Annotated in this window: 49 protein-coding genes and 1 pseudogene (2 of these 50 cut by a window edge); 16 read left to right on the top strand and 34 right to left on the bottom strand. The window is 56.8% G+C overall.

Annotation, left to right across the window (positions count from 1 at the left end; genetic code table 11):
* Window positions 1-136: the 3' portion of a GNAT family N-acetyltransferase gene (locus ACTJJI_RS06640; RefSeq protein WP_440653546.1), read on the top strand. Its footprint begins 401 nt before the window's first position; the window shows 136 of its 537 coding nt (coding positions 402-537); its start codon lies off the left edge, out of view; its stop codon occupies window positions 134-136.
* Between the two features lie 36 nt (window positions 137-172).
* Here ACTJJI_RS06640 and ACTJJI_RS06635 read toward each other — a convergent pair whose 3' ends face one another.
* The 14 genes and pseudogenes from ACTJJI_RS06635 to paaA all read right to left on the bottom strand — a co-directional run bounded on the left by ACTJJI_RS06635 (window position 173) and on the right by paaA (window position 12225).
* Entirely contained in the window at window positions 173-676 is a 504-nt protein-coding gene (locus tag ACTJJI_RS06635; RefSeq protein ID WP_118282998.1) for a GNAT family N-acetyltransferase, read from the bottom strand.
* Window positions 677-690: 14 nt separating this feature from the next.
* A complete protein-coding gene (gene paaY / locus ACTJJI_RS06630; RefSeq protein WP_440653520.1) occupies window positions 691-1287 on the bottom strand; it encodes a phenylacetic acid degradation protein PaaY in 597 nt (198 codons plus the stop codon).
* 9 nt (window positions 1288-1296) lie between these two features.
* A complete protein-coding gene (gene paaX, locus ACTJJI_RS06625) occupies window positions 1297-2229 on the bottom strand; it encodes a phenylacetic acid degradation operon negative regulatory protein PaaX (RefSeq protein WP_046887551.1) in 933 nt (310 codons plus the stop codon).
* A gap of 485 nt (window positions 2230-2714) precedes the next feature.
* On the bottom strand, window positions 2715-4031 hold the full coding sequence (gene paaK, locus ACTJJI_RS06620) for a phenylacetate--CoA ligase PaaK (RefSeq protein WP_014831766.1): 1317 nt from the start codon (window positions 4029-4031) through the stop codon (window positions 2715-2717).
* Between the two features lie 26 nt (window positions 4032-4057).
* Window positions 4058-5263 carry a 3-oxoadipyl-CoA thiolase gene (gene pcaF, locus ACTJJI_RS06615; RefSeq protein WP_440653517.1) on the bottom strand — a complete coding sequence of 402 codons (1206 nt, stop codon included), beginning with the start codon at window positions 5261-5263 and terminating at the stop codon, window positions 4058-4060.
* Entirely contained in the window at window positions 5263-5685 is a 423-nt protein-coding gene (paaI, locus tag ACTJJI_RS06610) for a hydroxyphenylacetyl-CoA thioesterase PaaI (protein ID WP_014831764.1), read from the bottom strand. The genes pcaF and paaI overlap by 1 nt, the downstream gene beginning before the upstream one ends.
* Window positions 5675-7100: pseudogene (paaH, locus tag ACTJJI_RS06605) on the bottom strand (3-hydroxyacyl-CoA dehydrogenase PaaH). Before paaH ends, paaI begins: the two are co-directional and overlap by 11 nt.
* Window position 7101: 1 nt before the next feature.
* Window positions 7102-7890, bottom strand: a complete 789-nt coding sequence (paaG, locus tag ACTJJI_RS06600; protein WP_154819479.1) for a 2-(1,2-epoxy-1,2-dihydrophenyl)acetyl-CoA isomerase PaaG — start codon at window positions 7888-7890, stop codon at window positions 7102-7104.
* Entirely contained in the window at window positions 7890-8657 is a 768-nt protein-coding gene (gene paaF, locus ACTJJI_RS06595) for a 2,3-dehydroadipyl-CoA hydratase PaaF (protein WP_440653515.1), read from the bottom strand. Before paaF ends, paaG begins: the two co-directional genes overlap by 1 nt.
* Window positions 8654-9724 carry a 1,2-phenylacetyl-CoA epoxidase subunit PaaE gene (gene paaE, locus ACTJJI_RS06590; protein ID WP_248061697.1) on the bottom strand — a complete coding sequence of 357 codons (1071 nt, stop codon included), beginning with the start codon at window positions 9722-9724 and terminating at the stop codon, window positions 8654-8656. Before paaE ends, paaF begins: the two co-directional genes overlap by 4 nt.
* Before the next feature lie 7 nt (window positions 9725-9731).
* Window positions 9732-10229, bottom strand: coding sequence for a 1,2-phenylacetyl-CoA epoxidase subunit PaaD (gene paaD, locus ACTJJI_RS06585; RefSeq protein ID WP_047362037.1), 498 nt, complete (start codon window positions 10227-10229; stop codon window positions 9732-9734).
* A gap of 11 nt (window positions 10230-10240) precedes the next feature.
* Window positions 10241-10987, bottom strand: coding sequence for a 1,2-phenylacetyl-CoA epoxidase subunit PaaC (gene paaC, locus ACTJJI_RS06580; protein WP_440653512.1), 747 nt, complete (start codon window positions 10985-10987; stop codon window positions 10241-10243).
* A gap of 8 nt (window positions 10988-10995) precedes the next feature.
* On the bottom strand, window positions 10996-11283 hold the full coding sequence (gene paaB / locus ACTJJI_RS06575; protein WP_003857353.1) for a 1,2-phenylacetyl-CoA epoxidase subunit PaaB: 288 nt from the start codon (window positions 11281-11283) through the stop codon (window positions 10996-10998).
* Between the two features lie 12 nt (window positions 11284-11295).
* A complete protein-coding gene (paaA, locus tag ACTJJI_RS06570) occupies window positions 11296-12225 on the bottom strand; it encodes a 1,2-phenylacetyl-CoA epoxidase subunit PaaA (protein ID WP_013096761.1) in 930 nt (309 codons plus the stop codon).
* 284 nt (window positions 12226-12509) lie between these two features.
* Here paaA and paaZ point away from each other — a divergent pair, with 284 nt between their 5' ends.
* From paaZ to ACTJJI_RS06555, 3 genes are all read left to right on the top strand, one after another.
* Window positions 12510-14552: a phenylacetic acid degradation bifunctional protein PaaZ gene (gene paaZ, locus ACTJJI_RS06565; protein WP_440653509.1), complete on the top strand. Its 2043-nt coding sequence runs from the start codon at window positions 12510-12512 to the stop codon at window positions 14550-14552.
* Between the two features lie 602 nt (window positions 14553-15154).
* The gene (gene tynA / locus ACTJJI_RS06560; protein ID WP_125365988.1) at window positions 15155-17431 is read left to right on the top strand and encodes a primary-amine oxidase; all 2277 of its coding nucleotides are present in this window, start codon (window positions 15155-15157) and stop codon (window positions 17429-17431) included.
* 115 nt (window positions 17432-17546) lie between these two features.
* Window positions 17547-18653: a GGDEF domain-containing protein gene (locus ACTJJI_RS06555; protein ID WP_047362043.1), complete on the top strand. Its 1107-nt coding sequence runs from the start codon at window positions 17547-17549 to the stop codon at window positions 18651-18653.
* A gap of 99 nt (window positions 18654-18752) precedes the next feature.
* Here the strand turns inward: ACTJJI_RS06555 and ACTJJI_RS06550 are convergent, their stop codons facing one another.
* Entirely contained in the window at window positions 18753-20252 is a 1500-nt protein-coding gene (locus ACTJJI_RS06550) for an aldehyde dehydrogenase family protein (RefSeq protein ID WP_014831750.1), read from the bottom strand.
* A 241-nt stretch (window positions 20253-20493) separates the two neighbouring features.
* Between ACTJJI_RS06550 and feaR the strand changes: the two genes are divergently transcribed.
* Window positions 20494-21402 carry a transcriptional regulator FeaR gene (gene feaR, locus ACTJJI_RS06545; protein ID WP_083022110.1) on the top strand — a complete coding sequence of 303 codons (909 nt, stop codon included), beginning with the start codon at window positions 20494-20496 and terminating at the stop codon, window positions 21400-21402.
* Here the strand turns inward: feaR and ACTJJI_RS06540 are convergent, their stop codons facing one another.
* The 3 genes from ACTJJI_RS06540 to ACTJJI_RS06530 are packed head-to-tail and all read right to left on the bottom strand — an operon-like array spanning window position 21403 to window position 24555.
* On the bottom strand, window positions 21403-21720 hold the full coding sequence (locus ACTJJI_RS06540) for a YdbL family protein (protein WP_028028066.1): 318 nt from the start codon (window positions 21718-21720) through the stop codon (window positions 21403-21405). It lies immediately after the preceding gene.
* A gap of 7 nt (window positions 21721-21727) precedes the next feature.
* The gene (locus ACTJJI_RS06535) at window positions 21728-21919 is read right to left on the bottom strand and encodes a YnbE family lipoprotein (RefSeq protein WP_020688201.1); all 192 of its coding nucleotides are present in this window, start codon (window positions 21917-21919) and stop codon (window positions 21728-21730) included.
* Window positions 21916-24555 (bottom strand): YdbH family protein, encoded by a 2640-nt coding sequence (locus ACTJJI_RS06530; RefSeq protein ID WP_440653505.1) that lies wholly within the window; start codon window positions 24553-24555, stop codon window positions 21916-21918. The genes ACTJJI_RS06535 and ACTJJI_RS06530 overlap by 4 nt, the downstream gene beginning before the upstream one ends.
* Before the next feature lie 210 nt (window positions 24556-24765).
* Here ACTJJI_RS06530 and ACTJJI_RS06525 point away from each other — a divergent pair, with 210 nt between their 5' ends.
* Window positions 24766-25755 (top strand): 2-hydroxyacid dehydrogenase, encoded by a 990-nt coding sequence (locus tag ACTJJI_RS06525; protein WP_047362046.1) that lies wholly within the window; start codon window positions 24766-24768, stop codon window positions 25753-25755.
* Window positions 25756-25798: 43 nt separating this feature from the next.
* Here ACTJJI_RS06525 and ACTJJI_RS06520 read toward each other — a convergent pair whose 3' ends face one another.
* The 5 genes from ACTJJI_RS06520 to dcp form a co-directional block, all read right to left on the bottom strand.
* A complete protein-coding gene (locus ACTJJI_RS06520) occupies window positions 25799-27007 on the bottom strand; it encodes an MFS transporter (RefSeq protein WP_440653502.1) in 1209 nt (402 codons plus the stop codon).
* Window positions 27008-27209: 202 nt separating this feature from the next.
* Window positions 27210-29792 (bottom strand): bifunctional diguanylate cyclase/phosphodiesterase, encoded by a 2583-nt coding sequence (locus tag ACTJJI_RS06515; protein ID WP_440653500.1) that lies wholly within the window; start codon window positions 29790-29792, stop codon window positions 27210-27212.
* Between the two features lie 212 nt (window positions 29793-30004).
* Window positions 30005-31123, bottom strand: a complete 1119-nt coding sequence (gene asd, locus ACTJJI_RS06510) for an aspartate-semialdehyde dehydrogenase (protein WP_440653498.1) — start codon at window positions 31121-31123, stop codon at window positions 30005-30007.
* 332 nt (window positions 31124-31455) lie between these two features.
* Complete coding sequence (locus ACTJJI_RS06505; protein ID WP_440653496.1) at window positions 31456-32259, bottom strand: DUF6694 family lipoprotein; 804 nt, start codon at window positions 32257-32259, stop codon at window positions 31456-31458.
* Between the two features lie 221 nt (window positions 32260-32480).
* Window positions 32481-34514, bottom strand: coding sequence for a peptidyl-dipeptidase Dcp (gene dcp, locus ACTJJI_RS06500; RefSeq protein WP_440653494.1), 2034 nt, complete (start codon window positions 34512-34514; stop codon window positions 32481-32483).
* 143 nt (window positions 34515-34657) lie between these two features.
* On the opposite strand from dcp, the gene ydfG reads away from it, so the two are divergent.
* Both ydfG and ACTJJI_RS06490 read left to right on the top strand, forming a co-directional pair.
* Window positions 34658-35404, top strand: coding sequence for a bifunctional NADP-dependent 3-hydroxy acid dehydrogenase/3-hydroxypropionate dehydrogenase YdfG (gene ydfG, locus ACTJJI_RS06495; protein WP_063412527.1), 747 nt, complete (start codon window positions 34658-34660; stop codon window positions 35402-35404).
* A gap of 91 nt (window positions 35405-35495) precedes the next feature.
* Window positions 35496-36182 (top strand): GntR family transcriptional regulator, encoded by a 687-nt coding sequence (locus ACTJJI_RS06490; RefSeq protein ID WP_014831740.1) that lies wholly within the window; start codon window positions 35496-35498, stop codon window positions 36180-36182.
* Between the two features lie 34 nt (window positions 36183-36216).
* Here ACTJJI_RS06490 and ACTJJI_RS06485 read toward each other — a convergent pair whose 3' ends face one another.
* On the bottom strand, window positions 36217-36648 hold the full coding sequence (locus ACTJJI_RS06485; protein ID WP_046887974.1) for a universal stress protein: 432 nt from the start codon (window positions 36646-36648) through the stop codon (window positions 36217-36219).
* Between the two features lie 289 nt (window positions 36649-36937).
* Here ACTJJI_RS06485 and ydfZ point away from each other — a divergent pair, with 289 nt between their 5' ends.
* Window positions 36938-37141, top strand: a complete 204-nt coding sequence (gene ydfZ / locus ACTJJI_RS06480; RefSeq protein WP_014831738.1) for a putative selenium delivery protein YdfZ — start codon at window positions 36938-36940, stop codon at window positions 37139-37141.
* 43 nt (window positions 37142-37184) lie between these two features.
* Here the strand turns inward: ydfZ and ACTJJI_RS06475 are convergent, their stop codons facing one another.
* From ACTJJI_RS06475 to ACTJJI_RS06445, 7 genes are all read right to left on the bottom strand, one after another.
* Window positions 37185-38648, bottom strand: a complete 1464-nt coding sequence (locus ACTJJI_RS06475) for a mannitol dehydrogenase family protein (RefSeq protein WP_083022106.1) — start codon at window positions 38646-38648, stop codon at window positions 37185-37187.
* A 223-nt stretch (window positions 38649-38871) separates the two neighbouring features.
* A complete protein-coding gene (locus tag ACTJJI_RS06470; RefSeq protein WP_440653490.1) occupies window positions 38872-40410 on the bottom strand; it encodes an MFS transporter in 1539 nt (512 codons plus the stop codon).
* Window positions 40411-40437: 27 nt separating this feature from the next.
* A complete protein-coding gene (gene uxaC / locus ACTJJI_RS06465; protein WP_248040934.1) occupies window positions 40438-41844 on the bottom strand; it encodes a glucuronate isomerase in 1407 nt (468 codons plus the stop codon).
* A complete protein-coding gene (locus ACTJJI_RS06460) occupies window positions 41841-43226 on the bottom strand; it encodes an MFS transporter (protein WP_043951621.1) in 1386 nt (461 codons plus the stop codon). Before ACTJJI_RS06460 ends, uxaC begins: the two co-directional genes overlap by 4 nt.
* 73 nt (window positions 43227-43299) lie before the next feature.
* Window positions 43300-44319, bottom strand: a complete 1020-nt coding sequence (locus ACTJJI_RS06455) for a Zn-dependent oxidoreductase (RefSeq protein ID WP_063424607.1) — start codon at window positions 44317-44319, stop codon at window positions 43300-43302.
* 14 nt (window positions 44320-44333) lie between these two features.
* On the bottom strand, window positions 44334-45548 hold the full coding sequence (gene manD, locus ACTJJI_RS06450) for a D-mannonate dehydratase ManD (protein ID WP_440653487.1): 1215 nt from the start codon (window positions 45546-45548) through the stop codon (window positions 44334-44336).
* A gap of 111 nt (window positions 45549-45659) precedes the next feature.
* Window positions 45660-45986, bottom strand: a complete 327-nt coding sequence (locus tag ACTJJI_RS06445) for a YnfA family protein (protein ID WP_014831731.1) — start codon at window positions 45984-45986, stop codon at window positions 45660-45662.
* Window positions 45987-46139: 153 nt separating this feature from the next.
* On the opposite strand from ACTJJI_RS06445, the gene ACTJJI_RS06440 reads away from it, so the two are divergent.
* Both ACTJJI_RS06440 and speG read left to right on the top strand, forming a co-directional pair.
* Entirely contained in the window at window positions 46140-46478 is a 339-nt protein-coding gene (locus ACTJJI_RS06440; protein ID WP_013096793.1) for a DUF1283 family protein, read from the top strand.
* Entirely contained in the window at window positions 46478-47035 is a 558-nt protein-coding gene (gene speG, locus ACTJJI_RS06435) for a spermidine N1-acetyltransferase (RefSeq protein ID WP_013096794.1), read from the top strand. The genes ACTJJI_RS06440 and speG overlap by 1 nt, the downstream gene beginning before the upstream one ends.
* Window positions 47036-47052: 17 nt before the next feature.
* Here speG and ACTJJI_RS06430 read toward each other — a convergent pair whose 3' ends face one another.
* Entirely contained in the window at window positions 47053-47763 is a 711-nt protein-coding gene (locus ACTJJI_RS06430; RefSeq protein WP_014831730.1) for a YnfC family lipoprotein, read from the bottom strand.
* A 105-nt stretch (window positions 47764-47868) separates the two neighbouring features.
* Here ACTJJI_RS06430 and ACTJJI_RS06425 point away from each other — a divergent pair, with 105 nt between their 5' ends.
* The 5 genes from ACTJJI_RS06425 to dmsD all read left to right on the top strand — a co-directional run bounded on the left by ACTJJI_RS06425 (window position 47869) and on the right by dmsD (window position 52888).
* A complete protein-coding gene (locus ACTJJI_RS06425; RefSeq protein WP_014831729.1) occupies window positions 47869-48162 on the top strand; it encodes a DUF1161 domain-containing protein in 294 nt (97 codons plus the stop codon).
* 146 nt (window positions 48163-48308) lie between these two features.
* Window positions 48309-50747 carry a selenate/tellurate reductase subunit YnfE gene (ynfE, locus tag ACTJJI_RS06420; RefSeq protein WP_440653483.1) on the top strand — a complete coding sequence of 813 codons (2439 nt, stop codon included), beginning with the start codon at window positions 48309-48311 and terminating at the stop codon, window positions 50745-50747.
* A gap of 10 nt (window positions 50748-50757) precedes the next feature.
* Window positions 50758-51375 (top strand): dimethylsulfoxide reductase iron-sulfur subunit DmsB, encoded by a 618-nt coding sequence (gene dmsB, locus ACTJJI_RS06415; protein ID WP_046888148.1) that lies wholly within the window; start codon window positions 50758-50760, stop codon window positions 51373-51375.
* Window position 51376: 1 nt separating this feature from the next.
* The gene (locus ACTJJI_RS06410) at window positions 51377-52231 is read left to right on the top strand and encodes a dimethyl sulfoxide reductase anchor subunit family protein (protein ID WP_440653481.1); all 855 of its coding nucleotides are present in this window, start codon (window positions 51377-51379) and stop codon (window positions 52229-52231) included.
* Between the two features lie 42 nt (window positions 52232-52273).
* Entirely contained in the window at window positions 52274-52888 is a 615-nt protein-coding gene (dmsD, locus tag ACTJJI_RS06405) for a Tat proofreading chaperone DmsD (protein ID WP_046887963.1), read from the top strand.
* Window positions 52889-52902: 14 nt separating this feature from the next.
* Here dmsD and atzF read toward each other — a convergent pair whose 3' ends face one another.
* Together atzF and uca are read right to left on the bottom strand one after the other, a co-directional pair.
* The gene (atzF, locus tag ACTJJI_RS06400; protein WP_440653479.1) at window positions 52903-54702 is read right to left on the bottom strand and encodes an allophanate hydrolase; all 1800 of its coding nucleotides are present in this window, start codon (window positions 54700-54702) and stop codon (window positions 52903-52905) included.
* A protein-coding gene (uca, locus tag ACTJJI_RS06395) for an urea carboxylase (RefSeq protein ID WP_440653477.1) crosses the window boundary here: on the bottom strand, window positions 54699-57671 show its 3' portion. It continues 630 nt past the right edge of the window; the window shows 2973 of its 3603 coding nt (coding positions 631-3603); the start codon falls outside the window, past its right edge — the gene reads right to left on this strand; its stop codon occupies window positions 54699-54701. Before uca ends, atzF begins: the two co-directional genes overlap by 4 nt.

Genomic DNA, 57671 nt, shown 5'->3' with positions numbered 1-57671 from the left:
GAACCATCACGCATCGCAAAACGTTCTTGAAAAAGCGGGATTAAAATATATCAAAGAGATTCTGGATGTTGAGAATGCCCCGCCGAGTCTACTCTATTCGCTGACCAAAAATGAGTGGCTACGAAAAACAGAGTAGCCCCCAAAAGTCTTTCAATCATCTGCATGCAGTATGTTAAAGGTTGAGTTCATACACCACACAAGGCACATCATAATGCTCTTCTATCGCCTTGAACGTCATACCTAACCGTTGCATCACACGCTGCGAGGGGACATTGTCCGGATCGGCAACCGCAACCAGATAAGTGGCACCCACCTGTTCTGCTGCGAACGCAATAATCGCTTTTGCGGCTTCCGTTGCGTAACCTTTGCCATTATGTGCCGGGATAAGTCGCCAGCCAATCTCCAGCGGGGCGCCCTCCACGTTAGCCAGATGCTGGAGACATGCTGCGCCAACGACCTCACCAGACGCCTTCTCTTTAATCGCCCACCACGAAAACCCGTATTTTGCCCAACGGGCCTGAACGCGTCGGATCCCTTCCCAGGTCTCTTCCGGCGTTTTAGCGATCCCCTGGTTGATATACCGCATCACGCCGGGATCGCCATCCATCACCCGCAAGCCTTCATAATGATCGTCATGATAGGGTTCAAGCTTTAAACGCGCTGTTTCTAAGTCCAACTGAATTCCCCCGCTCACACCGCCGATTTCGGCCGTAAATTCTCATCAAACGTCAGCCATTTGCGTCCCGGCTCTTCTTCGCGCAGCGGCTCCACCTGATGCATCGTCAGCTTACAGCGCTCCACCAGCACCTGATACTCGCGCGTGCCCTGCTGCTTCCAGGCCAGTTCCTGTTCGCTTAGCTCACGAATCGCTTTCGCCGGACTGCCGATAATCAAATGGTTAGCGGGCATCTCGGCTTTCGCCTTCACAAACGCCGCCGCGCCGACGATGCTGTTTTCGCCAATCACCGCCCCGTCCATCACCACTGCGTTCATCCCTACCAGGGCGTTGCGGCGGATAATACAGCCGTGCAGAATGGCGCTGTGGCCAATATGGCCGTCCTCTTCCACCACCGTATCTTGCTCCGGGAAGCCGTGCATCACGCAGTTATCCTGAATGTTCGCGCCATCTTTCACCACAATACGGCCAAAATCACCGCGCAGGCTGGCATTGGGGCCGACATACACACCTTTGCCCAGGATCACATCGCCAATGAGCACCGCTGTCGGGTGGACATAGCTCTCGTCTGGCACCACCGGCGTCAGACCGTCAATTTGATAAACAGGCATCCTCACTCCTTATGCGGTCGCAAGACCACCAAAGCGTTGATAATAAAGCGTGCCGGGCACGGGCAGTTCACCCACCGAGGTTTCGCCTTTCTCGCTGACAAACGCCAGCGCTCCCGGTGCCACACGCTGATAGATGTTGATGCAAAGCTGTCGCGCGCTTTGACCCGCCCAGTGCGCAGGCAGTAGCTCCTCTGGCAGCAGCGGGTCTTTCAGCACCACGCGACGATAAAAGTGGATCAGTAACAGCTGGATCTGGAAGCAACGCTCCGGCGTAAGCTCTTCCGGCGTAGCCTCTTTCAGCAGCGGCAGTAGCGGACGGAACGACTGAATAAACGTCTCGTACATCGCGTTCTGTTCGGTCAGCTGCCAGCACTCCTCAACGCGGGAACGCAGCGCCGCGCGAGAAAGTGCCAGCGGTGAATGGGCTTCGAAGAAGATGACATTTTCCGCCACGCCCGCGTCATGAAGAAGCGACTGCACATCCGCCAGATGCTGCGAGGGCGAAGCCATCAGGCTGGGCGCCAGCGTGCCAAACCCTTGCCAGATAAGCTGTTTTTTCACGTCGGCAAGCGTGGTTTTATCGAGACCTTCAGAGAGCAGCAGCAGCCATTTGCCATCCCAGGCAGGCAACTCCGCGCGGTAGATCTTATTCTCTGCCCGGCGGGTTAAACGCAGCCCTTTGTCGCTCAGGCGGTAATAGCTGCGACGCCCGATGCGGGAAACATCCAGCCAGCCCTCTTTATTGAGGCGAAACAGCGCGGTTCGCACAAAGCGTTCGCCAAAGCCCATCCCTTCGAGCAACGCGGCCAGGCTGCCAAGCCAGATCTCGCCGCCGCGATGGGAAAGCGCATCACCGTATAATGAAGAGATTAGCGACGTCCCGCTGATGGGAACCGAACTGACCGCATGCTGAATAAAGGCGTCGAGTTTCATATGATTCATTCTGTTGGTGTTTTTGTCCTGGATGAATCATAGCATACGAATCCTGGAGAGCCCCTCACCCTAACTCTCTCCCAAAGGGTTGAGGGATCCCCAGTAATTTTTTTACCGAAAGCGACGAAAGTTGTTTCAGGAAAATAAATGACTTACAGCGACGCCCTGGTCCGGCTGTAAATCGCTGAGGCGTTTCCTGTAGGCCGGGGCGAGGCGCATGGATGCGCCGAGAGGGCGGATTTACAGGGATGTTACCTCCGCCCGTCCCCGATAAGCCGGAAGGAATAAGCCGAGGGCACCGCGAAGCGGCGATTTACCGCCGGGAGCCCGGGTCGCCAGGGCGGTGGCGATTGAGCCGCCCTGGCACGTTCACAAGTCATGCCGTTACAGAGTAGCAAGGAACATAAAGTGAACGGAATGACCTCTACAGCCATATGTTCCCCCTCACCCCAGCCCTCTCCCTCAAGGGAGAGGGAACGCAGAATGAGGATAATTCAACCGTTGGCCGCCACTTTACGCAGGTCAAACACCCGGCAGGCTTTCCCCTCCGAGCGCGGGATGCTGCCACAGTTAACGATCATAACGTCCGTTGAAATCCCGACCATCGATTTAATGCGATGACGCAGCTGATGGCAGACCTGACAGCGCTGTTCGTGGGTCAGCGAGAGACTGCTCTCTTTCAGCTCCACTTTTACAGAAAGTGAATCAAGATGCCCCCGACGATTCACCTCCAGCTGGTAATGCGGAGAGAGATGCTCAAACTTCACAATCTCCTCTTCCAGCTGCGACGGGAAGACGTTCACACCGCGGATAATGAGCATGTCGTCGCTGCGACCGCTGATCCTGTCCATGCGGCGCATGGTGCGGGCGGTCCCCGGCAGCAGACGGGTCAGGTCCCGGGTGCGATAGCGGATCACCGGCAGCGCCTCTTTAGTCAGCGTGGTGAACAGCAGTTCGCCCTGCTCGCCGTCATTAAGCGGCGTGCCGTCGTTCGGGTTGACGATCTCCGGGTAGAAATGATCTTCCCAGATGGTCGGGCCGTCGGCGGTTTCGATACACTCCATCGCCACGCCCGGCCCCATCACTTCCGAGAGGCCGTAGATATCCAGCGCGGTAATGCCTAACCGTTTTTCGATCTCATGACGCATCGCCTGGGTCCACGGCTCGGCACCGAACACACCCACGCGCAGGGAGCAGGCGCTGGCATCGCCGCCCATCTGCCGCTCCAGCTCTTCAATCAGGTTGAGGCAGTAGGAAGGCGTCACCATGATCATATCCGGCTTAAAATCGCGGATCAGCTGCGCCTGCTTCTCGGTCTGGCCGCCGGACATCGGGATCACCGTGGCCCCTAAACGCTCGGCACCGTAGTGGGCGCCCAGCCCGCCGGTAAACAGGCCATAACCATAGGCCACATGAATTTTATCCTTCGCGCTGCCCCCGGCGGCACGCAGGGAGCGGGCCACCAGGTTGGCCCAGTTGTCGATGTCGCCCTGAGTGTAGCCGACAACGGTCGGTTTCCCGGTCGTGCCGGAGGAGGCATGAATACGTACCACCTGCTCCATCGGTACGGCGAAGGTATCGAACGGATAGTTATCGCGCAGATCCTGCTTGGTGGTGCACGGGAATTTGCGGATATCGGCCAGCTCGTGGAAATCGTCAGGGTGAACGCCCGCGGCATCAAACTTACGTTTGTACATCGGCACGTTGTTATAGGCGTGGTTCAACGTCCATTTCAGACGTTGGGTCTGCAACGCCTGTAATTCGTCAATGGACGCGGTTTCGATCGGATCAAGCTTTGTTGTATTTATCATCGCAGGGTACTCACATTATTGTTCGCTCAAACACGCTCAAGGATCATGGCAATGCCCTGACCCACACCGATGCACATCGTACACAGCGCGTAGCGCCCGTGGCGTCGATGCAATTCATTGCTCGCGGCCAGCGCCAGCCTGGCACCGCTCATTCCCAGCGGATGGCCTAACGCAATGGCCCCTCCGTTCGGATTGACGTGTGCGGCATCGTCCGGCAACCCCAGCTGACGCAGCACGCCCAGCGCCTGCGAGGCGAAGGCTTCGTTCAGCTCAATCACATCCATCTCGTTGATGCTGAGCCCCGCTCGCTCCAGCACTTTGCGGGTGGCGGGCACCGGCCCTACCCCCATCAGACGTGGCTCCACGCCTGCGGTGGCCATGGCCACAATCCGCGTGCGCGGCACAAGCCCCTGTGAAAGCGCCATCTGCTCGCTGGCGATAATCAGTGCAGCGGCGCCATCGTTCACCCCAGAGGCGTTACCTGCGGTAACGACGCCATTTTTGCGAAACGGCGCTTTCAGGGCGGCAAGTTGCGCCAGCGTGGTGTCGGCGCGCGGGTGCTCATCAACAGAGACCTCCGTAACGGTCCCTTTTTTTCCCGGAATCAGCACCGGCACGATCTCCTGCGCCAGAATGCCGTTTTGCTGCGCCCGGGCGGTACGTTGCTGGCTGCGCAGCGCGAACGCATCCTGATCGGCACGGCTGATATTTAACAATTCAGCTACATTCTCTGCCGTTTCCGGCATGCTGTCAGTTCCGAACGTCTGATGCATGAGCGGATTCACAAATCGCCAGCCAAGGGTGGTATCGAAGATCTCCGCCTGGCGCTGAAACGCCGCGGTGGCTTTCGCCATCACAAACGGCGCGCGGGACATCGACTCGACGCCACCGGCAATCAGCAGATCGCCATCACCGGATTTTATGGCGCGAGCAGCAAAGCCAATCGCATCCAGCCCCGAGCCGCACAGGCGGTTGATCGTCGTGCCGGAGACGGTGTGCGGCAGCCCGGCCAGCAGTGACGCCATACGCGCCACGTTGCGGTTGTCTTCCCCCGCCTGGTTGGCGCAGCCGAAGATCACATCATCAATCCGCTCCGGGTCGAGTTGCGGATAGCGCTCCAGCAAGGTACGCAGCGGTATGGCGCCCAGATCGTCCGCGCGTACGGCGGATAACGCCCCGCCGTACCGCCCCACCGGGGTTCGCACCCCATCACAAATAAATGCGTCACGCATCAGGCTTCTCCTGTCACATTGCCGCCGATGCGGTGGGATTTTCCGCGAAAGAGAGCGACGGTTTTCTGTTGTTGGTTCTGAATTTCGATGTCATACACGCCGGTCAGTTTGCCCTGATGCTTTACCCGCGCGGTGGCGGTCAGCTTGTCTCCGACAAAGCCCGGACGAAGGAAATCGATTGTGCAGCCAGAGGCCACCGCCGCCAGCCCCTGGCTGTTGCAGGCGTAGGCAAACGCGGTGTCGGCCAGCGAGAAGAGCTGTCCGCCGTGGCAGGTTTTATGGCCGTTAAGCATCTGCGGGGTGATGGTCATGGTCACCACTGCGTAACCCTCGTCCATGTCGATAATGTCCATCCCCATTGCCTGCGCGCAGGCATCCTGTTCGTACATGGCGCGGGCGTTATGCCAGGCGTTATGACTCATAGCTACTCTCCAGAAGCGCACGCTGGCGCAGCAGTGAACAGGGGCGATAACGTTCTTCGCCGTAATGACGCTGCAGGTTTTCCAGCAGCGTTAACAGACGTTGCCAGCCCAGCCGCTCGCCCCAGGCAATCGGCCCGGACGGGTAGTTCACGCCCAGACGCATGGCGGTATCGATATCTTTTTCGCTGGCGACCCCTTTCTGCAGCGCATCCAGCGCTTCGTTGGCAATCATCGCCACCGTGCGCCAGACCAGCAGGCCAGGGTAATCGGCAATCTGCACCACCCGCTTTCCCTGCTGTTGCAGGTAGCGGATGACTTTTTGCGTCGCGGTATGCGGGTTGCTGGCCGCCGACGCAATCACCGCCACGTCGCGCTCAATGCGATCAACTACCACCACCGGGCAGTTGAGGCGCAGCGCCAGCGCCTGAGCGGTTTCACCCTGCGTTTCAATCAGCAACACCTCATCGATTTCCGTGACGCCGTCACGTTTTCGTTCAACCCGCATCGGGCTAAAGCTGTCGTTGATCGTTTCAAGCCATGGCACCGGTGGCGATTCGCCGCGCCAGTCGTAAACGCCCTTCCCGCTTTTTTTGCCCCAGCCGCCCCGCCAGTACCAGCTCCTGCTGCACCAGTGAAGGCAGAAAACGCCGCTCCTGCCAGAATGCGTTAAACACCGAACAGGTCACGGCGAAGTTCACGTCCTGCCCAATCAGATCGGTCAGTTCCAGCGGCCCCATCGGGAAACCACCGCCCTCGCGCAGGGCCGCATCAATCACTTCAGGGGCTGCAACCTGTTCTTCCAGCGCGCGCCAGGCTTCGGAATAGAACGGGCGCGCCACGCGGTTCACGATGAAGCCCGGCGTTGACTGGCAGCGCACCGGCTGTTTCCCCCAGTTCAGCGCCAGCGCGCACAGCGCGTCGGCCACTTCCGGCGAGGTCGCCAGCCCGCTAACCACCTCCACCAGCTTCATCACCGGTGCCGGGTTAAAGAAATGCAGACCTGCCACCCGCTCGGGATGACGGATATCCGCCGCAATCGCGGTGATCGAGATAGAAGACGTGTTGCTGGTAAGCAGGGTTTGCGGCGGGCAGATCGCCGCCAGTTCGGCAAACAGCGCTTTTTTCACCTCAAGGCGCTCGGAGGCGGCTTCTATCACCAGGTCCGCCGCGGTGAGCGCACTGATATCCGTGACCGGGGTCAGCCGGGCGAGGATCTGCCCACAGGCCTCCTCAGTGAGTTTGCCCCGCGTCACCCGGGAGGCAAGGCGCTGGCGAATGCCGTCAATGGCGCGGGAAATGGCGTCTGAGGCAATGTCATACATCAGCACCTGATGCCCATGGCGTGCCGCGACTTCGGCTATTCCGGCACCCATTGTCCCGCTTCCAATGACGGCGACAGTACGAATGTTCAGCATCTTACTTCCCCGTAAAATTGGGCGTGCGCTTCGCCAGGAAGGCGCTCACGCCTTCGCGGTAATCGTCGCTGCGTCCGGCCAGCCGTTGATAATCGCGCTCCAGGTCAAGCTGTGCGTCCAGGGTGTTGGTTTCAGCGGCATTGATCGCCTGTTTGATCAGCCCCAGCCCAAAGGTGGGCTGCGAGGCAAAGTGCAGGGCCAGCTGCTGCGCCGTACTGGAGAGCTGGTCGTCATCCACCACCTGCCAGATCATTCCCCAGGCGTGCGCCTGTTCGGCGCTCAGTTTGTCGCCAAGCAGCGCCAACCCCATGGCGCGGGCACGTCCGGCCACGCGCGGCAGGAACCAGGTCCCGCCGCAGTCCGGGACTAGCCCCAGCTTGCTGAAGGCCATTACAAAGGTGGCGGAGCGCGCGGCAATCACCATGTCGCACCCCAGCGCCAGCGTGGCCCCCGCTCCGGCCGCCACGCCGTTGACCGCGCAAATCACCGGTTTTGGCAACGCGGCCAGACGACGCACCAGCGGGTTATAAAAAGTCTCGACGGACATCCCCAGATCCGGCGCCGGACCGTTCGGGTCGACGTTACGGTCGTTCAGATCCTGCCCGGCACAGAAGCCGCGCCCTGCGCCGGTGATCAGCAGACATCGGATAGTGTCATCGCGCTCGGCCTGCTTCAGGCACTCTGAAAGCTGCTGGTGCATCGCATCGTTAAAGCTGTTCAGACGCTCCGGACGGTTCAGCGTCAGGGTCATTACGCCTTGCTCTACATGACTGAGAATAAATTCCACAATTAGCGTCCTTTAAAGTCGGGAGTACGTTTCTGTAAGAAGGCGTCGATGCCTTCTCGCCTGTCTTCCGTGGCCGAGAGCAGCGCGAACAGCTGACGCTCCTGAGCCAGACCCGCCTGCAGCGGCACCTCCTGCGACTGGCGCAGCGCCTGTTTAGCCGCCTGTAGCGCCAGCGGCGAGTGGCGCGCCATCAGTGCTGCCTGGTTCAGGGCATATTCCAGCGTCAGTGAGGCCGGGAAAACGTCGCTGACCAGACCGGCTCGCTGAGCCTGCTGCGCCGTAATGCTTTCCCCGGTCAGCACCATTCTGCTGGCGAGCGATTTACCCACGCAGCGGATCAGGCGCTGCGTGCCGCCCGCACCGGGCATGATCCCAAGCGTAATTTCTGGCAGACCGAAGCGGGCGTTGTCACCGGCAATCACTACATCGCACAGCAGGGCCAGCTCGCAGCCAGCCCCGAGTGCAAAACCGTTCACGGCGGCAATCAGCGGTTTATTGAAGGCGTCTATCCGCTTCCACAGCTGAGGACGACTATCGTTCAGGGTGGCAGGCAGATCTTTCTCTGCCATTTCGTTGAGATCGGCTCCGGCCGCAAAGCAGCGCTCGCTGCCGTAAATCACGCAGGCAGAAATACTGTTGTCGCAGGCTGCGGCCTCCAGTTGTTCGGCAAGCTGCGTCAGCAGTCCATTGTTGAGGGCGTTGCGTGCCGCCGGACGGTTGAGCGTCAACTGCAGCACACGGCCATGACGGGTAACGAGGAGTTCGCTCATGCCATCCCCTTTGCGTCGAAGTCGACCACCACGTCGGCGGTTAGCGGCAGCGCCTGACAGCTCAGCACATACCCGGCAGCCAGTTCGTCCGGCTCGAGGCTGTAGTTGGTCGCCATGTCCACCTTGCCGCGCAGCACTTTGCATTTACAGGTGGCGCAGACGCCCCCCTTGCAGGCATACGGCAGATCCGCCCCCTGGCGCAGGGCGGCATCCAGAATGCTGTCGTCATCCGCTGTCAGGACGATCTCGCGGTCACGTCCGTCCTGACGCACGATCACCTTCTGGCCTTCCGCCTGCACGCTCACCGCGCGTTTAACGGCCGTGCCCGGCGTATTGAACCGCTCAAGGTGAAGGGATTTTTCGGCCATCCCCAGCGCTTTTAAGGTCGCTTCAGCCTCGTCCATCATCGCGGCCGGGCCGCAGATAAAGGCCTCGTCGTACTGGCGGAAGTTGATCAGCGTTTTTGCCAGCGCCTGCAGCTTTTCACCGTCGATACGGCCGTAAAGCAGGTCGCTGTCCAGCCGCTCCTGGCTGAAAATGGCAACCAGCTGCAGCCGCTGCGGGTATTTATCCTTCAGGTCTGCCAGCGCCTGACGGAACATCATGCTCTGGCTGCTGCGGTTGCCGTAGATCAGGGTGAAGTGGCTGTTCGGTTCGGCGGCCAGCGTGGCGGATAAAATCGCCAGCATCGGGGTGATGCCGGAGCCTGCGGCAATCGCCAGATAGTGACCTTCCCGCTCAGGCTGTGGCTGATAGCCAAAATGCCCCTGGGGAACCATCACCTCCAGCGTCATGCCCGGTTTGATCTCATCCCGGGCGTAACGAGAGAAACGCCCGCCTTCAATGGCTTTAACCGCGACGCTGATCTCCCCCGGCGCGCTACTCCGGCAGATGGAGTAACAGCGGCGCAGTTCGTCTGCACCCAGTCTGGTTTTCAGGGTCAGGTGTTGGCCGGGACGAAAGCGGTACGCCTCCTGCAACGCCTGCGGCACCGCGAAGGTAATGGTCACCGCATCGCGGGTTTCGGGTTCTACTTTTGCCACTGTTAATGAATGAAACGTTGTCATGGCAACCTCAAATACATTTGAAATAGTCGAAGGGCTCGCGGCAGGTATTGCAGCGGTAAAGCGCCTTACAGGCCGTTGAACCAAATTCACTGATAAGCGAGGTGTCGGTACTGGCGCAGCGCGGGCAGCTCACCTCAGCGGGAACATGGGCATGACAGCTGTGCCCCACGGGTGGGCTGATGCCATACGCGCGCAGACGTTCACGCGCATCGTCGGTCATCCAGTCGGTGGTCCAGGCGGGTTCCAGCTGCAGCACGATGTGCACGGGCGTATACCCGTGTGCCGTCAGGGTGTCGCGGATAGCGCCAAGCAGGTGTTCCGTCGCCGGGCAGCCTGAATAGGTTGGGGTAAAGCCGATCACCCAGCCTTCGCCCTGCGCGGTGACGCTGCGCACCATACCTAAATCGGTGATGGTGAGCACCGGCACTTCCGGGTCCGGGATCTGGCTGAGCAACGACCAGATGTGCGGAACCTGCGGGGGGGCGATGTCGACAAGACGTTGCATGGCGTTCTCCTTTACCACTGCTGATCGGGATACGCGCGCTGGAGATACTGCATCTCTGCCAGCATCGGGCCCAGATGCTCGGTATGCAGCCCGCGTTTTCCGCCGGTGCGATAGGCCGTCTCATCGGGTACGCGCAGGTTGGCTTCCCGCAGTCCGGCAAACACTTCGTTTTCCCACGGCTGGCGCAGGGTGCGCGGATCAACCGCAACGCCGGACTCAATCAGCTCAAGCTCAACGTCATCCGCCTCGAACAACTCGGCCGTAAAGCGCCACAGGTTGTCGATGGCCTGCTGCATTTTTTGCGACGAGGTTTCACTGCCGTCTCCCAGGCGCACCAGCCAGCCGCGGCTAAAGCGCAGGTGGTAACGCGCCTCTTTAATCGCCTTGGCGGCGATGGCGGCAAGCTGGCTGTCGCTGCTGTGGATCAGCCGCTCGTAGAGGGCAACATTCCACGCGTCCATCAGGTACTGGCGGGCGATCGTGTCGGCGAAGTTGCCGTTCGGCTGTTCTGCCAACAGTAAATTGTGAAACTGACGCTCATCGCGGCCGAAGGCCAGGGTGTCTTCATCGCCCTGACCTTCCCGCTCTGCCGCGCAGGCGAGGAAGTTGCGCGCCTGCCCCAGCAGATCGAGACCAATGTTGGCGAGCGCAAGATCGATTTCCAGCTCCGGCGCGTGTCCGCACCAGGCTCCGAGGCGCTGCGAGAGCACCAGACCGTTGTCGCCCAGACGCAGGGCGTATGCAGATACTGTTTTCATCCCTGACCTCACATATGCTCGATGCCATCAGGGATGGTGTAAAACGTGGGGTGGCGATAGACCTTGCTTTCCGCCGGGTCGAAGAACTCGCCGCTCTCTTCCGGCTGAGAGGCAACGATCTCGCTCGCCTTCACCACCCAGATCGAGCAGCCTTCGCTGCGGCGGGTATAGGCATCCCGCGCGTTTTCCAGCGCCATGCGATCGTCAGCGGCATGCAGACTGCCAACATGGCGGTGGGATAACCCTTGTTTGCTGCGTACGAACACTTCGTACAGCGGCCAGTAGACATTGCTCATCGTGATTTCCTCTTATGCGGCCTGACGGGCGCGTTGTTTTTCTGCATGCGCCAGTGCGGCTTCACGCACCCACGCCCCCTCTTCCCAGGCTTTGCGCTTAGCGGCCAGGCGTTCGTGGTTGCAGATCCCGCGTCCGTTGATCACCTCGTCAAACTCCTGCCAGTCAATCTCACCGAAGCGGTAGTGGCCGGTTTCCTCATCAAAGCGCAGGTCTGGATCGGGTACCGTCATCCCCAGCATCTCCACCTGCGGGATGGTGTTGTCGACGAAGCGCTGACGCAGTTCGTCATTGCCAAAGCGTTTAATTTTCCAGGCGAGACTACGGGCGCTGTTCGGCGAGTTGTCGTCGTTTGGCCCGAACATCATCAGGGCGGGCCACCAGAAACGGTTGATGGCGTCCTGCAGCATCTGGCGCTGGGCGTCACTCCCCTGCGCCAGCGCCATGCAGGCTTCAAACCCCTGACGCTGGTGGAAACTCTCTTCTTTGCAGATTTTCACCATCGCACGGGCATACGGCCCGTAAGAGGTCCGGCACAGCGCCACCTGATTGACGATGGCGGCACCGTCCACCAGCCAGCCGATCACACCGATATCGGCCCAGCTCAGCGTCGGGTAGTTGAAGATGGAGGAGTATTTCATCTTGCCGTCGAGCATCTTCTGGTAGATGTCTTCCCGCGCGCAGCCCAGCGTTTCAGCCGCGCTGTAGAGATACAGCCCGTGCCCGGCTTCGTCCTGCACTTTCGCCAGCAGGATCGCTTTGCGGCGTAGCGTCGGGGCGCGGGTGATCCAGTTCCCTTCCGGCAGCATGCCGACAATTTCAGAGTGGGCGTGCTGACCAATCTGGCGGATCAACGTCTTGCGATAGGCTTCCGGCATCCAGTCCTGGGGCTCAATCGCCGTCTCCTGCGCTATGCGCTGCTCAAAGCGTTGTTCTTGCGTCACGTCATCACCTTTATGATTCGTTAGTTTGCAACTTAAAGCGTAATTGTGAATCACTTTGTTTTTTAAAAGTTACACAAAGGTTAAATATACCCCCAAGAAATGTTTCCTGATTTTGTGATGTCGCTCGCAGGGCTTTTGCGCAAAGGCCGCCACATCAGGGCTACAACCGCCACACATCTTCCCTTGAGATCACATTGTTAACAATTCATTAAAACTCAGCTTGATTTTTATGATTCATGATCAAACTATTGATAGTGAAATAACGAAACATGTGGAGATAAGAGATGCAGCAGTTAGCCAGTTTCTTGTCCGGTGTCTGGCAATCTGGCCGGGGCCGCGAACGTACTATTCATCACGCCATCAGCGGTGAAGCGCTCTGGAGCGTGACCAGCGAAGGGCTGGACATGGCGGCGGCACGTCGCTATGCCATTACGCATGGCGGTCAAGCCCTCCACGCCATGACCTTTATCGAACGCGCGGCGATGCTGAAAGCGGTGGCGAAGCACCTGCTCAGCCTGAAAGAGACGTTTTATGCTCTCTCAGCCCAGACCGGAGCGACAAAGGCCGACAGTTGGGTCGATATTGAAGGTGGGATTGGCACGCTGTTCACCTATGCCAGTCTGGGGGGCCGTGAATTACCGGATGACACGCTGTGGCCCGAGGATGAACTGCTCCCACTGTCGAAAGAAGGCGGCTTTGCGGCACGCCATGTGCTGACATCGAAATCGGGCGTGGCGGTACACATTAACGCCTTCAACTTCCCCTGCTGGGGCATGCTGGAGAAACTCGCCCCCACATGGCTTGCCGGGATGCCGGCGATCATCAAACCGGCCACCGCCACCGCACAGGTGACGCAGGCGATGGTGAAAGCGATTGTGGAGAGTGGCCTGGTGCCGGACGGTGCCATCAGCCTGATCTGCGGCGGCGCGGGCGATCTGCTGGACCATCTCGACAGCCAGGATGTGGTGACCTTCACCGGCTCCGCCAGTACCGGTCAGCAGCTGCGCGTTCACCCGAATATTGTGGCAAATGCCATTCCCTTCACCATGGAAGCCGACTCCCTGAACTGCTGCGTACTGGGGGAAGACGTGACGCCGGAACAGCCCGAATTCGCCCTGTTCATTCGAGAAGTGGTACGTGAGATGACCGCCAAGGCCGGACAGAAATGTACCGCCATCCGCCGCATTATCGTGCCGCAAAACCAGATTGACGCGGTAAGTCAGGCGCTGATCGCCCGGCTGGAAAAGGTGGTAATGGGCGACCCGGCGCAGGAAGGCGTAAAAATGGGTTCGCTGGTCAACAGTGAACAGCGTGCGGACGTGCAGGAGAAAGTGGATCAGCTTGTGGCCGCAGGCTGCCAGGTTCGCCTGGGCGGAAAAGCCGATCTGCAGGCCGCCGGGGCGTTTTACCCGCCAACCCTGCTCTTTTGCCCGCAGCCGGATGAGACCCCGGCGGTGCACGCCACCGAAGCGTTCGGCCCGGTGGCCACCCTGATGCCGTATCGCCATACAGACCACGCGATGCAACTTGCCCGTGCGGGCGGCGGTAGCCTGGCCGGGACGCTGGTTACCGCCGATCCCGCACTTGCCCGCCAGTTTATTTCTGGCGCAGCGCGGGCGCACGGGCGTATTCAGATCCTCAACGAGGAATCAGCAAAAGAGTCTACCGGGCACGGTTCTCCGCTTCCTCAACTGGTGCACGGCGGTCCGGGACGTGCGGGTGGCGGCGAGGAGCTGGGTGGCCTGCGTGCGGTCAAACACTATATGCAGCGCACCGCCATTCAGGGCAGCCCCACCATGCTGGCCGCCATCGGCAAACAGTGGGTACGCGGCGCGACGGTGCAGGAAGATCGCGTTCATCCGTTCCGCAAATACTTCGAAGAATTGCAGCCGGGCGACAGTCTTCTGACGCCGCGTCGTACCCTGACGGAAGCCGATATCGTTAACTTTGCCTGCCTGAGCGGGGATCATTTCTATGCCCACATGGACAAGATTGGCGCAGCGGAGTCGATCTTTGGCGAGCGGGTGGTACACGGTTACTTCCTGATCTCTGCCGCCGCCGGGCTGTTTGTTGATGCGGGCGTGGGGCCGGTGATCGCCAACTACGGCATGGAAAACCTGCGCTTTATCGAGCCGGTGAAACCGGGCGATACCATTCAGGTGCGCCTGACCTGCAAACGTAAAACCCTGAAGAAACAACGTACGCCGGATGAAAAACCCACCGGCGTGGTCGAATGGGCGGTTGAGATTTTCAATCAACACCAGCAGGCGGTGGCGCTGTACTCCATTCTGACGCTGGTGGCTCGCCAGCAGGGTGATTTCAGCTAACGTCCCCTCACCCTCTCGACAAGGACTGAGGGAATTTGTAAGCAGAAGCAATAACGCTGCTTTCAGCATGACTGAGGGCTCTCAACGATGCCCTGGTCCGGCTGTAAATCGCTGAGGCGTTTCCTGCAGGCCGGGGCGAGGCGCAGGGATGCGCCGAGAGGGCGGATTTACAGGGAGGTTACCTCCGCCCGTCCCCGATAAGCCGGAAGGAATAAGCCGAGGGCACCGCGAAGCGGCGATTTACCGCCGGGAGCCCGGGTCGCCAGGGTGGTGGCGACTGAGCCACCCTGGCACGTTCACAGGTTATGTCGTAACTGAGTAGCAAGGAACATAAAGTGAACGGAATGACCACCACAGCCCTATGTTCCCCTTACCCTAACCCTCTCCCGATGGGAGAGGGAATTGTTCACTGCGCGTATCAATTTGTGGAGCCTCATCAGTGCGCATAGATAGATGAAAAGGCTCGGCATGTGATTTATCCCCGCCCTTTTCTAACCTGGCAAGACTGACAAATAACCTGGCAGATGCAGGCAAACGCTTTTTTCACGCGCCTGTCAGGATAAGACTCACAACACAATAAACACAACAAGATGAGGTCTACGATGAGAAGCAATTCTTCATTTTCTGCCCGTAGAACGGCACTGGCTCTGGCCGTTGCGCTCTGCTGTGCCTGGCAATCTCCCGTTTTCGCTCACGGCAGTGAGGCGCATATGGTCCCAATGGACAAAACGCTGGCAGATTTTGGCGCAGAGGTTCAGTGGGATGATTACGCACAGATGTTCACCATTGCAAAAGACGGTGCGTTCGTGAAGGTTAAGCCCGGTGCAAAAACCGCCATCGTTAACGGCAAACCCCTCGCGCTACCGGTGCCGGTGGTGATGAAAGACAACAAAGCCTTTATCTCGGACACCTTTATCAACGACGTCTTCCAGTCTGGCCTCGACCAGACGTTCCAGGTTGAGAAAAGCCCCCATCCGCTAAATGCATTAACGGCTGATGAAATCAAGCAAGCCGTGGCGATCGTCAAAGCCTCAAAGGATTTTAAACCAAACACCCGCTTCACCCAGATTGCCCTGGCAGAGCCCGAGAAAGCCAAAGTGTGGGACTTTGTGCTGAACGGCACGCCGGTGGAGGCCCCGCGTCAGGCGAATATCACCCTGCTGGACGGCAAGCACGTCATCGAAAGCCGGGTGGATCTGAAGGAGAAGAAAATCCTGCGCTGGGAGCCGGTCAAAGATGCTCACGGTATGGTGTTGCTGGATGATTTCACCGCCGTACAGCAGATCATCAACGAGAGCCCGGAATTTGCTGAAGTTCTGAAAAAACGCGGCATTAACGATACGAAGAACGTGATCACGACCCCGCTGACCGTCGGCTATTTTGACGGTAAAGACGGCCTGAAACAGGAAGACCGTCTGCTGAAGGTGGTGAGCTATCTGGATGTGGGCGACGGCAACTACTGGGCGCACCCGATTGAAAATCTGGTGGCGGTGGTTGATCTCGAACAGAAGAAGATCCAGAAAATTGAAGAAGGTGCGGTTGTTCCGGTGCCCATGACCCCGCGTCCGTATGATGGTCGTGACCGCATCGAAACGCCGAAAAAGCCGCTTGAGATCATCGAACCGGAAGGCAAGAACTACACCATTACCGGCGACATGGTGCACTGGCAGAACTGGGATTTCCACCTGAGCCTGGACTCCCGTGTGGGGCCGATGATCTCGACCGTCACGTATAACGATAACGGTAAAAAACGCCAGGTCATGTATCAGGGCTCCCTGGGCGGGATGATCGTCCCTTACGGCGATCCGGATGTGGGCTGGTACTTTAAAGCCTATCTCGATTCGGGCGACTACGGCATGGGCACCCTGACCTCCCCGCTGGTCCGCGGCAAAGATGTGCCGTCCAACGCCGTGTTGCTTAATGAAACCATCCCGGATTACACCGGTACGCCGATGGAGATCCCGCGCGCCATCGCCATTTTCGAGCGCTACGCCGGGCCTGAATATAAGCATCAGGAGATGGGCAAGCCCAACGTCAGCACCGAGCGCCGCGAGCTGGTGGTGCGCTGGGTGAGCACCGTTGGCAACTACGATTACATCTTCGACTGGGTATTCCACGAAAACGGCACCATCGGCATTGATGCCGGAGCCACCGGGATTGAAGCCGTGAAAGGCGTGCAGGCTAAAACGATGCATGACGCCACCGCCAAAGACGACACCCGATACGGCACCTTAATCGATCACAACATCGTGGGCACCACCCACCAGCACATCTATAACTTCCGTCTCGATATGGATGTGGATGGCATCGACAATAAACTGGTGGCGATGGATCCGCAGGTGAAACCGAACACGGCCGGCGGCCCGCGTACCAGTACCATGCAGGTCAATCAGTACGATATCGATACCGAACAGCAGGCGGCGCAGAAATTCGATCCGGGTACCATTCGCCTGCTGAGCAATACCCGCAAAGAGAACCGTATGGGGAACCCGGTCTCGTACCAGATCATCCCTTACGCGGGCGGCACGCACCCGGTGGCCACCGGCGCGAAGTTTGCGCCAGACGAGTGGATCTACCATCGCCTGAGCTTTATGGATAAACAGCTGTGGGTGACGCGCTACCACCCTGACGAAATGTACCCGGAAGGGAAATTCCCGAACCGCTCCACGCACGATACGGGGCTGGGTCAGTACAGCAAAGACAATGAGTCACTCAATAATCAGGACGATGTGGTATGGATGACCACCGGAACCACGCACGTTGCCCGCGCGGAAGAGTGGCCCATCATGCCAACGGAATGGGTGCATACGTTGCTTAAGCCGTGGAACTTCTTTGACGAAACGCCAACGCTTGGCAGGAAGAAAGACGAACAGCAATAATCACCAACCGGGCCTGATGCCCGGTTTTTTTTGCCTTTCATTTTGATGATTCATCCAGCCTGCTTATAGTTAGTGGTATCTCACCTTCACGCCCCTGGACGGGAAAACAACCTTTATGGAAAAAAGAAAAAACCTCACCCCCGAACGCGCCACCTGGCCAACACGTCAGGCCATGGTGCACCACGGGCTGGCGATGAACCTGCCCTGGCTGGCCTTTGTTAACGTCAGCTTTGCCCTGATGATCCTGCTGCGCCACGTCCTGCTGGAAAACAGCGTTTTCCTGTATCCCGGTTCACAGCATCTGACCCGGGTTGTCGATGCCTCGATGCTGGGCATCATTATACTGTCTGCCGCATTAATCCTGATGGCCTGGCGACGTATAGCCGGGATAAGCGTAGTGCTGTTTATCTGCAGCGCCTTCTGGTCGATGTGCAGTTACTGGTTCATTACCGCCCTGCACCTTCCCCACGTCTGGCCGCTGTGTGTGATTTTATTGCTCTCCGGCTTGACGGCGCTCTATTTTTACCCGGAGGGTTTACTCTCGTTTGTGCTCCCGCTGTGGCTCACCCTGCCGGTCGCCAGCTGGGTGCTGAATGATGGCCTTAACCTTCGCTTTGCGACTATCTGGAGCGTATTCACGCTGATCATGATTTGCGGGCGGTTTATCCTGTTAAGCTGGTTTGACGAAGCCTGGCGGCGTAATCAGCAAAATCAGCTGTTAATCTCCAGGCTGGATGCGCTGGCGCACCAGGATCCGCTCACCAAAACCGCCAATCGCCGGATGATGGAAGTGGTGCTGGAGAACGCCGTTGAGCAGAACAAAGCCTTCTCGCTGATCATGCTGGATATCGATTATTTCAAGCTCTACAACGACACCTATGGCCATCAGGCCGGCGACGACTGTCTGACCCGCGTGGCGCAGGTGTTGAAGCAGGCGGTGCGAACCCCGGACGATGTGGTGTCACGCTACGGCGGCGAGGAGTTTCTGGTGATCCTGTTTAATTGCCCGGAAAACGTGGCGCAGCAGGTTGCACGCCGCATCCAGGACGGCCTGCGCGCGGCGGCGATACCGCACGGTGCGTCCAGGGTCAGTGAGCATGTGACCGTCAGTATGGGGATTGCGGGGATTTCGCCAGGCCTGGCGGGGCCGGAACTGATCGCCCGCGCCGATGCGGCGCTGTACCGTGCGAAAGAGGCCGGACGGGATCGGTGGTCGCTGTAAAACTAGCCCGGTGCGGCCTGATTCCCTCACCCTGCCCCTCTCCCACGGGAGAGGGAACAAACACTAAAAAGGCAACCTCCCGGTTGCCTTTTGCTTTTATTAATAGCGCACGCACACCGATTTGGTTTCACACCAGCCGTCCAGCCAGTCCGGGCCGAAGTCGCGTCCGGTGCCGGACTGCTTCATGCCGCCGAACGGCAGGTTGGCGTCGATCAGCGTATGGCTGTTCACCCAGACGGTACCCGCCTGCAATCTGTCGGTATACTCCAGCGCCTTGCTGATATTCTGCGTCCAGACGCTGGCGGTCAGGCCATATTCGGTATCGTTGGCAAGGGATAACGCCTCTTCGCCATCGGCTACACGTACCAGGTTAACCACCGGGCCGAACACCTCTTCGCGGGTGAGTCGCAGCCCGGGATCCGGGTTGACCACCAGCGTCGGCGAGACGTAATAGCCTTTCCCTTCCGGCCCACGGTTGCCGGTGATCAGCTCCGCGTTGCGCGATTTCGCTTCATCCAGGAAGGTCTGCACCTTGTCGCAGTGAGCCCGGGATACCAGCGGGTTGATAAACGCCTCCGGCGACATGCCTGGCCCCACGCTCAGGGATTTCACCGCCTGCTCAAACCCGCTGACCAGCGTGTCAAACAGCGGCGCTTCGATATAAATCCGCGAGCTCGCCGCACAGACCTGGCCTTGATTGAGGAAGCTACCGGTCATCAGCCCTTCAACCACCCACGCAGGGTCGGCATCTTTCAGCACGATGGCCGGGTTTTTACCGCCCAGCTCCAGCGTCACGCCGGTCAGCGTATCGGCCGCCGCGCGGGCAATCTGTTTACCCGTCGCCGTTGAGCCGGTAAAGCTCACTTTGGCAATATGCGGATGCGAGGTCAGCGCTGCGCCGCACACCGCGCCGCTTCCGGTCACCACGTTAAACACACCGTCAGGGACACCTGCTTCGCTCGCCAGTTCCGCCACCCGCAGCATGGTCAGCGGCGTGGTTTCTGACGGCTTAATAACGATAGAGCAACCCGCGGCCAGCGCAGGCATCACCTTCCACATACCGATCATCAGCGGGAAGTTCCACGGCACAATCCCGGCCACCACGCCCACCGGCTCTTTACGCGTCCACGCCTGATAGCGTGCGCCTTGCGGCAAGGGAATGGAGAGATCGAGGGTTTTGCCGGCTATTTTGGTGGTCAGCCCGGCGGTATAGCGCATCCAGTTCAGGGTACAGCCCACTTCAAAGAGACGGGAAATGTTGATGGATTTCCCCTGCTCCAGCGTTTCAAGCTGGGCCAGCTCCTCGCTGTGCTGCTCCACCAGGTCGGCGAAACGCAGCAGGATACGCTCACGCTCTGCCGGTAATTTTCCGGCCCAGCTGCGGGCGACAAAGGCACGCCAGCCGGACATGACCGCGCGGTCGACATCATCGACGCTGGCGTCTGCCGTAGAGGCGATAACCTCACCGGTAGCAGGGTTATACACATTCAACCGTTTTTCGCTGTCCGACGCGGCCTGACGCCCCTCGATCCACAGCCCGTGATGTCGGTCCAGAAACTGCTGTACGCCAGGCTGGATGGCGACCTGTGATTCAGACATAGAGTACTCCTTCGTTATTCTTCGCAGGGTGTTACTGCAGTCTAAGAGGCCTTTTGCATTCCCGCTTTTGTCTGTGTGACATTCGCTTTGCCACCTGTGACAGGTGCCGCAATTCGTGATAATTCCGCCTTATAACGCTGTTACCGGTGAGTGTTCTTTCCTATAGTCAGCCTCATGGCTCTGACAAAACGCAACACAAATGCAACAATGCGAAAACATTGATGGCGCAGCGAGATAAACGATGGCGGGTGTAAGCGAACAGGAACGGTATCAGCAGTGGCTGGCGCAAATTAACCATGTCTGCGGGCGCTTTAATGCGCGTCCTTTAGAGGGTGAGTTCATTGGTGAACTGGAAACGAGCTACGCCCGAAGCCTGAAGTTAAGCACCGTCACCGCGGGCGGGGTCAACCTGTTTCGCTCCCGTCAGGAGATTAAACAGAGCAATGATGCCTGGTTTTATACCGTGTTTCAGCTTGACGGCAGCGCGGAGATTGAACAGGACGATCGCCGTTCAATTCTGAACGCCGGCGACATTACGCTTATCGACGCCTCTCGTCCCTGCTCCATCAACTGGCAGCAAAAATCCCGCCAGATTTCGCTGCTGGTTCCCCGTCAGATTATTGAGCAGCAGTGTCGCTTTCAGGAGGTGAGCTGCGCGCTGACACTTTCCCGCTCGCTGCCCACCGTACAGCTCAGCCATCGTCTGCTGCTGGAGAGCATGAGCAATGCTGACCTGAGTGACAGAGAGAGCGAAGCCGCGCTGGAAGCGATGATCTGCCTGCTCCGTCCGGCGTTTCAACAGCGCGACGCGGTACAGCCACGCAAGGAACGTCAGTTCCGGAACGTTCTGTCGTTAATTGATGACCATATTCAGTCGGAATCCCTGCGCCCGGAATGGATTGCCGCAGAGAGCGGCATGTCGGTGCGAAGCCTGTATCGCATGTTTGCCGATAAAGGGCTGGTGGTGGCGCAGTACATCAAAAATCGTCGGCTGGATCTGTGCGCGCAGGTACTGAGATCCGCCAGCGACGAGGAAAAGCTGGCGGGGATTGGCTACAGCTGGGGATTTGCCGACCATAGCCATTTTTCAACGGCATTTAAGCAGCGTTTTGGCGTCTCGCCTGGCGAGTACCGTAAGCGCTTTCGCTGATCACTTCTTCAGCCATTTCCCGTTAATGCCCTTCACGTACTCTCCCGGCTGTGCGCGGGCCACCAGCTTTTGCCCGGCCATCTTCGCCACTTCATCAACCGGCAGGTTATTGCTGTCCGCCAGCTTCTGGTAGCTTTCCGTGCGCGCCGCGTTGATGCGGCTCACCAGCGCCAGCGTTTCAGGGTCTTGTTTCACCGGGGCAAGATACCCGCTCAGGGTTTCCCCGACACGCCCCTGCGCCCGGGCCTCGTTTAAGGTCAGGGTTGCCGCCTGCACGTTCATGCCCAGCGCCAGTAACATCAGAGCTAATCGTTTCATGGCGTCCTCAGAACAGATCGCTGCGCGATTTCAGCAGGGTTTCAACGTCTTTATCGACTTTAATGTGGATCTCATGTTCGATTTTGACGTTCATATTGATGGTGATCGGCTCCTTCGGCGCAGCGACTTCAATGCGCGGCGTACAGCCGGTCAAGAGCGCGGCAACGGCGACGGTGAGCACACCAGCCCTCATTTTCATTGTTGTTCCTCACTTTCCTTGCCAGTCGAACTGCGGATACCGGGTAGCGCCGCGTGTTGCTCAAACCAGGTTTGTAGATTGTCTCCAAAGCGCAGGCTACGCCAGAGAGTAAAGACGTTCTCGTCATGGGTGTAGTTAAGATTTACGGAACTGCTTTTGCCATCGACCCGGCTGGTGCCTTTGAGGGTCGCCTGCATGGTTAATTCACCCAGATTATCTAAATTGAGTCTTGTCCACGATTGTGAAATTTCCATATAGCGGAGCCAGTTAATCGCTGCTCCTGCAACCATATTATCGTTGACGATGGCATCAGCGGTGTCTTTATCAATACGCAGCGTCATCGGCCCCGGGTTGGTCAGCCAGCCATCTTTAATGATCCATTTTTCATTGTCCAGCCAGAACGGTAGCGCCCCGCTTATCGGGCCAGACAGGGCAAACTGCTTAGGATTAATGGCGCTGATCAGCTCGCTGGAGGAGATATTGTCCACGCGCAGCAGCGCCGGGTCATGCTGCGGCATTCTGAGCTGCTGCATGGTGATTTTCCCGCCGAGGGTCTCCACCTTGACGTTGGTCAGCAGCAGCGGGTTTTCCTCGCTCCACGGGTAGTCACCCTGCAGGTCTGCGGTGATGTTGCGCGCGGTCACCAGGTTTTCCACTTCACCAATGCGCAACGTGACCGGGCCACGCGTGCCCAGCGACCAGGTGCCCTCGCTAAACCGGAACGGCAGCACAAAATCCACACCGTTGATCTGGTTGTCTGGCATCCAGGCGCTACCGGATTTCAGTACACCGTGGCCGCCAGCCTCAAAGCCCTGATCGGCAGCGGCAGAGAAGGCCACCTGCGCATAAAGCTCACCGTCACGCAGCGTCATTTTCCAGTCTGGCGGGATCAGTGGCTGGAACACGGTAAGGGATTGTTTTGGCCACCAGGCCTGACCGCGAAGGCGTTCCCCGTCCCAGCGACCGTTGACCTGCACCGGGCCGATGGCCTCGGCATGCAGATCGCCTTTAAACTGGAATATCGTCGGGTCTGTTCCGTCAACGCTGAAGGTCAGCACCGACGGGGGCAACACGCTGCCGCCGGCGAAACGGGTTTCTCCGGCATTGAGCGACAGCGCACCGCTAAATTTCGGCGTGACAGGGTCACGGATCCAGCGTACCGGCTTATCCAGTACCAGTCGCGGTTTACTGACGTCCATGGTGCCGTACTGCAGTTTGTCAAAGCCGGTAGAGAGCGCGGTCAGCTCAATAAGTTTGTCGCGCCATTCGCCTTTCCCGGCGACATCCCAGCGCGCATTCATTGGCGTAAAGCTGCCTTTGCCCCAGTAACGCCACTGCCACAGGCCGTTATCGGGTAAAAAGTCGTTGGCCTGACCGTCCAGATGCAGCTCAAAATCCCCCATCTCGTTCTCATGGGCCCGCAGAATAGCCTGCAGACGACCATCCACGCCCTTTTGCGTGAGCTTCACGCCGGCCAGTGGCCAGCGGATTTCGTCGATATCCAGCGAATCAATAATGCGACCGCGCGAGCGCAGCAGCGCGCCAGGCTCAAAAGCGAGCTGAGGATCGTTCAGGCCGCCGGTCAGTCTGGCCGGAAGTCTGGCGTAAAGCACCAGGTCGTCCTGTTTGGCCTCCCCGCTCAGATGAAGCGGCATGTCGCTGTTTTCCAGGCTGAGCCTGCCCGGCCCGAGATTCAGCACGGCGTTACCCTTTCCGGCATCACCCTGAGTCAGGACATTGAGGCGTCCGGTAAAGGTGGCTTTCTCCAGCCCCTGCTGCCAGTTATCTACCCGGAGACCCACGCGGCCGCTCATCGGCATGCCGGACAGGTTCCAGTTCCAGCGCCCGTCGCTGATATTCAGCTGTTCGGCCGTGATTTGCCATGGTAAATCGAGAAGCGGATCGGGGTTATCCCGCGCCATCACCAGCAGTTGCCCCTGATTTTCTTCCCAGTCCAGGTCGGCATCGACCAGCGAGGTGAGCTGTGGCACGTTAAAAGTGGCGACCGCATGGCCTTTCACCGGCACGCCATCCGGCACCAGCGGCAGGGTGAACTCACCCACCAGTTTTACGGGCGGCACCTGGCCGGGGAGTTGTACATCAAGCTGACTGACCGAGAGAGTCTGGCCGCGTAACTGCCCTTTGAAACTGACCTGCTCACCGTTGTAGGTCACCGCCTGTACCGCAGGCGTCAGTGAGGCATGCAGTTCCCCTTCCCACTGTTGCCAGGGAGACAGGGTAAGGCGGCGGATAATGACCCAGGTATTTGGCAGTACCGACTGCCACTGAGCCAGGGTTTTTGGCGCAACGGTTGACGGTGCAGACTGGGGAATTTTACTGAGGCACACCGTGTTAAGTTCAAGCGCACCAATATCCAGATTCCAGCGGCTGGGATGCGACAGCGTGGCGTTTTCAACCCGGGCAATTTCACAATCCTCAACCAGATAGCGAAGATCGGGGATCACCAGCGCATGCCGGGTCAGTTTAGGGCTTTCCTCAAAGGCGATACGTGTACCGACAGGCAACCAGATACCGGCGAGGGTCGGTACCCACTGGGCGAGCGTCATCAGCAGCGTCAGCGGCAATAAAATCAACAGCAATAAGAGCGCAATCGCGGCTTTGTATTTACCCTTCATGGGCAGTTAATATCCTGATTTAGCGAGAGAATTAAGCCGACAGTGCCGATCATTGTCGCATGTTTAGTCAATCAGTTGAAGTAAATGCCAGTTTTAAGAATAGATGCTCTAAAATAATTGATAGAACTTATTGATTTAAATAAAATTTTAGAAATTGTAAGATTATTTTAATCATGCTAACGTGGATGTAAAATCACTGGAGAAAGTCTTATGAAACTCGCGGTATATAGCACAAAGCAGTACGACAAAAAGTATCTGCAACATGTTAACGAGGCTTACGGGTTCGATCTTGAATTTTTCGACTTTCTGCTGACCGAAAAAACCGCTAAAACGGCGCACGGCTGTGAAGGCGTCTGCATCTTCGTGAACGATGACGGTAGTCGTCCGGTACTGGAAGAGCTGAAAAAGCACGGCGTAAAGTATATCGCCCTGCGCTGCGCGGGCTTCAATAACGTCGATCTGGATGCGGCGAAAGAGCTGGGGCTGAGGGTGGTTCGCGTTCCGGCCTACTCACCGGAAGCGGTCGCGGAACATGCTGTGGGCATGATGATGTCCCTGAACCGTCGTATTCACCGCGCTTATCAGCGTACCCGAGATGCGAACTTCTCGCTGGAAGGACTGACCGGCTTTACCATGTACGGTAAAACCGCAGGCGTGATCGGTACCGGTAAAATCGGCGTGGCCGCCCTGCGCATTCTGAAAGGCTTTGGTATGCGCCTGCTGGCGTTTGACCCGTACCCAAGCGCCGCCGCGCTGGAGCTGGGCGTGGAATATGTCGATCTCCCGACCCTGTTATCTCAGTCTGACGTGATCTCCCTGCACTGCCCGCTCACACCGGAAAACTATCACCTGCTGAATCAGACCGCGTTTGAGCAGATGAAAGACGGCGTGATGATCATCAATACCAGCCGCGGCGGCTTGATTGACTCTCAGGCGGCGATTGAAGCGCTGAAAACCCAGAAAATTGGCGCGCTGGGGATGGACGTGTATGAGAACGAACGCGATCTGTTCTTTGAAGACAAGTCTAACGACGTCATTCAGGACGACGTGTTCCGTCGCCTGTCCGCCTGCCATAACGTGCTGTTTACCGGGCATCAGGCGTTCCTGACCGCTGAGGCACTGATCAGCATTTCCGAAACCACGCTAGGGAATTTACAGCAGCTGGAAAACGGCGAAGCGTGTCCTAACGAGATAGTCTAAGCCGACATGCCGGGTGGCGGTTACGCCTTACCCGGCACTGACGCTACGCCCCGTTCGGGGAGCTGTCGGTCTGCCAGCTCCGCTGAGCAAAGCGCAACCAGAGCAGCACCGCCACCAGCGCAATGGCGCTCAGCACACTAAAAGCCGTCGCAAAAGAGTAGTGTCCGGCGATCGTCCCGGTTAACGCGGGGCTCATCGATGCGCCAACACCCTGCATCAGCATCACCACACTCTGCCCGGCATTGACGTGCCCGCTTCCGCGCAAAAGTACCACGATAAATGACGGCACCACCACGCCCAGGATCCCGGCGGCAAGACCATCAAGAATTTGTACCGGGATCATCATAAACGGTGCATCGGTGGAGGCCGCCAGCGCCGCGCGTACCGGCATGATTAACAGCGCCAGCATGATAAAGCGCCAGTAACCGTAGCGATCGATTCGCCTGGAAACCCAGATAGCCACCGGGATCATCACCGCCTGCGAAATAATGACCGTCGCCGCAGCGAACACGCCGGGATTAACGCTGGCCGGCGCGGCGGCGACCCGCATGCTGAGCATCGGCAACAGGGCCGCATTCGCCAGATGGAACAGCAGCAGCGTCAGCCCGGTCACGAAAAGTGCCCGATTTTTTATCAACACCGCAAAACCCGGCACCGGCTGATGCTCTGAGGTGTTCAGCCCGCGCGCGGCATCGTTGTCGATATCCTTATTGCGTATCGCCAGCAGCGAACAGAGCGTTAACAGCGTCGTACAGGTCATCAGCAGGAAGATCCCGCCAATGCCCCAGTACCAGGCAATGCCTCCGGCAATCAGTGCCGTGAGGAAATTTCCGGCGTGATTGAAGGCCTCATTTTTGCCCATCTGCGTGCTAAACCCGCTCTGCCCCGTCAGCCCCAGGGTGATCCCGGTGATAAGCGGCCCCACGAACGCCGCGCAGATCCCGGTGACAATTTGCGAAACCGCAACGACGCCACTCTGCTGGCTAAACCAGAGTAGCAGCGTACTCAGGGTGATCAGCAGGCAGAGCAGCGCCAGAACCGAACGTTTGTTTTTGGTGGTGTCGGTGATAAATCCCGCTGGCAGCGTGGCCAGGAGTCCCGCCAGACCACCGGCGGTCATCAGTAAGCCGATGTCATCCGGCGTCCAGTGGCGCTCCGTCAGGAAGATACCGAGAAAAGGGCCGAGACCGTCACGGACGTCAGCGATAAAAAAACTCGTCAGGCACAACGCCCGCAGTGAACGAAGAGACATACTTCCTGCCTTTTGTCGGGATGGCTGGCTCGGTTAGCGGCGGCCTGAATCTCAAGTTCGCCCGGAAATCAAAACGTTGAGCCGAGTTTATCAGCCCGACGTCAGAGCGAAAACTACGCGATTTGATTATAGGCACGCCAGGTGACGCTGCGCTTACCCGCCCTACCGGATCAACAGGGCCAGGCAAGCAGCACGGATACCCTTAATAAATTACGTGGTTGGTTTTTAGATTTAAATCTGCAATGGCCGCCGGTTTGCCGAGTAAATATCCCTGGACTTCGTCACACTTATTTTTCTTCAGGAACGACAATTGTTCTACGGTTTCGACACCTTCTGCGGTGACCTCCATGGAATAGGCTTTACCCAGATCGATGATCTTCTCGACCACCGACTGGTTCTGTGTCGAATCCCCTAAGGAAAAAATAAAGCTTTTATCGAGTTTTAACCCGTCAAACTGAAACTTACGCAGATAGCTCAGAGAGGCATAGCCGGTACCGAAATCATCAATCAGAATGCGTACCCCCATTTTTTTGAGCGCCTTCATGGTCTGCAACGTTTTCTCTGGATTAGAGAGCGTGACATTTTCAGTCACCTCTATTTCCAGCCGGGTAGGCTCAAGCCCGGTTTCATCAAGAATAGCTTTTATTCTTTCGGCGAGATCGCTTGCCTGGAATTCAATGGCTGAAATATTGACTGAAACCGAAAGCCCCGGCAGTTTTTCATGCGTCTCTGTACAGGCCTTACGAATGACCCAGTTGCTGAGGTTGATGATGAGCCCCGTTTCTTCAGCGAGTGGAATAAACTGATCGGGCATCATGTTTCCGCGTTCAGGATGCTGCCAGCGAACCAGGGCTTCTACGGCGTCGATGCGTGAATGTCTGAGGTTATAACGCGGCTGATAAACCAGATAGAGCTGGTCTTCCCGAATTGCTGTCTTCAACGCTAATTCCAGCTTTCTGCGCTCGGTCAGCTTTTCCGACATATCCTGACGATAATAGACCCATCGGTTCCGACCGGATTGTTTAGCCTGATAAAGCGCAATATCAGCATAGCGTAAAAGGTCGTTTGCACTGGTACTGTCCTGGGGAGCCAGAGCAATGCCCATGCTGACGCCGATGGTCACATCATTACCATCAATGGTGAACGGACGGTTGAGTTCTTGCACGATGCGATGACACACCTCTTCTATGTGGTCCAGATGCCGGGTGTTGTCGAGAAGCAGCATAAATTCATCCCCGCCCTGCCGGGCGACAAAATCACCGCTACGAATACAGGCTTTAAGACGTAAAGCAACCTCACCAAGCAGGGCATCACCTGTGGAATGGCCAAAAATATCATTCACGGGTTTAAACTTATCTAAATCCATGCAAATCATGGCAAAGGGGGAATGGTGAAGATCTTCTTTCGCCAGCTGCCCCGTAAGGAATTCCTTAATATGATATCGGTTGGGAAGCCCCGTTAATTCGTCATGGCGGGACAGGAATTCAACACGTTTGGTGGCTTCAACTTCCAGAGAGACATTGGATGCAGCGCCCCGTAAAACCACCGTGCCATCAGGCTGAGAAGAAAATTTTGCCAGAAGTGTGCAATAAGAAGTGGCATTTTGATAGTTGGTATAAGGGCAATGCTTAAATTCGAAGCGTCCTGATAATTCCCGGCGCCTGACACACGGATTTAATACATCTTTGGTTGAAGGAAAAAGTTCATCCAGGCTGCGCCCTATCCATTGACTCTCATCATATCCCGTTACAGTCGAAAAACGCCCTGATAACCAGGTGATCGTTAACGCTAAATCGGTTTCCCAGAACCAATCGCTGGTTGTTTCACTGACATCCCTGAATCGTTTTTCGCTAATAATCAGATTCAGCCGTGCCTGCTCAAGGAGAAAGATATTTTCGTCATGGATTTTCGCCTTGTGCATAATATGGCGCATCAAAATAGCCGTCAGCGCAAGCGTCAGGAGAACGGAAAGAATGAGCAAGGGTAAAAAATAAATGATCAATGCCTGACCGGGATTTTCACTCTCCCAGATAATATGTACAGCACCCTTTTGGGTATTTAATGTTAATTCAGTCGGATTATTTGCCTGGGAAACGGTGTTGAAGGGCAAAGCGCGAACATTTTCGATACCCGCATCGCGTCCAATCGCGAGAAGTTTCTTAGCCGTTAACTTGTCTATAAACAGCATGGTTGAAGGCTTACCGGGCAAGGGTTGAACACTCGCATCATCACCCGTCGTGATCCAGGCCGCAGAAACAATGGCGGGTACGGAGTCGATAAGCGTTAGCGTGGACACCGGCAACCCATTATTCATACGCATTTCACTGAGTAACTGCTCTTTTGTGGCGTGATCTATCCAGCGTTGCAGATCTTCACGCTTCAGTTTTCCGTCAAGTACGCTGTAAAGGGAGGCGCCATCCGGGGACAGCACGAACACGCCTTCGTAGCCAAAGTTATCGTACAGGGACTTACCCAGGTTCTGTTTATCCCATGCCCAGTTTATGTCGATTTTTTGATGAAGGTGATTGTAGGCATCACCCCACTCAGCATAATCTTTCAAATGACTACGCACGTTTTCCTGACGGCTGTCTAACGCCTTTCTTAACAAGAATTCATCATGCTTGTCGCCGATTTTATTCACATTGTTTTTTATGATTAGCAACGAAACTATCGCTGCGATGAAAATACATATCAACAGCGTAACAATATAGGTAAATGTTTTATTTATCAGTCCCTTAGAATGCTCGCTATCCGTAAAGCCAGGGGTCTTCTGAGGTATGGTCATTCTTCGCCTTCTTAACTGCGATTACGTCATTTTTTTGTGCCATCCTCAGTTATCGGCAAAAAAAAGCAAAATTTTATAGCGAAGCCCCCTTAAGCGAAACAAACTTTATTTTACAAGCCAGATCAAATTATTGCGCATTAATTTATATAAAAAAACCGGGCTGCCCGCCCGGCTCTGTTTCCAGCCAATAATGATTCTCTGGTATAACCCAATTATACTCTGTTAAGCAGAATATTTAGCATACGCCGTAACGGTTCCGCGGCCCCCCATAATAGTTGATCCCCAACGGTCAATACCGAGTAAACAGGATCATTATTTAGCGCCATTTTTTTATAACGCCCTACGCCAACCTCAAGCGTGCCGCTAATATGTGCGGGAGTCAGCTGGCTGACGCTGGCCTCTTTATTATTAGGAACGTATTTTACCCAGGGGTGAGCGTCGCTTACTATTTTGGCAAATTCAGCTTCATCCACTTCACGTTTCAGCTTTATCGTAATCGCCGCACTATGGCACCTGATAACACCAACACGAATGCACAGACCATTAACCGGGATGGTGCCTTTTTTCAGGCCAAGGATTTTATTTGTTTCTGCTTCACCCTTCCACTCTTCGCGGCTATTGCCATCCCCCAGGTCGCTATCAATCCAGGGAATAATGCTCCCCATCAGCGGCGCGCCAAAATTCTCAACAGGCAAGTCACTGCTGTTAATCAGTTCACTGACTTTATTAACCAGTGGAAGCACCGAGCCTGAGTTTTCCAGCTCATCGGGGGTTAAATTTCGGGTGACAAATGCACTTTGGGCGATCAACTCGCGAACATGCTTTGCACCCGCCCCAGACGCCGACTGATAGGTCATCACGCTCATCCATTCAATGAGATCGGCCTTGATCAAACCGGCGAGCCCCATCAGGCTTAAGGTGATTGAACAGTTTCCGCCTACAAAAAGTTTACCGCCCTTTTTGATGGAATCATCGATATTTTCACGGTTCACAGGATCGAGGATGATACAGGCTCTTTCGTCCATTCGCAGCGCTGATGCGGCATCGATCCAGTAACCTTCCCAACCATGATCAATTAATGATTGATACATCGATTTTGTATATTCACCGCCCTGGCAGGTAATGATGATATCCATTTCCCCCAGCGCATCCAGGGAATACGCATCTTTAAGTACCGAACGGACACCATTAATGACAGGCCCAGGTGCCCCAACAGAAGACGTACTAAAAAAACTGGCTGCAATATCATTAAAATCATTTTCTTCGACCATGCGTTGCAGCAATACTGACCCAACCATGCCGCGCCAACCAACAATGCCAACCTGCTTCACGGGCTTACCTCAATGACGTTACAAAAGTGTTAAGAGAAGTAAAGTTTATAACCCGTTAAATCCCGCGCGTCATTCTTTATTTTACTCGTTTTTGCAATAATAAGAATGTTTAATAAGGGGTTAGCGAAACTGATGAATATTGTGTTTGTGTTCAAGTCAAAAAAAAATAGATATCTTTAATTAGGCTGTTTAAAACGATTTTATGCCCCGGGGAAACATAAAGTCATAGTTATCAGCGAAGCCGATGCCCACACCGATGCGCCGTTTGCAACGCCACCTTTTCTCAACGCATAAAAAACCCGCCGGTTGGCGGGTCGGTTAGTCTTTAAAGATCAGAGATTTTTTTTCTTCAACTCTTCAAGCCTGCTGTTATCTTCCTCAGTGAACATTGTTGCATCATACAACGCCTGATTATCAGTACCGTCCACTCTTACGAGTGTCACAGTCAAAACAGCGTCTTTTGGGGCATAAAGTACACCCCATTCAGAATTCTTAGGGGGGGCAATAGCCCATGTGGCTTCTTCATTTGGCTTAAGCCCCTCAGGAATATCATAGAAAAAATTACTTACCAGCCATGGTACTGAGTATCCCTCGCTTGCCATCACTCCGTGCAGGTACGCTCTGGAGATAACGGTATCAGTATTATTTTTAACAACCAGTCTAATTACGGGTTGTGGCTTACCGTCTTGCTCAGGCTCCATGGTAAATCTGGATGATAAAACCTGGATTTTCATCAACTCTTTTTTAGCCACGTCGGCGTCAGCTTTTTTCTGTTCCAGCGTTTTGATTTCCTGAGTCATCTTTTCTTTTAACTTCATCTCTCTCTCAGCAGTGACTTGCTGTGCGTAAGAGATTATTTCTTCACCCGTCTTACCAGACAGGCTTTCGCGCATCTTTTTGCTTATCTCTTCGTTATCGTTATTTGAAGTGGAACGCATCAGGTCAGCCATATTGATGTTACTGAATGCCACAACCTTTAAGGCGCTATCGAATTCCTCCCGTTTATTTTCCGGAAGTGAATCTCTGACTTTGGCTATCGAGGATTTCATTGCAGCATCAGTTGAAGAATCAATTTTGGGTTTATCGCACCCGACGAGTAAGCAAGAAAGTAATAACACACCAACAATTTTCTTCATGTTCCTGTTCCATCAGTAAAAAATTAAGATTAATCCTACCAGAGTTTGACCACACGACAAAATCTACTTGTGCATGTTATTGGAAATTTGTTGCATACCAGACGAAACCCTCAGCTTTAGCTGCTTCGCCAGTGCGGAGCAAAATTAGAGGCGTTTTCGAGAAGAGAAATTGGACAAAAAAACCGGGCTTCCGCCCGGTCCTGTTTAAGCTAAAATTGACGCTACTCGCTCAGCCCGCGATTCTCCAGCATTGGCTCAATCTTCGGATCGTGCCCGCGCCAGTTCCGGTACAGTTCAGCTAAATCCGTGCTGTTCCCGCGCGACAGAATCGCCTCGCGGAATGTTTGCCCGTTTTCACGGGTTAAGCCGCCCTGCTCGACAAACCACTGATAGCCATCGTCTGCCAGCATCTGTGTCCACAGGTAGGCGTAATAGCCTGCCGCATAGCCGCCGCCGAAGATATGCGCAAAGTAGCTGCTGCGATAACGTGGCGGTACGGCGGGCAGATCCAGCCCCTCTTTTTGCAACGCAGCCTTTTCAAATTCCTCTACGCCCGAAACGGCCTCACGAATGCCGTGCCAGTTCATGTCCAGCAGCGCGGCGCTGAGCGTTTCCGTCATGTCATAGCCTTTGTTGAAATGCGTCGCGTTAAGCATGCTCTCGCGCAGCGCGTCCGGCATGGGTTCGCCGGTCTCATAATGGCGGGCATAGTGGGTAAATACCTGCGGATGGCGGGCCCAGTGCTCATTGATTTGCGACGGAAACTCCACAAAATCACGCGGGGTATTGGTACCGGACAGCGTGGCGTAGCGCTGACTGGCAAACAGACCGTGTAGCGTGTGACCAAACTCGTGGAACAGGGTTATCACGTCATCCCAGGAGAGGAGCGCAGCACCGCCGTGACTGGGTTTTTGATAGTTACAGACATTGTAGATAACCGGTCGGGAGGCAAATTCATAAGATTGCTCAACGAAATTCCCCATCCACGCTCCGCCATGCTTTGAGTCACGGGCAAAGAAGTCACCGTAGAACAACGCCATGCCTTCCCCGGTATGATCGAAAATTTCCCACACGCGGACGTCCGGGTGATAAACCGGAATGTCGAAACGCTCAACGAAGCGAATGCCAAACAACTGGCTGGCCGTCCAGAACACCCCATCATTCAGTACGTTATTGAGTGCAAAGTACGGCTTGATTTGCGCCTCATCCAGCGCATATTTCGCCTGACGGACGCGCTCGGCGTAAAATGACCAGTCCCAGGCCAGCACGGTGAAACCACCCTGTTCGTCATCGATCACTTTCTGAATATCGGCCTGCTCACGTGCCGCCCTGTCGCGCGCCGCGGGGACAATTCCGCGCATAAAGGTCAGCGCGGCCTCAGGCGTTTTCGCCATCTGGTCGCTGATACTCCAGCTGGCAAAATCATCAAACCCCAATAGCTGCGCCTGGCGCGCGCGTAAGGCAGTGAGACGAAGGATCAGCTCGCGGGTATCATTTTCATCGCCTTTCTGCGTACGCAGCCAGCCCGCGTTGAAGAGGTTTTCACGGGTCTGTCGATTGCGAAGCAGTGAAAGCGCAGGTTGTTGGGTGGTGTTCAGGAGGGGGATTAGCCAGCGATCCTTCAGCCCTTTATCGGCGGCGGCCTGAGCAGCCGTGGCGATCTCGTCCGCGCTTAAACCCTCAAGCTGATGAACATAATCCACCACCAGCCCACCCGCATTATCGGCGGCCAGAAGACGTTGATTAAACTGGCTGATAAGTGATGCCGCTTCTGTGTTCAGGGCTTTCAGTTCAGCTTTTTCGTCATCATTCAGACGCGCCCCGGCCAGCACAAAGCGTTGGTACGTCACTTCGACCAGTCGGCGGGACTCTGCATCCAGCGCCGCACGATCCTGCCAGACGCTTTCGACGCGGGAGAATAGCGTATCGTTGAGCCAGATATCATTTGCCAGCGCGGCTAATTCAGTCGAGAACTGTTCCTCCAGCTCCTGTAAGCGGGCATTGGTGTGCGCCGACGTCATGGCGAAGAAGACACTGCTGACGCGCGCGAGCATGGCACCGCTTTTTTCCAGTGCCAGTACCGTGTTGTCAAAATCGGGGGCTACCGTTTGCGCGACGATAGCGTCAATATCTGCCCGCTTCTGGCGCAGGGCTTCATCAAACGCCGGGCGATAGTGGCTGTCGTTGATTTCATCAAAACGCGGGGCCTGATAAGGCAGCAGGCTAATGTCAAAAAAAGGATTACGGGTTGACATCTTTTACTCCTGGTAACGGTTAACTTTCCCAGAGTAGGCCAGGCCGCCGTTGACCGCAATGCGGTCATACAAATGTTGCCTTAACGCACCCTCTCAGGGCGTGCTATGTTAGTACAACACAAAAAGCGTTGAGGAACAGTGAGATGATTATTTTAGTTACCGGGGCAACGGCAGGTTTTGGTGAAAGCATCACGCGTCGCTTCGTCGCCAACGGGCATAAGGTGATTGCAACCGGTCGTCGTCAGGAGCGTCTGCAGGAGCTGAAAGAGGAGCTGGGTGACAATATCCTGACCGCGCAGCTGGACGTGCGTAACCGTGCCGCCATCGAAGAGATGATTGCCAATCTTCCTGCCCAGTGGCGTGCCATCGACGTGCTGGTCAACAACGCCGGTCTGGCGCTGGGTCTGGAGCCCGCCCATAAAGCCAGCGTTGATGACTGGGAAAACATGATCGACACCAACAACAAAGGTCTGGTGTACATGACCCGCGCCGTGCTGCCAGGCATGGTTGAGCGCAATCGCGGTCATATTATCAATATTGGCTCGACCGCCGGGAGCTGGCCATATGCGGGCGGCAACGTTTACGGTGCGACCAAGGCGTTTGTGCGCCAGTTCAGCCTGAATCTGCGTACCGATCTCCACGGCACCGCCATCCGCGTCACGGATATCGAGCCGGGCCTGGTGGGCGGTACCGAATTCTCGAACGTACGCTTCAAAGGCGATGACGCGAAAGCGGATAAAACCTACGAGAATGCCAACGCGCTGACGCCGGAAGATGTCACCGAAGCGGTCTGGTGGGTTGCGACGCTGCCAAAACACGTCAATATCAACACCGTAGAGATGATGCCTGTCAGCCAGAGCTTTGCCGGACTGAGCGTCCATCGTGGCTGACTCTGCCCTTCCCGGCCTGCGGGCCGGGTCTGTATCAGGGTATAAAAGAATGGTAGTATGTTCAGGCTAACTCTCTGAGAAATGACAACTCATGGCCGCTGAATCGCAACTCAATCCCACCCAGCCCGTTAACCAGCAAATCTATCGCATTTTACGACGTGATATTGTGCATTGCCTGATCCCGCCTGGCACGCCGCTCTCCGAAAAAGAGGTATCTGTGCGTTTTGACGTTTCCCGTCAGCCCGTGCGTGAGGCGTTTATCAAGCTTGCCGAAAACGGCCTGATTCAGATCCGCCCGCAGCGCGGCAGCTATGTGAATAAAATATCGCTTTCTCAGGTCCGTAATGGCTGTTTTGTCCGGCAGGCCATTGAGTGCGCGGTGGCGCGTCGTGCGGCCACGCTGATTAATGACAACCAGTGTTATCTGCTGGAACAGAACCTGCATCAGCAGCGTATTGCCATCGACCGTAAACAGCTTAACGATTTCTTTCAACTGGACGATGAGTTTCACCAGAAGCTGGCGCTAATTGCCGATTGTCAGCTGGCCTGGGACACCATTGAAAATATAAAAGCCACCATCGACCGTGTGCGTTATATGAGCCTCGACCACGTCTCTCCGCCGGAAATGTTGCTCCGACAGCATCATGATATTTTTAGCGCACTGGAAAAACGCGACCCTGACGGTGTGGAAAAAGCGATGACTGTCCATCTGCAGGAGATCAGCGAATCCGTGCAGCTTATTCGTCAGGAAAATAGCGAGTGGTTTAGTGAAGAGTAAAATTCGCCGCCCCTTAACGGGCGCGGCGAGAATATCAGCGCACGACCAGGACGGGAATAGTGGCGTAGCGCAGGATAGATTCGGCATTTGAACCCAACAGATGCGTGGTGATACTCGGGTTTTTTGAGCCGATAACAATCACGTCATATTCCCCTTCTTTGCTCATCCTGATAATTTCGTCGCGCACGTTGCCGAAACGTACCTCACAATGAATGTCCTCCGGGGTGAGATCGAAGAGACGCGATAACTCCTTCATCTTTTTGCTGGATTCCGCGGTCATATACTCTTCAAACTTCCTGATATCTGCATTGAACCCGCGCAGTAACGAGCGGCTGCTGTTGGGCAGAATGTTGACCAGGGTAATCGATGCGCCTTCAGCCTTCGCCAGGTTGGCCGCATGCCGCACCGCTTTATCGCTTAAATCCATTTCAAACACATCAACAGGCATCAAAATCTTTTTATACATAAGCCTGACTCCTTATTGTTAAAAGACGTTATTTACTGCACCCAGAGTGCCATGAGAAATATAAACCCGACCTAAACGCTCACCGGCTGAAATTATCAATTAAAGAAAATAACTGTCCGCTTTGTAAATCAGTGTCGTGAACCGTCATCGCCGTACCGGAATCAACAAAAAAGTGTGAGTTTGATCAAAAACAAAAAAACGATCGCCAGAGAGGCGTATTTATAGTGCCCCGTGGACGGCACAACCTGAAATAGCGCCGTAACGGATGTGTTAGCGAGGAGAAAATACCATGATGACTTACGACCGTAACCGTAATGCAATTACCACCGGTAGCCGCGTAATGATTAACGGCACCGGGCACACAGGCGTAATTAAAGCGATCCACAGCGACGGGCTGGATGCCGCGCAGGTGCGTCGTAGCAAAACGGTGGAAGTGGAAGGATGCGAAGGTAAGTTCGAACCGATTGAACTGATTCGTTTGGGTATGCACTAACCGGTGCGACATCATGCCGCCGCGAACGGCGGCATGACATGAATTACAGCTGTGCCGCGTACTGCGCAACCGTGGCTTTCGCCCCTTTTTGCAGTAACGTCTGATACGCCGTCATGACCGCCTCAACAAAGCACGTTTCGTATGGCAGTTCCTTGCCGAAGATGGCCTCAATGCCCAGCAGGGCTTTCACCCGACTTTCCCCTTCCGCGCTCCCGTTGACCGCCGCCTGAATCACTGCCAGCTGAGGATCGCTCACCTCGATGGCGTTCCCCTGCTCATCCACCCCGCCGACATAGCGCATCCAGCCCGCTACACCCAGCGCCAGCAGCGGGAAAGGTTTCTGATGCGCCAGATGCCAGCGCACGGAATCCAGCATACGTTGCGGAAGCTTCTGGCTGCCGTCCATCGCGATTTGCCAGGTCCGGTGACGCAGGGCCGGGTTGCTGTAGCGCGCTATCAGCAGATCGGCATAGTGGCCTAAATCAACCCCTTTGACTTTCAGCGTCGGCGCCTGCTCTTTCAGCATCAGCGCGTGGGCGGCACGGCGGTAATGTTCATCTTCCATACAGTCGTTGATGTGCTGATACCCCGCCAGATAGCCAAGGTACGCCAGGAAAGAATGGCTGCCGTTGAGCATACGCAACTTCATCTCTTCAAACGGAATAACGTCGGCCACCAGCTCCGCCCCCGCCTTTTCCCACTGCGGACGTCCGGCGACGAAGTTGTCCTCAATGACCCACTGACGGAACGGCTCGCAGGCCACGCCCGCCGGATCGCGTACGCCGGTCAATTGTTCGATTTTATCCAGCGTTTCCGGCGTCACCGCAGGCACAATACGATCCACCATGGTTGACGGGAAGGTGACGTTGGCCTCAATCCACGCGGCCAGCTCCGCGTCGACCGCGCGGGCATAGGCGCAGGTGACATTGCGCATAACGTGGCCATTCTCCGGCATGTTGTCACAGGACATCACGCTAAAGGCAGGCAGCCCCGCCGCTTTGCGTCGCGCCAGCGCTTCAACCACTACACCCGGCGCAGATTTTGGCTGATGCGGGTTTTGCAGGTCGGCCGCAATCAATGGGTGATCGAGCATCAGTTTGCCCGTCGCCGGTGAGTGGCAGTAGCCTTTTTCGGTGATGGTAAGCGACACAATCGCCACCTGCGGCTCACACATCGCCGCCAGTACGGCATCCAGCCCGTCAACCTGCGCGTGCAGCGCGTTTTTGACCACGCCGACGACCCGTGACGTCCACGCGTCCGCCGACATTTCGGCCACAGTATAAAGGGTATCCTGCGCGTTCAGATCGGCAATCTGCTGCTCACCGCCAATCAGGTTCACTTCTGTGTAACCCCAGTCGCTGCCGTGTTCAGCGGCCAGAATATCGGCGTACACCGCCTGGTGTGCACGGTGGAACGCGCCAAACCCTAAATGAACAATGCGTGCCTGGAGGCTGCCGCGATCGTACTGAGGCAGCGTCGCTTTCGCCTGTAATAATCGGTTTTCCATGGTTGAGACTCGTTTAATTAAGGAAGCTGAGTTCTGCGACCGCACGTTGGCGCGCGGCCGCGCATGTTGACTACACCAGCCAGAATGGCAGTAACCCCTGGTGCCTTGCCCACCACCATACGGGTTATGTTCAGCGGAACATTGATTTACATTAACTTTGCGCCAACTGGTGTGATATCAAAATTAAGTTGTGTGACATCTTTCAAAAAGATATGTACCACCATCACACAGGATTACGCGCCGGTTCTGTGCCAGAACGGCCAGCGGGCTCACGGCACAGCCTGTCGTAGGAATACCCCGTCAGATCTTCCACCACGCGGCGTGCTTCGGCGGAAGCCAGTTGGGGAGAACCGTTCGCTTTCAGGCGGTCCAGTTCATCCACGAAGATCTTGTGCGTACGCTTGTTCAGATGGAACGTTAATGCCTGCCACAACGCCAGGATGAGTAAGCCCGCAGTCCCGATGAACATCAGCATTGCGATGGTATGAATGGCTTCCTCCGGCTGTGTCTGGCTGCCCTTTACAAAGCCGCCATTCTGCAACAGCAGCCCCACAATAAAGGTGGCGATGGCCACGGTCGTTTTGCGGGAGAAGGTCATCACCGCCGCGAACAGCCCCTCGCGACGCTGGCGACTAACCATTTCGTCAATATCCGGGATGAACGGGAAGACGTTCCACGGCGTAAACTCCAGCACACAGCGACCTACCTGATATAACCCGGCCAGAACAACCAGCGTCGCGACGGTATTGAGTGCCGGAATTTGATACACGGCGAAAAAGCCACCCAGGCAAAGCATCATCAGCGAGTAGGCGAACACATACAGCTTCGACGGCCCGAATTTTATGATCCCCACTCCCGCGATCAGCGTGACAGGCAGGCCGACGATACTCATCGACAGCAGTGTGCCGGCGAGCGACGAAGAGACATTCAGGCAGTAAACACAGAAGAAGACAAACACGGTGTTGTAGACATCTTTCCCGGTAAACGACAGCAGGTAGATGGCAAGGTGTTTTCTGAAAGCCCGGATTTTCAGCGTTGAACCATACTCTTTAAAGAGGCGACCAAAGGCAGCCAGCTTTTGCGTCAGCGTTCGGGGCGCCGTGCTGGTTTCAAGCTCGGCCAGCATTTCCGGGGTTAACTCGCGTTCCCAGGTCACCTTCCACGAGATAAAGACGCACACCATAAACAGGACGGCAAAAATAACGCCGTTAATCAGATAAGCATGGGCGCTGTTTTCCCCAAAATAGCCAATCAGCAGCCCCGGAATGAACGTCGCCAGGAAGGTGCCGGACGCAGAAAGGAACATGCGGCAGGTCGAAAGCTTGGTGCGCTGGTTAAAGTCTTTTGTCATTTCCGATGGCAGCGTTTCCCAGGGGATCAATACCATCGCAGCGATAATTTCAAACGCCAGATAGACCGCGAGATAAAAACCGTAGGTCATGCCATCAAGCCACAGTAACGCATAGACCAGCATTAACGGCGCGCCGATCAGCAAAAAGAAGCGTCGACGACCAAATTTTTTACCAAAATAATTTTTGTAAAAATGATCGGTGAAACTTCCCATAAACAGACTGACAATGGCATCGACAATACGCGCGATGGCGACAATGGAGGCTGCTTCAACCGGCGATAGCCCAACGAATGTCGTATAGAAAAATAATAGCCAGGCGCCGATCACGGTAAATGCACCGCCACCCATAATATCCGTTAGTCCGTAGCCGATACTAACCGGAATGGTAATTTTTTTAGCCGCACGAGACATATTTCATCCCCACTTGATGAAGTGAATTTAAAATTTGAAATAATTCTTAGCGTTGTCGTGGCAAATATTTTTAATCATCCGCGTGAGAATATCGTTATTATCAGGGACTTCTCCCCGCTCCACCCAACCGCCGATCATATTGCATAGAATGCGGCGAAAATAATCGTGACGGGTATAGGAGACCAGGCTGCGGGAGTCGGTCAGCATGCCGACAAAATTCATTAACAGCCCCTGATCTGCCAGGCTGTTGAGCTGGTTTTCCATCCCGCGACGGGTGTCGTTAAACCACCAGCCGGAGCCGAATTGCATCGGTGATTTCACTCCCCGTTCTGCACTCTGAAAATTGGCGATCGTCGTCGCGACAATATCGTTGTAGCTGGGGTTGAGGTTATACAGAATGGTTTTCGGCAGCGCGTCTGCAAGGGCCATGGCATCCAGCAGTTGATTAATATTCGCAGCAAGATTGACCTGATCCGTCAGTGAATCAAACCCGGTATTTATGCCCAGGGCACGGTACATGCGGGTATTATTATTGCGTATCGCACCGAAGTGTATCTGCATGGCCCAGTCATGCTGCCGGTAATAACGCGCGAGCATGATAAAAATAGCACTGTCAAGAATCGCGCTATCCCGCGCGTTGAGATGTTCACCCTGCCGTTTACGGACAAATATCGATTCCACGATACTGTCATCCGCAGCCTGAAAATGGATTTCCACGGGGCCATGATCCGAAATACGGCACCCCATGGCGTGGAACCAGGCAATACGCTCGCCGAGCGCAGCAGCAAAATCGCTGAAGGCGTGAATGGACCGCCCCGTCAGCTCCGCTAATCGTTCGGTAAAGTCGGCGAACTGATGCGCATCCGGCGTAAAAACGTCATCCGGGCGGAATGTCGGTAAGACCTTGACGTTAAACGTCGCGTCATCGCGCAATAACTGATGGTAACGCAGGTCATCCAGCGGTGCGTCTGTGGTACAAATGACCTCCACTTTTGAGCGTTTAATCAGTTCGCGGGGCGTAAAATCAGGCTGTTGTAATAAACGATTACAGCGTTCCATTATTTCACGCCAGTTATGGCTGCCCAGCGGTTCATCACAGGAAAAATAGTGATGCAGCTCTAAATGCGTCCAGTGATAGAGCGGATTGCCATAGCTGGCGTCGACCGTTTCAGCCCACGCCGCAAATTTTTCTTCCGCGGTGGCGCTGCCCGTAATGAATTTTTCATCTATACCGTTGGCGCGCATGGCACGCCATTTGTAGTGATCGCCTGCAAGCCAAAGCTCGGTAATGTTCTCCAGCGGTTTATTTTCGAAAATATCTTTCGCAACCAGATGACAGTGATAGTCAATTATCGGCAATTCTTTCGCGACGTCGCGATATAACGCAACGCCCCTGGCATTGCTAATCATAAAATTATCATTAATGAAACTCATAGCAGCGCTCCATATTTCCGTGACTCACCTGCCTCATTGTTCAGCGCCTGTGGTTCAGCCGCGTCTTGTGCTGCGCTCAAATCACGGTCGCGCACTTCCGGCATGAAAATGGCTGAAACCAGACCAATCACGGAATAGGCAATCAGCATCGCGACAATCGGCCACCAGGAGCCGGTCATGTTGCAGAAGATCCCCGCCAGCACCGGACCAAAGCCCACCGCCACCAGACCGCCCGCCTCTTTGGAGATGGCCATGCGGGTAAAGCGATTACGCGAGCCAAACATCTCCGCCATCGTGATGTTTTCCAGCGCGAACAGCCCCAGCACCGCGAAGTTATGAATGACAATAATCGAGAGCATAATGACGCCCGGCGCATAGCTTTTATCGACGATAATCGACAGCATCGGGTACGCCAGAATGATGGCGGAGACGTTGAGCAGGATATACGGCAGACGGCGCCCGACTTTGTCCGACAGCCAGCCCAGCAGCGGGATAGAGATAAACCCGAGGATTGAACTTATCATCAGCGCATCGGTGGGGATCGCTTTATCAAACAGCAACGTCTGCACCAGATACCCGGCAAGGAACGTCTGGATCAGACCGGAGTTACCCGCCTGACCAAAACGCAGCCCGGTGGCCAGCCAGAAGGATTTGCTTTTCACCATCGCCCCAAGGGAAGTATCCGGCTTCGCCACCGGTACGGCAGCTTCAGCGTCGTTCACTTTTTCGAATACCGGGCTCTCTTTCAGGTTCATACGCAGCCAGATGGCGAAGATCATCACGACGACGCTGGCCAGGAACGGCACACGCCAGCCCCATGCCACCAGTTCTTCACGATCGAGAGCAAAGAACATCACCGCCCAGATCGCCGTGGCACTCAGGGTTCCGCAGTTGGTCCCCATCGCCACCAGCGAGGAGATGATCCCGCGTTTGCCCTTTGGCGCATATTCGGCCAGCATGGTTCCCGCACCGGAGATTTCTGCCCCGGCACCCAGCCCCTGAATAATGCGCAGCGTCACCAGCAGGACCGGAGCAAAAATGCCAATCTGGCCGTAGGTCGGCAATACGCCAATCAGGGTGGTACAGATCCCCATCATGGTGATGGTAATAAACAGCACTTTTTTGCGACCAATCCTGTCGCCCATTCTGCCAAAGATAAAGGCCCCGACGATGCGCGCGATATAGCCTGCGCCGTAGGTTCCCATCGCCAGGATCAGCGCCATCGCGGCGGATTGTTCCGGGAAGAAGATCTCATGGAAAACCAATGCGGCTCCCAGCGAATAGAGCTGGAAGTCCATAAACTCCAGCGCAGTGCCCAGCCAGCCGGATACGGCAGCTTTCACCAGGTCTGAAGTCGTTCTTTGAGGTTGTGCTTGAGTCATAATGGCTATCTCTGCAAGGTAAGATGCGTACCACTCAGAGCCTGTCTGCGCAGGCTCTTAACCGCGTAAATTATTATTGGTCGAAGGTGAGCAAGACTTTGCAGCACTGCCGCTGGTCTTTCTCAAACAGTTCGATGGCGTCTGTCACGTGGTGGTAGTCAAAGGTGTGGGTAATCAGTTTTTCGGGGTCGATCAGCCCCTTTTCCAGCCAGTCGATCACAACCGGGAATTTGTTGGCATTCAGGCGCGAGGAGAATATCGACAGCTCTTTGCCGGTGATCCCCTGCTGAACAATCTGGCTCGGATCGCTGGAAAAGCCCATCAGCACGATACGTGCCGCCGGGGAAGCCAGAGCTATCGCTTCCTGCAAAATCGACGGATGACAGGCAGCATCAATAATTAACGTCGGTTTGATGCCTTTTTCTTCCAGCGCCTTGTGTAAATCGAGATTACCGTTGTTCAGGACCCAGTCCGCGCCGCTGCGTTGCGCCATCGCCAGCCGTTCATCAATGCGGTCGACGACAATCACCTGCCTGACGTTGTAGACGCCTTTCAGCGCCTGCACGGTAACCAGCCCCATCGGGCCTGCGCCGTACACCAGAGCGATATCCTGTTCCGTCGGTTTTGCCTGCCCGGTGACGTTGGCAGCAATGGTAAAGGGCTCGACCATCACGGCGTGTTTATCGGGAATGGCGTCCGGGATGGGCCATGCATTTTTCGCCGGTACCACGGCGTATTCCGCAAAGCCGCCGTCGCGATGCACGCCGAGCACGACCAGGGAGGTACACACGTTCGGTTTACCCACCGAGCACGGATAGCAGTGCCCACAGCTGATCACCGGATCAACGGAAACCCGCTGCCCCAGGCGTCCGGGGTCAACGCCCTCGCCCGTGGCGTCAATCACACCAAAAAATTCGTGCCCGATAACGCGCGGATATTTCGCGAAGGGGTTATGCCCGCGGTAGATATGGCTGTCGGAGCCGCAGATCCCGGCAAGTTTAATGGTGACGCGCACTTCCCCTGCCCCCGGTTGCGGGAGTGGACGCTCTTCAATCACCAGCTGGTTGGGCTGTTGGATCACTACGCTTTTCATCGTTCGCTCCTCGTTTACCAGTTCCACAGCGTGCCGTCTTCCAGACGAGCCACAGGCAGGTAGGCCGGATCGTACGGGTATTTCGCGGCCAGCTTTTCGTCGAACTCAATCCCCAGACCCGGCTTGTCGCCCGGGTGCATATAGCCGTTGTCGAAGCGCCAGTTGTGCGGGAAGACTTCAAGCATCTGTTCGGAATAGCCCATATATTCCTGCACGCCGAAATTTGGCACCCACAGGTCGAAGTGCAGCGCGGCAGCATGGCAAATCGGCGACAGGTCGGACGGGCCGTGTGACCCGGTCCGCACCTGGTAGAGCGAGGCAAAGTCTGCAATACGACGCATGCCGGTGATCCCGCCTGCATGGGTAATGGTGGCGCGAATGTAGTCGATAAGCTGCTCTTCAATCAGCTGCTTGCAATCCCAGATGCTGTTAAAGACTTCACCCACGGCAATCGGCGTGACGGTGTGCTGGCGGATCAGGCGGAAGCACGCCTGGTTTTCAGCAGGCGTAGGATCTTCCATCCAGAACATGCGGAATTCTTCGATGCTCTTACCGAAACGCGCCGCTTCAATCGGCGTCAGGCGGTGGTGCATGTCATGCAGCAGATGTTCGTTGAAGCCAAATTGACTGCGCACCGCGTCGAACAGCTTCGGCGTGAAGTCGAGGTATTTCTCGGTGGACCACAGCTGCTCTTCCGGCCAGTCCCCTTTGGTGGCAGGCTCATAGGCCAGCCCTTTCCCCTTCGACATGCCGTAGGTGGTTTTCATTCCCGGCACGCCGCACTGGACGCGGATCGCCTTGAAGCCCATCTCTTTATGACGGGCGTAATCTTCCAGCACGTCGTCAATGGTGTGCCCGGTGGTGTGGCAATAGACCATCACGCCTTCGCGGGAGGCACCGCCCAGCAGCTGGTAAAGCGGCATGTTTGCGGCTTTGGCTTTGATATCCCACAACGCCATATCCACGGCGGAGATTGCCGACATGGTGACCGGGCCGCGACGCCAGTAGGCGCCTCTATAGAAGAACTGCCAGATATCCTCGATGCGGTGCGCATCGCGGCCAATCAGCTGCGGGCAGAGGTGGTCTTTCAGGTAAGAAGCGACGGAGAGTTCGCGTCCGTTCAGCGTGGCATCGCCAAGACCGACGATGCCTTCATCGGTCGTAATTTTAAGGGTGACAAAGTTACGCCCCGGGCAGGTGACAAATACTTCAGCCCCGACAATCTTCATAATTCCTTTCCTTCCATCGCATGTTGTGATGGGGGAAATTTACGCAACTGAGCTACTACCATACAAGTATAACGATCAAAATATCCGCGGACGATCACAAAATCAGGGCGCTCAGGCGCGCCCCCAGCCAGCAACGATGATCAGCATGCCGCACAGGGCAATCAGGGCCCCGGCCCAGTCGTAGGCGCTGAGTTTTACCCCATCGACCACGCGTAACCACAGCAACGCGGTACAGACATAAACCCCACCGTAGGCGGCATAGACGCGGCCGCTGGCCGCCGGATGAAGCGTTAACAGCCAGACAAACAGCGCCAGCGCAACGCCCGCCGGGATCAGCAGGAGTACAGTTGCCCCTTTCTTAAGCCAGAGCCAGGGAAGGAAGCAGCCGATAATTTCACAGAGCGCGGTGGCAAAAAATAGCAGCGTTGTTTTGATCATATTTCATTTCGGGTGAGGATTTATTTAACCATCATACCTGATGATACCGTTTACTTTTCCATACCTGCGCCGCGGGTATGCCGTCATTTCTGTTTGGTGTAGAATCTGAACAGGGTAACGTGATTATCTGCACCGATTCAAAAAGGAAACGCTATGAGTACATTAAGCAAACGCCTTTGTCTGACCGCCGCACTGGCGCTGTCAACGCTCGCCTTCGCTGCAACGGCTACCGCCGAAACCAGCAAACTCATTATTGAGTCTGGCGATAGCGCGCAGAGCCGCCAGAACGCCGCGATGGACAAAGAACAATGGAATGACACCCGCAGCCTTCGTCAGAAGGTGAACAAGCGTGCTGAGAAAGAGTGGGACAAAGAAGATGTCGCCTTTGACGCACGTGATAAGTGTCAGCAAAGCGCAAACGTTAATGCCTACTGGGAGCCGAACACCCTGCGTTGCCTGGATCGTCGCACGGGTCGTACGGTAGCACCGTAATGCCGGGTCTTGAGGTTAAACTGCGGCCGCTGGAGCGTGAAGATTTGCGCTTCGTCCACCAGCTCGACAACAACGCCAGCGTGATGCGCTACTGGTTTGAAGAGCCGTACGAGGCGTTTGTCGAGCTGTCCGATCTGTACGATAAACACATTCACGATCAGAGTGAACGGCGTTTTGTGGTGGAGTGTGAAGGCGAAAAGGCCGGGCTGGTTGAACTGGTGGAGATCAACCACGTGCATCGCCGGGCTGAATTCCAGATCATTATCTCCCCGGAGCATCAGGGTAAAGGCCTGGCCTCACGGGCGGCGAAGCTGGCGATGGACTACGGATTCAACGTGCTGAATCTGTACAAGCTCTATCTCATCGTCGATAAAGAGAACGAAAAAGCGATCCATATCTACCGTAAGCTGGGCTTTATGGTGGAAGGCGAGCTGATCCACGAGTTCTTTATCAACGGGGAATACCGCAACACCATTCGCATGTGCATTTTCCAGCACCAGCATCTGGCCGGACACAAACCGTCTGGAGCCAGCCTGCTGAAACCTACCGCGCAGTAACCTGCGCGGCTTTACTCTCAGTAGTATTCAATGGTGTTTTTTATGCTGTACTTGCGCTCAACCGCGGGTTTCACGCTGTCGTCGGTGATCGTCAGGTCGCAGCTCACCGGGTTATTGTGCCGGTCGTAATCGCAGCTCTGCTTCACGTTCCCCAGCGGCTTGTCATTCAGTAAACTCACGGCCGAGTAATCCATTCTTTTGCGCAGATCCTTCGAGGGTGTCGACTGTACGGATAAGTGCTGATCCCCGGAAACGGTGGTTTTGCCGAGCGGGTAGCCATCCGCGTCATAGCGATACTTCACTTCCATCTCTTTACCGTGCGCCGCCACAACAAACCCGTTGTCGTCGGTATCCCACGTCACACCGGCAGACGGTAGCTCGGCCAGCTGGCATTTGCCCTGCAGTTTCACTTTTCGCTGCTGGGTTTCTGCATCGATGTAGTAGTTGGCATCCAGCACCAGCGCGACGCCGGTATTCGCTTCAAGATCGTGTAGCTCAAGCGTATCAAAGCACCCTTCTGTCGACATCGTCCCGGTCACCCGTTTGGAGACCTCGCCCTTGTCGTTAAACAGCGTCTGGGTAAAGTCTTTGACCGGGCCGCGCAGCGGGTCAAAATCAAACTCATTCGAAAAACTCGCCATCTCAGGCGTGAACGACAGCGGCGCGGAATTGTTGTCGCACCCCACCAGTGTCGCGGCCAGTAGCGTTATCGCTGCGTATTTCTTCACATCATTTACCGATTCAGGGAGATTATTCCCAATCATATTAGCAAATACAGTTGTTTACACGAACCCTGCTAAAATTAATCTACACACAGAGAAAAGGAGCTACAGATGAAACGGTTACCCTGGATTACCGCCCTGCTGTTAATGAGTGCCTCTACCGCCGCGCTGGCGGCACCGGATTCCTGCGAACGTGTAAAAAGCGACATTCAACAGAAAATCATCAACAACGGCGTACCGGAATCTGGCTTTACGCTGAACATCGTACCCAACGATCAGGCCGATCAGCCGGATGCGCAGGTCGTTGGGCATTGTGCCAATGACACCTTCAAAATTTTGTACACCCGCACAGGCAGCGGGGCTGCGTCTGGCACCCAGGAGAGTCCGCAAGGCGAACCGCAGTGATTTTTATCCCCTTTCCTGACGCCAATCCCCCTTCAATTGATGAGGATTAATATTTAATACCTCCAAATAAGTAACACTCACCCCATCATTAGCCCGGTTGTAATCACGGGCGAAAATAATACGCAAATAAAATGATGGGGTGAGTCATGTCCGATGTCGAACATCACGACGGTATAAGCCGTCGAACGCTCGTTAAATCCGCCGCGATGGGTTCTCTGGCGCTTGCCGCCGGTGGCATCTCGTTGCCGTTTGGATTGAAAAGCGCCGCTGCTGCGGTGCAAAACGCCGTACAGCCTGCTGAAGATAAAGTGGTCTGGGGAGCCTGCTCGGTCAACTGCGGCAGTCGCTGCGCGCTGCGTCTGCATGTCCGTGACGATGAAGTTTACTGGGTGGAAACGGATAATACCGGGGAGGATATCTACGGCAATCATCAGGTGCGCGCCTGTCTTCGCGGACGCTCCATCCGCCGTCGCATTAATCACCCTGACCACCTTAACTACCCGATGAAGCGCGTGGGCAAACGCGGTGAAGGTAAATTTGAGCGCATCACCTGGGATGAAGCGCTGGATACCCTGACCCGCAGCCTGAAAAACGTGGTCGAAAAATACGGCAACGAAGCGGTGTACATTAACTACTCCTCCGGCATTGTCGGCGGCAATATCACCCGCTCTTCCCCTTACGCCTCGCTGGTGGCGCGCCTGATGAACTGTTACGGCGGCTTCCTGAGCCACTATGGCACCTACAGTACCGCGCAAATCTCCTGCGCGATGCCATACACCTACGGCAGCAACGATGGCAACAGCACCTCCGACATTGAAAACAGCAAACTGGTGGTGATGTTCGGCAATAATCCGGCGGAAACGCGTATGAGCGGCGGCGGGATCACTTACTATCTCGAACAGGCGCGCGAACGCTCTAATGCCCGGATGATCGTCATCGACCCGCGTTATACCGACACCGCTGCCGGACGTGAAGATGAATGGATCCCGATTCGTCCGGGTACCGATGCCGCGCTGGTAGCCGGAATTGCATGGGTATTAATCAACGAGAACCTGGTCGACCAGCCGTTCCTTGATAAATACTGCGTGGGCTATGACGAAAAAACGTTGCCGGAAGGCGCGCCTGCTAACGGGCACTACAAAGCGTATATTCTCGGCCAGGGTGACGACAACACGGCGAAAACCCCTGAGTGGGCCTCGCGCATCACCGGTATTCCGGCGGATCGCATCATCAAGCTGGCGCGCGAGATTGGCTCGACAAAACCCGCCTATATCTGCCAGGGCTGGGGGCCACAGCGCCAGGCCAACGGTGAACTGACGTCACGTGCCATCGCCATGCTGCCGATCTTAACCGGCAACGTGGGTATCAACGGCGGTAACAGCGGCGCGCGCGAATCGACCTATACCATCACCATCGAACGGATGCCGCTGCCGGAAAACCCGGTAAAAACGCAGATCTCCTGCTTTAGCTGGACGGATGCCATCGCCCGCGGCCCGGAAATGACCGCCCTGCGCGACGGCGTGCGCGGCAAGGATAAGCTGGATGTGCCGATCAAGTTCATCTGGAACTATGCCGGTAACACCATCATCAACCAGCACTCCGACATCAACAAAACCCACGATATTCTGCAGGACGAAAGCCAGTGCGAAACCATCGTGGTGATCGACAACTTCATGACCTCTTCGGCCAAATACGCCGACATCCTGCTGCCGGACCTCATGACCGTCGAGCAGGAAGACATCATTCCGAACGATTATGCGGGCAACATGGGCTATCTGATTTTCCTCCAGCCCGTCACCGCGCCGAAGTTTGAGCGGAAGCCCATCTACTGGATCATGAGCGAAGTGGCGAAACGCCTCGGGCCGGATATCCATCAGAAATTCACCGAAGGCCGGACACAGGCGCAGTGGCTGCAGTATCTGTACGCCAAAATGCTGGCGAAAGATCCGCAGCTTCCATCCTATGACGAACTGAAAAAAATGGGCATTTATAAGCGCAAAGATCCCAATGGACACTTCGTGGCGTATAAAAAATTCCGCGATGATCCGGATGCCCATCCGCTCAAAACCCCGTCAGGCAAGATTGAAATTTACTCCAGCAAGCTGGCAGAGATTGCCGCCACCTGGGAGCTGGAAAAAGATGAAACCATCAGCCCGCTGCCGGTGTACGCCTCAACGTTTGACGGCTGGGATGCCCCGGAACGTAAAACCTACCCGCTGCAGCTGTTTGGCTTCCACTTCAAGGCGCGCACCCACTCCAGCTACGGCAACGTGGATGTGCTTAAAGCCGCCTGTCGTCAGGAGGTGTGGCTCAATCCGGTTGATGCGGCACAACGCGGTATTCAAAACGGCGATATGGTGCGCGTGTTTAACGACCGCGGCGAAGTGCGCATTGCCGCGAAAGTCACCCCGCGTATCATGCCCGGCGTCAGCGCGATGGGCCAGGGGGCCTGGCACGACGCCAACATGAACGGTGATCGGATCGACCACGGTTCATGCATCAACACGTTGACCACCCATCGCCCGTCACCGCTGGCGAAAGGCAACCCGCAGCACACCAATCTGGTGCAGATCGAGAAGGCGTAAGGAGTAACCGATGACAACCCAGTATGGATTTTTTATTGATTCCAGCCGTTGTACCGGGTGCAAAACCTGCGAGCTGGCCTGCAAGGATTACAAAGACCTGACCCCGGACGTCAGCTTCCGCCGGATCTACGAATACGCGGGCGGCGACTGGCAGGAGGATAACGGCGTCTGGCATCAGAACGTCTTTGCCTATTACCTGTCGATTGCCTGTAACCACTGTGAAGATCCGGCCTGCACCAAAGTGTGCCCGAGCGGGGCGATGCACAAGCGCGACGACGGGTTTGTGGTGGTGGATGAAGATGTCTGCATCGGCTGTCGCTACTGCCATATGGCCTGTCCGTACGGTGCGCCGCAGTACAACGCCGCCAAAGGCCACATGACCAAGTGCGACGGCTGCCACGACCGCGTCGCCGACGGCAAAAAGCCGATTTGCGTGGAGTCCTGTCCGCTGCGCGCGCTGGACTTCGGTCCGATTGACGAGTTGCGTAAAAAACACGGCCAGCTTGCGGCCGTCGCGCCGCTGCCGTCCGCGCACTTCACGAAGCCGAGCATTGTGATTAAACCTAACGCCAACAGCCGCCCGACGGGAGATACCACCGGCTATCTGGCAAACCCGAAGGAGGTGTGAGATGGGAAGTGGATGGCATGAATGGCCGCTGGTGATCTTCACCGTTTTTGGGCAGTGCGTGGCCGGGGCGTTGCTCGTCAGCGGTCTGGCATGGATGAGGGAGAGTGACGAGGCGGTCCGAACCCGCATCGTGCGCAGCATGTTCTTTTTATGGCTGGTCATGGGCGTTGGCTTTATCGCATCGGTGATGCACCTGGGCTCCCCGCTGAGGGCGTTTAACTCCCTGAACCGTGTTGGCGCGTCGGCGCTCAGCAACGAGATCGCGGCAGGCTCGGTCTTCTTTGCCGTCGGTGGCTTCTGGTGGCTGGTGTCGGTTATCGGTAAAATGCCGCCCGCGTTGGGTAAAGTATGGATGGTGGTGAGCCAGATCCTGGGGATTGGGTTTGTCTGGGCCATGACTCGCGTGTATCAGATCGATACGGTTCCGACCTGGTACACCGGCTACACCACGCTGGCCTTTTTCCTGACGATGGTGCTGGGCGGCCCGCTGTTTGCCACCCTGCTGCTTCGCACCGCTGGCACCGCGTTCAAAGGCTCGTTTGCCGCATCGGTGAGCGTACTGGCGCTGCTGCTGAGCGTGGCGGTGATTGTGCTGCAAAGTAACGAACTGGCGACGCTACACAGCTCCGTACAACAGACCAGCGCCCTGCTGCCGGACTACGGCGCATGGCAAGTTGGCCGTATCATACTGGTCGCCGCCGGATTAGGCTGCTGGCTGTGCCCGCTCATCCGGCGCCAGGAGCCGAAAGCCCTCGCGCTCTTTGCAGGGCTGGTGCTGGTTGTCGTGGGGGAACTGATCGGCCGTGGTCTGTTCTATGGTCTGCACATGACGGTAGGTATGGCAATTGCCGGTTAACACAGGCGCGCGGGTTCGCCCGCGCGAGCAAGGAAGGTTGTAATGAAAGATGTCTCACAGCGTGAAGCGTTCGCGTTCAGCGCCCGGGTACTGGGCGCATTGTTTTATTATTCACCCGACAGCGAGCACGTTGCGCCGCTGGTCAACGCCCTGACCGCTGGCGAGTGGGTTGCGGACTGGCCGCTGCCGCAGGCGGTGCTGCAGCCCATCGCCGACACCTTTACGGTACCTGCCGATGAGCCCGTCACCGACGCCTGGCAACGGCTGTTTATTGGCCCCTATGCGCTGCCCGCACCGCCGTGGGGTTCCGTATGGCTGGATCGTGAATCCGTGCTGTTTGGGGATTCAACCCTCGCACTGCGCCAGTGGATGCGGGAAAACCAGATTGCCTTTGAGATGCAGCAGAACGAACCGGAAGATCATTTCGGTACGCTGCTGCTGCTGGCCGCGTGGCTCACTGAGAACGGACGCGAGACGGAACGCGACCAGCTTCTGGCATGGCACCTGCTGCCGTGGAGCACCCGCTTTCTCTCCGTGTTTGTTGAAAACGCCGGGCACCCGTTCTATACCGCGCTGGGGAAACTCGCGCAGCTGACGCTTGCGGACTGGCAATCTACCTTACTGATCCCGGTCGCGGAAAAACCGCTCTACCGTTAACCGCGCTGGCTTGCTCACGGATGCTGAGCAAGCCAGGCTCGCCAGCCACCGAATCGCGTTATCTCCTGTGCCCCCTCTAATCCAGCCTCCTCGCAGATAAACCCGGTCAGCCAGCGCCCGTCCTGGAGTTCGACTTTTCCCAGCCCCAGCGGTGCGGGGATCCCGGCCAGAAACGATCCCACTTCGCCGTGCGGAAGTGCCCAAACTTCGACGGCTATCGCTGCCCCCTGTTCCGTCGCCCGCACCATGCCCGGTCGCTTGCCGTCTGCCAGGGCAAAGAGCCGATAATGCGGGGCGCTGATGGTGGCTTCTACATACGTCGCCCCGCGCTGGCGCAGCTGATGATTCAGCGCCAGCCCGTCCAGATGCGCCCCGCACACCACCAGGTGCAGGCGGTCATCGGTGGCGGTCGAAACAGGTGCATCCCCTTGCATCTCGCGCCCGCCGGGCAGAGTTAACTTTTGGTGACGTTGTAACGCATCGGCCAGACTGAGCAGATACTGGTCAGTAAACGCGCGGCCAAACAGCGTTATGCCGGAAGGCAAGCCGTTGGCCATAAACCCTGCCGGAACCGCCACGGCAGCGTAATCAAGCAGGTTCATAAAGTTGGTGTAAAGCCCAAGCTCAGAGTTGCGTTTGACCGGTTCCTCCGCCAGCTCGGCCAGACTCACCGGGCGCGGATACGTGGGGGTTAACACGCACTCAAGCCCTGCCAGTATGGCATCGCACTCGCTTTTATAGCGCTGAAGCTGGTACTGCGCTTCAAACGCCGCTACCGCACTCATGGCAGGTGCTTTTTGCAGAACATTGCGGATCACCGGCAGCACCGCGTCCGGCTTTTGCTCAATCAACGCGCCCGCCACGTGGTAGCGCTCGGCCACCCACGGGCCGTCATAGAGCAGTTTTGCTGCCGCCAGGAACGGCGAAAAGTCGATGGTCACCGGCTCGCCGCCCAGGGCGATCAGCCTCTCCTTTGCGGTGTGATACAGCGCCTCGCTCTCTGCGCAGCCGAGAAACGCCAGCGTGTCTGGCACGCCAAAGCGAAAACCGGCTGCCGGTACGCCAAATGCCTGCGCTCCGTTCCAGGACGGGTTAGTACGGCTGTAGTCATCGCGCGCGTCTTTCGTCGCCGTCAGCGCCAGCAGCTGGCTGGCCTCCGCTGCCGTGCTGGTGAAGAACGTTACGCAGTCCAGCGTGCGGCAGGCGGGCACCACGCCCGCTGTCGAGATCAGCCCTTTTGTCGCCTTCAGCCCGACCAGATTATTGAGAGAGGCCGGTACGCGCCCGCTCCCGGCGGTATCGGTGCCCAGGGCAAAGCTCGCCAGCCCCAGCGCCACAGCCAGCGACGAGCCCGCGCTTGAGCCACCGGACGGATACTCCGGATGAACGCTGTTGCGACACGCCCCATACGGTGAGCGCGTGCCGTTTAAGCCGGTCGCGAACTGATCGAGATTGGTTTTCCCCAGCGGTATCGCCCCCAGCGCAATCAGCTGCGACACTATTGTCGCATCCTGCTCTGCCCGGTACGCAAAGGCCGGACAGGCGGCGGTGGTCTCGATACCCGCCAGATCGATATTGTCCTTCATGGCAAACGGCACGCCATAGAGCGGCAACGATGCCGGATCCACGCCGTCCAGCGCGGCCAGATACGGCTCCAGCTCGTCGGGCGTGAGAAGATAAATAAAGGCGTTAAATTCCGGGTTCAGCGCCAGCGCGCGCTCGCGCAGGGCGAGAAGCACCGCGCGCGGATTAAGCTGACCGGAACGGTATGCCTGCGTCAGAACATCAAGGCGTAAATCAAAAAGGTGCTTCATGCTGTTTTCTCCAGGACCACCACACACTGACCCGCGCGCACCGATGAACCCGGCTGTACGCGCACCTGGCTGACCACCCCGTCCTGGGTTGCGACCAGGGGGATCTCCATCTTCATGGACTCCAGCACCACCAGCACATCGCCTTCGCGCACGGTGTTGCCGACTTCAACGTTTACCTGCCACAGGTTGCCCGACACCGGGCTGTCAATCCCGGCCTGTCCGGGTGCCAGCGGCGCGTCTTCGCCATTTGTTACCAGCACCTCGCTGCTGTCAAAATGGGCCTGACCGTTGGCGGCCCAGCGCTCACGCTCGGCGTCAAACGCGGCCTGCTGATGCGCGCGGAACGCCTCAATTTCCGGCGCCTCGTCGGCCAGGAATTGCTGATACTCCGCCAGCTTCAGCGTGGTGTGTTCGATGCGCAGCGGATAACGTCCCAGCGGAAAATCCCGGCGGATGGTGAGCAACTCTTCCGCCGAGACCGGATAAAAGCGGATCTGGTCGAAGAAGCGCAGCAGCCACGGCTTACCGTCAAAGTCCTCCACGGCGTGATAGCGATTCCACATCTGCAGCGTCCGTCCGACAAACTGATACCCGCCCGGCCCCTCCATGCCATAGACGCAGAGGTAGGCCCCACCAATGCCCACCGAGTTTTCCGCCGTCCAGGTGCGAGCCGGGTTGTATTTGGTGGTCACCAGACGATGACGCGGATCGAGCGGTGTCGCGACCGGCGCACCCAGGTAGACATCCCCCAGCCCCATCACCAGATAGCGGGCGTCGAACACCGTTTTATAGACCTCGTCGATATTCGCCAGATCGTTGATACGACGGATAAACTCCAGGTTGCTCGGACACCATGGCGCATCCCGGCGCACGGTGGTCATGTATTTATCGATGGCCTTCTGGCACGCCGGATCGTCCCAGGAGAGCGGCAGCCAGACCACGCGCGACGGCACGTCCAGCGACGCCTGCCCGCATACGTCCTGCCACAGCCCGGCCACCGTCTCCAGCAGCGCTTCCAGACTCAGCGTTTCCGGCTGATAGTGAACCTGCAGGGAGCGGATCCCCGGCGTGAGGTCGATAATCCCCGTCAGGGCGCGGGTTTCCAGCGCCTGCATCAGCGCGTGGGCGCGAAAACGCAACACCAGATCCAGTTCGGGGTCGCCAATCTCCAGCAGCAGATGGGTATCGCCGGATAACCTCGCCACCAGCCGTTTATCGTCCTCCCCCACCTCCAGCACCACCGGCGAGCTCAGCCCGACAGGTTGCCACGGCATGACCTGCGGCGTCAGGCTGGCGATTTGCGCTGCCTGCCCCTGCGCCAGCCGTCGGGCGGTGGAAACGTCCACCGGCATAAAGCGCACCTTATCGCCCGCTTTCAGCTGGCCAACCGCGTGGAGATCCGCCTCGATGACGGTGACCGGGCAGACAAATCCCCCCAGGCTTGGGCCGTCGGGGCCGAGGATCACCGGCATATCGCCGGTGAAATCCACCGCGCCAATGGCGTACGGGTTGTCGTGAATGTTCGACGGGTGCAGCCCCGCTTCGCCGCCGCTGTCGCGTACCCATTCCGGTTTCGGGCCAATCAGGCGCACGCCCGTGCGGCTGGAGTTAAAATGAACCTCCCACTCGGTGGCAAAAAAGGTCGCCATATAGCCCGGCGTAAAATACTCCGGCGCGCCATGCGGACCGTAAATCACCCGCAACTCGCGCACCGCATCCAGGCTGGTGTGCAGGGTCTGCGGCAGCTCGCCGTCCGCGACAGGTTCGGTCAATGGGGACAGATGCAGCACGTCACCCGTGCGCAGCGCACGTCCGGCGTGACCGCCAAACTGGCCGAGGGTAAAGGTGCTTTTGCTGCCCAGATAGTCCGGTACCTCAAACCCGCCGCGCAGGCAGAGATAGCTGCGCACACCGTCACCCTGAATATCGCCCATACGCAGCGTGCTTCCCGCGCGGACGCGGAAAACGCGGTTGTTTGCCAGCGGCTCGCCGTCCAGCGTCAGCGCAATGGTTGCGCCGGTCACCGCCAGCTGCGCGTCGCAGTTGAATTTAAGCGTCGGGCCGCTGAGGGTGATCTCCAGCGCGGCGGCCCCCTCCTCATTGCCCAGCAGGCGGTTGCCGAGACGCAGCGCCAGGCTGTCCATCGGCCCGGAGGGTGGCACCCCGACGGCCCAGTAGCCCGTCCGCCCCGGATAATCCTGCACCGTGGTTTGCGTCCCGGCGCTGAGCACCTCCAGCGTGAAAGCCTGATACTCCAGCGTCTCTAAACAGCGGGTCCACGGCTCGCCACGGGCGAACGGCGGGAAAGTTAAAATCTGCTGCAAATAGCTGCGGTTGGTTTCCACGCCGTAGAGACGCGTCTCGCCCAGCGCGGTGTGCAGGACGCGGATCGCCGCCTCGCGTGTGGGCTGCCAGGCGATGATTTTGGCCAGCATCGGATCAAAAAACGGCGGCACGTCGCAGCCGGCTTCCACCCAGCTGTCGATGCGCAATGTGCGACGGTCGTTTTCCGGGAACACCACGTCGGTGAGCAGCCCCGGCGACGGCTGGAACTGACGGCCCGGATCTTCGGCGTAGACCCGCGCCTGAATGGCGTGTCCCTGCGGTTGCAGGCTGGCGCGCAGCTCCGCCAGCGGCGGCAGCGTTCTGGCCGCCAGGTCAATCATCCAGCGAACCAGATCAACACCCCACACCTGCTCGGTGACGCCGTGCTCTACCTGCAGACGGGTGTTCACTTCAAGGAAATAAAAGCGGGCCGCGTCGCTGTCGTAGACAAACTCCACGGTACCCGCGCTGCGGTAGTTGACCGCCTGGCCGAGTTTAATCGCCGCCTCGCACAGCGCGGTCTCCATGCCGTCCGGCAGGTTGGGCGCGGGCGTCTCTTCCAGCACCTTCTGGTTACGCCGCTGTACCGAGCAGTCGCGCACGCCGAGGGCAATCACCTCGCCTTTGCCGTCACCAAACAGCTG

The sequence above is a fragment of the Enterobacter sp. 22466 genome (assembly GCF_052044775.1).
Taxonomy (GTDB): domain Bacteria; phylum Pseudomonadota; class Gammaproteobacteria; order Enterobacterales; family Enterobacteriaceae; genus Enterobacter; species Enterobacter dissolvens.
Note: the sequence above shows the minus strand (reverse complement) of the source record. Positions and strands in the feature narration are given on the sequence as shown.

Bases quoted from the DNA above. Each gene is read 5' to 3' on its own strand.
- ACTJJI_RS06550 (WP_014831750.1), bottom strand. From the start codon at position 20,252: ATGTCTGAATCACAGGTCGCCATCCAGCCTGGCGTACAGCAGTTTCTG.
- ACTJJI_RS06455 (WP_063424607.1), bottom strand. From the start codon at position 44,319: ATGAAAAGCGTAGTGATCCAACAGCCCAACCAGCTGGTGATTGAAGAG.
- ACTJJI_RS06425 (WP_014831729.1), top strand. From the start codon at position 47,869: ATGAAACGGTTACCCTGGATTACCGCCCTGCTGTTAATGAGTGCCTCT.
- ACTJJI_RS06525 (WP_047362046.1), top strand. From the start codon at position 24,766: ATGAAACTCGCGGTATATAGCACAAAGCAGTACGACAAAAAGTATCTG.
- pcaF (WP_440653517.1), bottom strand. From the start codon at position 5,263: ATGCGTGACGCATTTATTTGTGATGGGGTGCGAACCCCGGTGGGGCGG.
- ACTJJI_RS06540 (WP_028028066.1), bottom strand. From the start codon at position 21,720: ATGAAACGATTAGCTCTGATGTTACTGGCGCTGGGCATGAACGTGCAG.
- paaK (WP_014831766.1), bottom strand. From the start codon at position 4,031: ATGATAAATACAACAAAGCTTGATCCGATCGAAACCGCGTCCATTGAC.
- dmsB (WP_046888148.1), top strand. From the start codon at position 50,758: ATGACAACCCAGTATGGATTTTTTATTGATTCCAGCCGTTGTACCGGG.
- speG (WP_013096794.1), top strand. From the start codon at position 46,478: ATGCCGGGTCTTGAGGTTAAACTGCGGCCGCTGGAGCGTGAAGATTTG.
- ACTJJI_RS06460 (WP_043951621.1), bottom strand. From the start codon at position 43,226: ATGACTCAAGCACAACCTCAAAGAACGACTTCAGACCTGGTGAAAGCT.
- paaY (WP_440653520.1), bottom strand. From the start codon at position 1,287: ATGCCTGTTTATCAAATTGACGGTCTGACGCCGGTGGTGCCAGACGAG.
- ACTJJI_RS06520 (WP_440653502.1), bottom strand. From the start codon at position 27,007: ATGTCTCTTCGTTCACTGCGGGCGTTGTGCCTGACGAGTTTTTTTATC.
- paaD (WP_047362037.1), bottom strand. From the start codon at position 10,229: ATGCAACGTCTTGTCGACATCGCCCCCCCGCAGGTTCCGCACATCTGG.
- feaR (WP_083022110.1), top strand. From the start codon at position 20,494: ATGGCGGGTGTAAGCGAACAGGAACGGTATCAGCAGTGGCTGGCGCAA.
- ydfG (WP_063412527.1), top strand. From the start codon at position 34,658: ATGATTATTTTAGTTACCGGGGCAACGGCAGGTTTTGGTGAAAGCATC.
- ACTJJI_RS06485 (WP_046887974.1), bottom strand. From the start codon at position 36,648: ATGTATAAAAAGATTTTGATGCCTGTTGATGTGTTTGAAATGGATTTA.
- paaE (WP_248061697.1), bottom strand. From the start codon at position 9,724: ATGACAACGTTTCATTCATTAACAGTGGCAAAAGTAGAACCCGAAACC.
- paaI (WP_014831764.1), bottom strand. From the start codon at position 5,685: ATGAGTCATAACGCCTGGCATAACGCCCGCGCCATGTACGAACAGGAT.
- dcp (WP_440653494.1), bottom strand. From the start codon at position 34,514: ATGTCAACCCGTAATCCTTTTTTTGACATTAGCCTGCTGCCTTATCAG.
- ACTJJI_RS06490 (WP_014831740.1), top strand. From the start codon at position 35,496: ATGGCCGCTGAATCGCAACTCAATCCCACCCAGCCCGTTAACCAGCAA.
- dmsD (WP_046887963.1), top strand. From the start codon at position 52,274: ATGAAAGATGTCTCACAGCGTGAAGCGTTCGCGTTCAGCGCCCGGGTA.
- ACTJJI_RS06410 (WP_440653481.1), top strand. From the start codon at position 51,377: ATGGGAAGTGGATGGCATGAATGGCCGCTGGTGATCTTCACCGTTTTT.
- paaB (WP_003857353.1), bottom strand. From the start codon at position 11,283: ATGAGCAATGTCTACTGGCCGCTGTACGAAGTGTTCGTACGCAGCAAA.
- paaX (WP_046887551.1), bottom strand. From the start codon at position 2,229: ATGAATCATATGAAACTCGACGCCTTTATTCAGCATGCGGTCAGTTCG.
- ACTJJI_RS06515 (WP_440653500.1), bottom strand. From the start codon at position 29,792: ATGACCATACCTCAGAAGACCCCTGGCTTTACGGATAGCGAGCATTCT.
- ACTJJI_RS06440 (WP_013096793.1), top strand. From the start codon at position 46,140: ATGAGTACATTAAGCAAACGCCTTTGTCTGACCGCCGCACTGGCGCTG.
- paaZ (WP_440653509.1), top strand. From the start codon at position 12,510: ATGCAGCAGTTAGCCAGTTTCTTGTCCGGTGTCTGGCAATCTGGCCGG.
- ACTJJI_RS06470 (WP_440653490.1), bottom strand. From the start codon at position 40,410: ATGTCTCGTGCGGCTAAAAAAATTACCATTCCGGTTAGTATCGGCTAC.
- paaC (WP_440653512.1), bottom strand. From the start codon at position 10,987: ATGAAAACAGTATCTGCATACGCCCTGCGTCTGGGCGACAACGGTCTG.
- tynA (WP_125365988.1), top strand. From the start codon at position 15,155: ATGAGAAGCAATTCTTCATTTTCTGCCCGTAGAACGGCACTGGCTCTG.
- ynfE (WP_440653483.1), top strand. From the start codon at position 48,309: ATGTCCGATGTCGAACATCACGACGGTATAAGCCGTCGAACGCTCGTT.
- ACTJJI_RS06555 (WP_047362043.1), top strand. From the start codon at position 17,547: ATGGAAAAAAGAAAAAACCTCACCCCCGAACGCGCCACCTGGCCAACA.
- ACTJJI_RS06505 (WP_440653496.1), bottom strand. From the start codon at position 32,259: ATGAAGAAAATTGTTGGTGTGTTATTACTTTCTTGCTTACTCGTCGGG.
- paaF (WP_440653515.1), bottom strand. From the start codon at position 8,657: ATGAGCGAACTCCTCGTTACCCGTCATGGCCGTGTGCTGCAGTTGACG.
- ACTJJI_RS06535 (WP_020688201.1), bottom strand. From the start codon at position 21,919: ATGAAAATGAGGGCTGGTGTGCTCACCGTCGCCGTTGCCGCGCTCTTG.
- ydfZ (WP_014831738.1), top strand. From the start codon at position 36,938: ATGATGACTTACGACCGTAACCGTAATGCAATTACCACCGGTAGCCGC.
- uxaC (WP_248040934.1), bottom strand. From the start codon at position 41,844: ATGAGTTTCATTAATGATAATTTTATGATTAGCAATGCCAGGGGCGTT.
- ACTJJI_RS06530 (WP_440653505.1), bottom strand. From the start codon at position 24,555: ATGAAGGGTAAATACAAAGCCGCGATTGCGCTCTTATTGCTGTTGATT.
- manD (WP_440653487.1), bottom strand. From the start codon at position 45,548: ATGAAGATTGTCGGGGCTGAAGTATTTGTCACCTGCCCGGGGCGTAAC.
- ACTJJI_RS06475 (WP_083022106.1), bottom strand. From the start codon at position 38,648: ATGGAAAACCGATTATTACAGGCGAAAGCGACGCTGCCTCAGTACGAT.
- ACTJJI_RS06445 (WP_014831731.1), bottom strand. From the start codon at position 45,986: ATGATCAAAACAACGCTGCTATTTTTTGCCACCGCGCTCTGTGAAATT.
- atzF (WP_440653479.1), bottom strand. From the start codon at position 54,702: ATGAAGCACCTTTTTGATTTACGCCTTGATGTTCTGACGCAGGCATAC.